Raw genomic sequence first — 57,671 nt, forward strand, 5'->3', positions numbered from 1 at the left:
TCGATCGTATGGTTGACAATAGCCGTGCAATCGCAAAAGCTGGTGTACTTGTATCTGCAGAAACGATGTTAAACAAACGAACGTTACCGTATATGGAACAAATTCATAAGCAAATTGTCAACGACATGGGTTGCCTTCGTCATGAAGTGCATCCAATGTATGCAAGTGATTTCGCAAGCGCTCTTGAATTATTAACAGTGGAACAAATTCGTGATGCTATCCATCACTTACTAGATGTACGTGATGAGAATGTATGGATGCTATTTGGTACCCTTCCGTTCTATGCATGTAGCGACAACGAAGAAGATTTAGCCTTAATCAAACGCCTATATAACACCAAGAACGTAACAGTTCGTAACGATCCAGACGGCCGCTCTCGTCTGAATGTGAACATCTTTGACGGTAGCATTATCGTAACTGACTTCGGTGATATTCCGTCACTTGGGAATATTAAAGACACAACACTTCAGCAAGCATACGAAACATGGTCAGCAACAAAAACAGCTGCTTCGTTAAGCTGTCATTGTCCAGCTATTAAATGTCTAGGACCAAACGTCCTTGTTAAAAACAGTTACTACCAAGATACGAACTTCTTAGTACGTAAGTCGAATATTTAACATAGAAAAGAGTTGTTCTGTATCAATAGAACAACTCTTTTTGTTTTCCTCAGAGACTTTATGTACGTCTCCATTTCCGGTCACTTTACAACTTTCTAAGGGCTAACCGCTTGGAACCTTCCAGATATGTGATCTTGAACTGGAATCCACGCACCTATTCCTTGAGATGTGACGTTACGGATTTGTAGTGACTTTTTGTTCCCTTTTAGGACAAGGTATACTTCACCAAATGTCACTTTTCCCTTTTCATTCACAGCTGGGGCGTATGCGTGGAGATTTCCTGTCTTTCCACCTGGAACCGTGTAATCATGTTCTTTCTTCGTTCCGACACCAATTGCAGTGTGGAAGGAAAGTGGAAGACCTGTCTTCTCCATTGCATGGCGAAGCATCATTTTTCGTATTTCTTCTTCGAATTTAATCGGCGCAGTTAAGCCACCTTTAATAACAGCATGTGTTTGCTGCGAGTAACGTACTTTTGATGCGCGTGAACTATCCGTATTATCAGCATAATTCACATTCACCTTCTTGTATTCCCAGTTCACAGTCGTTTCTGTTGATTCATAATTTAACGGCCAATGCCCTAAGTAAATTGTTGCTTTGTAGCCAATTGCGAGTGGTGCTTTTGAAATACTTGATTCATTAAACAACCGAATTAAATCGGCATTTTCCATACGAATATTTGTTGATTGCAATAATTCTTGTGCTAATTTACTCGGTTGCAAACGTGGTAAGTCTTGTGTTGGATTTGGATATGTGTTCTCTTTTGAAATATCTAGCACATGCGCTGGGATTTTCACAGATGTTACACTTTGTGCAGTTGCATGTGCAATAGACGGCACAAAGCAACTTATGATAAAACACGTACATATAAGTGCATATACTTTCTTCATCATTGGTACTCCCTTCTTTACTCACAAAAGAGTTGTACCGTTATCTTTTCCAATGCCTTTTATCTTATCCATGTTTTCATGCATCATCTAGCAAACAACAGATCAACCTTCGCCATGAATGCTACCATGCGTGGATACAAAAACTGTACACACGGTCCAAGCAAACACGCAATAATAATTGTTCCAACACCAATAGGACCTTTTAACAAAATCGCACAAACAATCGCCACTACTTCAATGATAATTTTTGCGATGCCAAGACTAACACCAAACCTTGCCCTTAATGCAACCATTAACTTATCTAATGGATTCACCGGAAACTGAGACGGTAAGTACATGGCAATACCAATTGCTAACATAACAATTCCTATCCCGAATCCGACACCGCGTTCCATCAGTGAATCGATAGACCAGAAAGTAAGCCCACGCATTAACCAGAAATCCATTAACATCCCTGTTACCATGATTGTTAATAATGATACATACTCCGGTCTCGACCTTAATAACAACGCATTAATAAACATAATAATCATGCCATTAATAATTACCCATATTCCGACTGATAAACCAAAAGCATGATACTCTCCTACCGTTAGTGCATCCCACGGCCCAGCTCCCATATTCGCTTTCATAACAATACAAGCTCCTAAAGAAATGAACACTAGTCCAATAATATAAAACAATACGTTCGCTTTCTTCATACGACACTCCTATCGTGTTTGTCCTAGTACATGTGTATGAACAAGCTGGAAAGAAAATCACTACAACAAGTAGAATCCAATTGCCATGATAAAATATGCGGCAAGCAACATACCACCTTCAAACCAGTTCGTATCGCCGTCCTCCATAATACTGTTCGTTAAGAAAACAGCCGTAATCATAGCGATTAGCTCTGGCCATGAGAAAACGAGTGGCATATGTTGATAGAATATCGAAGAAAGTAATACTAATAGTGGTGCTACAAACATTGCGATTTGGAGCGTAGAACCAACCGCAATTTCAATCGCAATATCCATTTTATTTTTGTACGCCATCATAATAGCAGATGCATGTTCTGCGGCATTTCCAACGATAGCGACAATAATAATTCCAATAAACAATTCGCTCCAGCCAAATGATGAAGCTACTGTTTCAAACGTATGTACAAGATTTTCTGATACGTACGCAACAGCAATCGTTGCAAGAGCTAAGACAAGAATAGCCTTCTGCTTCGACCATTCCGGCTTTTCATGTTCTTCTACTTCCTCGCTAGTATATACACCACGATGTGTCACTAATTTGAACAGTAATGCCGCTAAATACAGAACGATTAGAATAATGGAGATTCCAATACTAAGTGTAACCGTCTCTGCTTCTGTCATAGTCATGGCGAACACTTCTGGAATGACAAAAGCAACGACAATCGCAAAAATAAGTAAGCCTGAATTATGCCGAGCATCGTATACACTAAATTGTTGACGCTTATACTTAATACCACCAACAAATAGCGATAATCCACCTACTAGTAATAAGTTTCCAAGTACCGAACCAGTAAGTGAGGCAAGTACTACTTCAGTCAAGCCAGCCCGCAAAGCAAAAATCGAGATGATTAACTCCACCGCATTACCAAACGTCGCATTTAACAAGCCACCAATACGAGGACCTGATACAATTGCCAAGCTTTCCGTTGCACGCCCCATGAAACTAGCTAGTGCAATAATCGTCAAGCAGTATATACCAAACATCATCACTTGTGGCCAGTGCAATACACTTCCTGCAATCGATAATGGAATGCCTACAATTGTCATAGCGCAGAAAATTTTATTCATCATTGAAACCCTTCCCCTTTCATGCATATTTCCTCCTCAGTATTACCAATACTAAGGAACGATATAAAATGAAACTGCAATCAGCAGCAGGCTTTGTTCTCACTGGTTGTTCGTTAGGCATTTACGTCCTGTTAATCTTCCACCTTAACTCCTTCGCATTCTCTCACGTGTTGAGGTGGAGCTTTATATGACGTTAATGCTGGATAAAGAGAGAAAGAGGGAGAAAGATGAGCCTAGAAGAAAAAGTTCAAACGATTCTCGAAAACCATCGTATCGGGATCTTATCCACAATTCGAGACGGAAAACCACATAGTTGCTTTATGATTTTTCAACATGACGGATATACGTTATATATAGGAGCAAATGAAGAAACACAAAAAATTGGCGATATCCGGAACAATGAACATGTACATGTCCTACTAGGGTACGAAGGAAAAGGATGGAACGATAACTTCCTAGAAATAGAGGCAACCGCTACTCTTGTAGAAGACGAAAATCAGAAACAGAAATATTGGTCGGAAGAATTAACAAAATGGGTACAAGACCCGTCCGATCCAAACTATATCCTCGTCAAAATTACACCAAGTACGATTGCCTACATTGAAAACGCAGGAAGCGAACCAGAAGTACTTACATTATGAAAAGAAGCTCATCGATACATCGATGAGCTTCTTTCTTAAAAAATTTTTCCTTTTTTCGAAAAAATAGTTGGCACTCTCAGAATTTTCTGTTATATAATAGATAATAAGTAAATAAACTGTATTAAAACAGAAAAGGGAGAGATGAAAAATGATAAGAGAAGAAAGAAGAAACATGATTGATTTTATTGCGAAGATTGGAGACTTCCACAAACAAGAGCTGTTATATATGACAGATGCAGAAGTGGAACATATTTATAACCGCACATATTACTTGTTCCAAGAAGCAGTAGAGTAGACCTTCTTACGCCATACTTACCCCCTTATCAGACAAATAGAGAACCCTCACAGATTGCAGCCTGTGAGGGTTTACGCATTTATTTACGACACCGGAATACTACCATTAACGGAATACGCATTCTTCTGTTATACTCCTCGATATCTTCAAACCATTCTTTCTGTGGCATCGGTTCACGAAGTTGTTCAATCGTGAAACCACATTCTTGTAGTAGACTGAAGTAATTTTCCATCGTCCGATGGTATTTAACCACTTCCTGCTCCATCCATACCTCTACTCGTTTTCCACTCCAGAAGTAATCATCCACGATCCAATCTTGCCTTCTTCCTGATTGTTCATAGCTTTTGAACGAAGATGTAATAATCGGATGCATCACACTAAAAACGAATGAACCACCATCAACTAACGTATGATGTATCTTTTCAAACACTTTCCGTAAGTCTTCGATATAATGCAGTGCCATACGAGAAACAACGATATCATACGATTCACTCGGAAACAGATAATCTTCGATACTCGATAAGTGAACTGTTCCTAGATAATCCTGTAGCACATGACAAGCTTTCTCGACCATCTTATGTGAACCTTCTACACCAACATATGACGTGCAACCATCAGCCAGCAACTGTTTGCCAAACATCGCATCACCGCAACCTAAGTCTACTATACGCTTTCCTGTTATATCGCCAAGTAATTCTATGAATACAGGTTCTTCCATACAAGCATTTGGACTTTCCTTACGGTGCCTTCGTTTCATATACCGTTCAAAAAACACATCGTTATTGTACACATCTGATCCTTCATATCCCATCTTCCTTCTCTCCCTTCTTTTTACATCTTTCCAAGGTTAGCACACTAGTCTTCTCTATACAAAAAAGACAACTCGTCACGAGTTGTCTTTTTGCACAGATGGTCGTGCACGGTTTACAATAATAATTCCTGCCGTCACAAGTGCTAAACCAATTAACACAAACATATGAAGCGATTCATTTAAAATCATACTTGATAAAAACACGCCAAACACTGGAATTAAGAATAAATACATCGATACATTCCCTACTTTGTTATACTTCATTACGTTATTCCATAGAACGAATCCAGCTGCTGATAGGAACGATAAGTATACAAGCATCGCAATCGTTGTGCTAGTAAATGTGAACGGGAACATGCCCGCTGAAAAGCTACCGATGATGAATAACCCGAGCGAACCGAACAACATTTGATACGCTGTTAAATAGCCAATCTCCATCTTCATGCTTGCGTTACGAGCTAATATATTTCCATATGCAGATACGAACATCGCTGCAATTAACAACCATTCGCCAATTCCAAAGTCAATCTGCAAGACACCCTTTGTCATATTCACCACAATGACACCAGAAAAACCAATAATAATACCAATCCCTTTACGTAAAGAGAACGAATCGTCTTTGTACATGAAATGTGCAAGTAACAATTGGAAGAATGATGTTGTACCCGCGATAATCGAACCTTGAATACCTGTTGAATAACTCATACCAATATAGAATAAGACGTATTGAAGAAATGTTTGGAAGGTCGCCAACGATAGCAGTGTTGGAATCGTTTCTTTCCGGCATGTCATCTTTTGTCCTAAAAGGCGGAAGAAAATAAAAATCATACATGCAGATAAGAAGAAACGATATCCTGCGAATACAAGCTGTTCTCCAATCTCATGTGATTCAATCTGTAACTGCTCATAACTTAATTTAATGAAGGGAAATGCACTTCCCCATAAAAATGTCGCAACAATTGCAGCTGCTAAAATACCAAATGGATGTGTAAAAAATCGTCTTGCTGTCATACGAACTCCTCTCACTTTATGTCGATTCAAAATGCTTCTATCTTTTCCCCTTAGTGTGCTAAAATAGAAACACATAAATGAGTAGTGCGTTCATTCGCATCTACCCAACTATTAATTTCATATGAAACCGAACATGTTTTTGCTGCTATCCAATTGGATGGCAGCTTTCGTCGTTTTATAGGGGTAGTGAATTTGATTATTCTTCTCAAATGGAAATACCCAACTCTCATCGTAGCACGTTCTTTTTCACGTGACAAACAAACATTTTTCTATACACCAAAATAAAAAGGAGGCATTATCATGCAAACGGAAACAAACGTATTACATGCAACACAAAAGGAATCTTTCCTCAAACGAATCTCTCCACACACAGAACTTATTTGTGCGATTATATGCGGTATTCTTATTCTCATCGGCTGGATCATATCAAAAAGTGGGAACGAAACAGCTTCAATCGCATGCTATATTCTAGCATTTCTTATCGGCGGATACGCAAAAGCAAAAGAAGGAATTGAAGACACAATCGAAGAGAAATCGCTAAATGTGGAAATGCTCATGATCTTCGCTGCAATCGGTTCAAGTATTATCGGGTTCTGGGCAGAAGGAGCCATTCTTATTTTCATCTTCGCGCTAAGTGGCGCTCTTGAAACATATACAATGAACAAAAGTAACAAAGAAATTTCGTCGTTACTTGACCTGCAACCACAAGAAGCAACACGCATTACAGATGGAATAGAAACAAAGGTATCCATTAATGAACTAGTTATTGGTGACCTTATCTTCATCAAGCCTGGTGAGCGTATTCCTGCTGACGGAAAAATCATACGCGGAGAAACCTCCATTGATGAGTCAGCTATTACAGGTGAATCCATCCCAACGACAAAAAGCATCGATGACGAAATCTTTGCAGGAACAGTAAATATTCGAGGCTCTATTACAGTAGAAATCACGAAGCATAGTAGCGAAACACTCTTCCAAAAGATTATTAAACTCGTCCAAACAGCACAAAGTGAGAAATCACCTTCTCAACTTTTCATCGAAAAGTTCGAAGGTACGTATGTAAAGGTCGTCTTGCTCGTTGTAGGATTAATGATGTTCTTACCTCACTTCCTCTTCGGATGGACGTGGACCGAAACATTTTACCGTGCGATGATTCTTCTTGTTGTCGCATCACCATGTGCTCTTGTCGCTGCAATTACACCAGCGACATTATCTGCTATCTCAAACGGAGCGAGAAAAGGAATTCTTGTAAAAGGTGGTGTTCACCTAGAAAACTTAGCATCACTAAAGGCAATTGCCTTCGATAAAACAGGAACGTTAACAAGAGGAAAGCCAGTCGTAACAGATGTACATATTCGTGAAGGTACTAATATCGAAGAAGTATTACAGCTAACCGCATCGATTGAAAAACACTCGACACATCCACTGGCGGATGCGCTTGTGAAATACGTAAGACACCAGCAAGACTTACCACTTCTATCACTAGAGAGCGTAGAAGATGTGTCTGGTTTCGGTGTCAAAAGCGTCGTAAACGGCCAACTATACAAACTAGGAAAAGCTGATTTCGTAGGAAAAGAAGAAGCTAGCTCATTCCGAGATGGTGTATCTTCAGCCTTACAGAACGAAGGAAAAACACTTGTGTATGTAAAAGATGAAAAAGGAATCCTCGCTCTTTTCGCCTTAAAAGACATCCTCCGTGATGAAACAGCTGCCGCAATGAAACGTTTAAATGATCTTGGTATCAAAACAATCATGATTACAGGTGATAGCGAGGAAACAGCGAAAGTTATTGCCGCAGATAGTAACATCGACGAATACTACGCTTCTTGCTTACCAGAAGCAAAAGTAGAAATCGTGAAATCATTGAAAGAGAAATATGGCAATATTGCAATGGTCGGTGATGGCATCAATGATGCTCCAGCTCTCGCAACAGCACATGTAGGAATTGCAATGGGCGAAGGAACAGACGTCGCACTTGAAACAGCAGACGTTGTCTTAATGAAAAACGAATTGTCTCGCTTAGCAGAAGTTATTTCTCTATCTAAACGAATGAACAACATCATTAAACAAAACATCATCTTCTCTCTAACAGTAATTGCACTATTGATTTGTTCAAACTTCTTACAGTTCCTTCACTTACCACTTGGTGTTATAGGCCATGAAGGAAGTACAATTCTCGTTATTCTAAATGGACTACGATTGTTGAAGTCATAGATAATTCCCAACAAAAAAAATCCAAAAGCATCAATGCTTTTGGATTTTTTTCATTAATGGTAACCGTTCGATCCGTTTGCTGATCCGCTTGTCTTATGCTTTGGATGCGAACTGCTTTTCTTTTTATTATTTGACTTATTGTTATGGTTTGCTTTGTTATTACTCATGCTTGTTCCCTCCATTTCTTGAAGTAACAATACTAGTATGAGCCACCATCTATATTTTATTCTCTTCGCGCCTTACCTTTAACTGGGCGTTAATGATACCGCCTAATACTAAAATAATGCCAGATATGTAGAACCACGTCATTAAGACGATAATACCACCGATACTGCCATACGTAGCAGTATATTTGCCGAAATGATCGACGTAAAAAGCAAATCCGTATGATGCAACAATCCATCCTATTGTTGCAAATAAAGAGCCTATAAGGACATCTTTTACTTTCAACGGAGTATTTGGCATTTCAAAATAAAGAAATGTGAAAATAATAAAGATTACACCGAAACTAAGCGCTATTCGTATAATGCTCCAAACTCCCATAAAATCATATGGGATATGTAAAAAAGTAAAAACAAACTCTGCGATCCGCTTACCAAACACCGGGATTAATAAGGAGAATACGATGACAAATACGAAGGAAATCGTTAATAGAAGAGAAATCGCAACTACTTTCCAATATGGGCGAGTTTCTTTTACCCCATATGCTTTGTTCAACGAGCGCATAAGCGCATCGCTTGCACGTGATGCCACCCAAATCGTTGCAATTAAACCTACAGATAATAGTCCGCCATTTTTTCCAGCTATTAATTGTTCTACATTTGTTTCAATGAGATACATTGCATCAGCTGGCACGTAGTTACGCACAAAATTAAAAATATCATGCCTATCAATTGGTAGAAATGCAATAATTTGCAGCAAGAATACTAAAAACGGAAATAACGACAAAAGGAAAAAATATGCAAGTTCCGCACCTATACTCGATACTCCTTCTTCTTTATAGCGCACATATACAGATTTGCCAAACTGTATAAATGGACTATCCAACCTTATCATGACTAATCACTCCTCGTTGTCGTTCATTCATTTGTACTTAGAAATAGAAATATCTCCACCTTATCATGCAACAAATAAAGTGGAGATATACGATATGATTTATACAGCTTCCAGCTTACTTCGCAACTTTTTCATTTGGTTGCGTAGCTTCTTCCTTTTCGAGTTCGCTGATTGCTTCCTCGTTTCCCGGCTGTACTTCTTCAGATGAGATAGCTTGTACCTCCTCTACTAGTGGTACTTCTACTACTTCTTCTATCTGTTCTACTGTACTTTCACCTACTGGAAGCGAGATCATCTCTTCTTTTCGTTGTCTCGCTTTACGAGGGCTTAGCGAACGAATAACATGTGGTTTGATATCATCTAACTTGCGCTTTACAACCGAGATGTCTTTTGACATTTCACCAATTGATTTTTGCACATGCGATACTTGCTCTTTCACTTTTAGCGTTAGCTCTGCTGTATTACCTTTTAATTCTAATACTTTATGCTTTGCTTTTCGTGATTGTTTCTTTACCGCAACACGGTTATTTTTGTTCAACATTGAAGCAGCTAGTCCAACTCCAATTCCAAGTAAGAATGCTTTCATCCCATTATTGTTCTTCGTCATACTACCCTCTCCTTTAATACGTATTTTACAATATTATACCAGCTTGTCCTTTTTAATAGAAGATAGTAGGTACTTACAACCGTTCGTGATTAACTCGTATGTTTCGTCAAAATCCCCTGTAAAATACGGATCAGGAACGTTTTCCCACTCACTATTTGGCACAAAATCAGATAATCTGCCGACATATGTCCCTTCGCCAGCTGCACCAAATCCAGCTAAGTCTGATACATTCTTCGCGTCCATTGCAATGATGTAATCAAATGAAGAAAAATCACCGTTATGTACTTGGCGAGCTTGCAACCCCTCGAATGAAATGTTCTTTTCTGTTAATAGATTACGTGTACCCTCATGCGGTGGATGACCGATATGCCAGTCACCTGTACCAGCCGAATCAACCATCACTTTTCCTTCTAATCCTTCTTTTTGTAGCATATCGCGAAATACCACTTCTGCCATTGGAGAGCGACAAATGTTTCCTAAACAAACAAATAATACTCGAATCATTCGTTTCCTTCCCTTCTTTTATGTATTCCCATTTAGTATATACGGTTTCTGGCTTGTCGCCTATTGCTTACCTATTATCTTTCTTTGTTCTATTTCGGTAGTACGTCATACCAAAGCCTATCGCCACTCCTCCTACTAGCACAAATGGGAAATACATACGATGAAGATACACCCACCTACGAATAGTTGTTGCTTTCTCATCAACATGGATATCGGAAGTCTTACCATCCGTTGAAATATGAATGTTCGGTACCTCTACACTATTCTCAACTGTTCGCAAATCGAACCACTCTGTATTCGGAATTGTTTCTAATTTCTCTACTAACTTCTGTAACGTATCTACACCTAAATATGGATGATAGAAGCCACCAATCATCCCATTACTTAATTTCGTCACTACTTTCGCTTGTTCGTACATTTTATCAATATCTTCTACATTCCCACCCTCTACAAATCCAACTGTTTCCGGTATAAATTTCATACCATGTAGGAATGTAGGAGAAGTCTTATATGCAGTCTTATACATCGTCCCCCATGTCTTATCACTCATTTGAAGTTGGCCAACATATGTAGAAAAATAACGAGATACAATCTCATAACCAGCCTGAGACATCGTATAATGTGGTGCCTCGAACGCTAATGGGTACAAGTCATGCGACACGAGTTCCGTCACACCATTAACAACCTTCTCTTTTGTATACTTCTCTTCAAACTTCTTCGCTTCTACTAAATAGGCCTTATACTCTTCTTCTGTCGCAAAATCATCTCGCTTTCGGTGAACATCATCTTTATCTTGGTAAATAGGACTATCATTATCAACATCCCAGAATTCAAAACCTTCTCCCGTTTCTTGTTGGCGATATTGATGATTGTAGCCATGGAGGACGATACTCCCCCCGTTTTTTTGCATATATTGCAGAACATCTCGAACTTCTTTCGCATCAGAAAAATGAAGTGTCTTTTGTGTTTCTGGATTCGTATATACAGGTATCACAACGACCATATACGGAATATTATGCTCTTTCAAAAAGACAGCAATCTCTTTTAATAACTCTGGATCAGAAGCAGGATGTATATCTTCTAAGCGCAAATACATTTTTGTTTTTTCTTTTAAAGGTTCCTGTCCAAAAAAGGAGAACATCGCTTCACCAAGAAGTTTACCAACCGGATCAAAAAGGGATGGTGTTGCTGCATACATACGATTCTCTTGTTGAATAAGTAACGGATACTCCTCTTGCTTCCCTTTTCCGTTTATCAACGTTTTCGTCTCTTGAGAAGGCTTAGCATCCAAAATCAACATACCATCTCCCTCTACTTCATACACTCCTGCCTCAGACATGGACAAGGTATTCACAACACCCTCTCCCTCTATCTGTACAAATGGGAAACTATGTGTCACTTGTTCAACATTATGCCCAATCCATAAAACTGGCCCAGAAAATGTATCAATAAAGTCTCGAGCGACAGACGCTACTTGCTTCTGTTTCTCTCCGAAATAAATAACGTGCGTATACTGTTCCTTCATTACTTCTTCTGTTACTTCTATATCACCTTTAATCGTTACGTTTGTCGTAAAATGTCCAACAAGCATATCTAAAATACGGACTTGTGCATCTATTTCATTTGTCTCGTTGGAATAAATAAGTAACACCTTCCGAGGTGCTTCTTGTGCATGTGTACTTGCTACTGATGGAATACATAATAAACAAATGATGAAACTAATTAGTCCTTTTCTCATTTTCTCTTCCTCTCTTTGCGCTAATACCTATCCATTATACTCCTATTTTTGTTAAAAAATAATAAATTTTACTAATAGGAAGAAAGAGATTCTTCCTACATTCGTAGTGAAATCGTGCTACAATAAGGAAAAATAACGTAACTTACGGAGGTTCTACAATGAATTTAACAGAGAGAACAACAGATAATATTGAATATATGATTACAGCAATTAAAGATAAATTACGCATGGTTAACGTTGGCGCAATGCGTTCAGAAAACTTCAACGTAGCAGCGTACGAAGACTTAAAAGATATTTATGACTTAGTAATGAAGAAAGAAACATTCAGCATTAGTGAAATGGAAGCAATCGTTTCTGAATTAGGAACACTTGTAAAAAAATAAGACAAGACAAAAAGATTGAAATTTCACTTCAAACGAATTACAATAAGACACGTAAAAACGAACTATATAACTTCCACAAGGGGAGCCAATTGGCTGAGAGTGAACATTGTTCTGACCCTTCGAACCTGTTAGTTAATGCTAGCGTAGGAATGTGGCTTTTTGATGATAACGAAGACAATAATGGATTCATCTAGCCAATCCACTATTGTCTTTTTTTGTGTCCATTTTTCTCCATTGATGGTTGCATGTATAGCATCGGTATTTACACACAATCTAACTTCTAGGAGATGAAACAAATGCAAAATCAAAAAATACGCTTTATGATTGAAACAGCTATGTGTGCGGCTTTAGCTCTTATTTTGGATCAACTTTCTTTCTCGTTGCCACAAGGTGGATCTGTTTCATTATCTATGCTACCAATTTTCTTATTATCCTTCCGCTGGGGATTCAAAGGTGGACTTGTAAATGGATTCTTATTCGGCATGTTACAACTCGCACTAGCTCCTAAAATTTATTATCCAATTCAAGGCGCAATTGATTACTTTGTTGCCTTCACTGTACTAGGATTTGCCGGATTATTCGCGAACCAAGTAAAAGCAGCTCTTCAACAAGGAAAGAAAGGAATGGTTGCAACCTATATTACAATTGGTGTTTTCCTAGGAAGCCTTGGACGTTATCTTGCCCATGTTATGTCAGGAGTAGTATTCTTCGGAGAATACGCGCCACCAGGAACGCCTGCTTTAGAATATTCCCTTATCTATAATTTAACGTACATGGGACCATCATTCGCATTATGTTCTATCATTTTAATACTAGTCTTATCGAAATCACCAAGACTAACAAACACATTAACGAAATAACTAGCACTCCGAATCGTTCAATGATTCGGAGTTTTTTATATACTTAAATATACATTTCTATCCAACATAAGAAAATGATGGTCCTATTATTATGTACATATAACAAAACTTACTTATTCTTTACATCTCTGTACAAATCCCCTCTATCTAATTGTTTTTTGCTATACTCCAAGTAAGCAAACATCGAACAACAATTAAGAAAAGAGGTTTTTATTATTATGAAAAAAATTGCTATTCCAGTATTATGTACAGCAATGATTAGCTCAACATTTGTAGCAAACGATACATACGCTGCGGCCAACACTATTCAACCAGTAAGCTCTCAAGCTACTTCTTATACAATGCAAACTACTTCTGTTATGACAAAGAAGGTTTCTGTAGATACGAACTTAAACTTACGTAAAGGTCCTTCTACAAATACAGCTGTTATTAGTAAATTAAAAAACAACACAGTTGTAACAGTATTATCTGAATCAAACGGATGGTCTAACGTACGTGTGAACGGCAAAGAAGGTTATGTTAGTTCTCAATATTTAGTAAGTAATGCAACGGTGACACCACCTACTACAGTAAATAAAAACATGCAAGTGTCTGTTTCAACACGCTTAAATGTACGTACAAGCCCTTCTACATCAGCTGCAGTTGTAACGAAATTATCAAACGGTACAATTGTTAACGTGAAATCAAACACAAACGGCTGGTCTCACATTACAGTGAATGGCAAAGAAGGATACGTAAGCTCTCAATACTTACGTGAAGTATCAACTGGCGGAAACAACAACAACAACAACAATAATAACGGTGGTTCAGTAACACCATCGAACCAGAACGTTATTAACTTTGCAAAACAACAATTAGGAAAGCCATACGTATTCGGTGCATCTGGACCAAGCAGATTTGACTGCAGTGGTTTCATCTATTATGTACACAAAAACAACGGCTACAACATCTCCCGTACAAACGTAGCAGGATACTGGAGCCAAGTACAAAAGACAAGCAATCCTCAAGCAGGAGACCTAGTCTTCTTCAAGAACACATATAAGAATGGTCCTTCTCACATGGGTATCTACCTTGGTGGTGGTAAATTCATTCACGCAAGCAGCTCAAAAGGCGTAATCATTAGTGACGTGAACAGCAGCTACTACCAGAAGCACTTCTTAGGATACGGACGTTTTGCGAAATAAATATTACTAGATTACTAGTTAGAGGCAACCACGATGGTTGCCTCTTTTTTATAACAACCTAGTAAATTCGACATATATCTCCCATCTTTTCTCCTATTCCTTTCTTTCCTCTCCCATTCCTATGGACTAATTATACATAAATCCCAAAATAAATTTACAAAAACATATTTAATTCACATATTTTTCTGTTATATTTTAATAGTCATAATTTATTTACATATTAGGGGGATGGTTTGTTTGCGTAAATTAGTAACATCATGTATTACAGCTTTAGTAGCTTCTCAACTCGTTGTACCTTCAGTACTAGCTAAAAATGAAAACGCTTTATCCATTGTGCCAAATGAGATAGCAGCACAACAAGTTTTAGTAAAGAATACTATCTGGCAATATAAACGTTTGACGTCTGAATTTATTTCTACTTCAACTACTATTCGTATTCGTGATATTCAAGGAACACAGCACATTTCTCCTTACAATACGAAGACTGTACAACAAGTTGTTGGTATTGTAACAAAAACGGATAAAAACGGATTTTACATGCAAGACCCAACTCCAGACAATGATATCCGAACATCAGAAGGTATTTATGTCTACTCAAAGAATCATCAAGTAAAAGAAGGCACTCTCGTATCTGTTAGCGGGAAAGTAATGGAGTACGTTGGACCAGGGTATAGTGATAAAGCAGAGACAGACTTAACAAGTACACAAATCTCTGCAACTACGATTTCTGTAGCTCCAACTAATCCATTCCCAGCACCAAAACCTGTGAGAATCGGTGTGAATGGATTACCTATTCCAGAAGAATCAATTGATAGCGACGCTTTCTCTAGGTTTAATCCAGAAGTAGATGCAATTGATTTCTATGAAAGCTTAGAAGGAATGATGATTGAGTTACCACGACCGAAAGTCGTTGCGCCTCAAAAGAATGGTAACTTATATGTTCTTGTTGATAACAATAGCAAGAACATCTCGGCCCGAGGTGGTACACCACTTTTACAAAAAGATAATTTCAACCCAGAACGTCTATCACTAAAGGTTGCAAGAACATTTGTTGCAAAATCTGGTGACACATTAGATGGAAATGTCGTTGGGGTTGTCGGATATGATTATGGGAACTACCGGATTGATCCAGTTGGAACACTGCCAGCTCTTCAAGATGGTGGATTAAAGTCAACTGTTACAAAACTTGTACCACAAGAAGATCAATTAACCGTTGCGACGTATAACATTGAGAACTTCTCTGCAAATACAACATCAACGACAACTGATAAAGTAACAAAACTAGCAAAATCGATTACAACAAATTTACAAGCGCCTGACATTATCGGTATTCAAGAAATGCAGGATAATAACGGGGAAACAAATGACGGAACAACAGATGCATCGAAGAGTGCAAAACGCTTAATTGATGCAATTGCAGCAGCTGGTGGACCAACATACAAATATATAGACATCGCTCCACAAAATAACGAAGACGGTGGTGCACCTGGTGCAAATATTCGTGTGGGATTCTTATATAATCCTGCTCGTGTTCATTTAGCAGAAGCAACATCATTAAGTGCAAATCCAATCCGTATTGGAGAAGGAAATGACTTATTCATGAACACACGTAAGCCATTAGCAGCTGAGTTCACATTCAAAGGACAAAATGTTGTCGTAATAGCAAACCACTTAAATTCAAAACGTGGTGATGCAACACCATTTGGAAAGGTTCAACCGCTTGTGTTAAAGAGTGAACCTTTCCGTGTGCAATTAGCACAAGAAATCAACACATTCATGTCCAATGTTCTTGCGAAAGACAGCAACACAGCAGTAGTCGCACTTGGCGATATGAATGACTTTGAATTCTCCGCACCACTACAAGCACTAAAAGGCACAGTTATGACAAACATGATGGAAGTATTACCGAAAGAAGAGCGTTACACATATATTCATGACGGTAATGCGCAAATTTTAGACCATATTCTCGTATCAAATAACGTAGCAAGCAAAACAAAAATCGATCCAGTCCGTATCAATGCAGAATTCATGAAAGAACATGGACGATTAAGTGACCACGACCCTGTCGTAGCACAAATTAATTTCGCGAAGTAATAGGACAAGCCCCTTCTTCATGTATAAGAAGGGGCTTGATTTGTTGATAATGTCAACCCGATAGCTACATTCCCTATCTATGCAGAAAGCTCTCTCCTTCACTACAAGGAGAGAGCTTTCTGTTTACTTCGGTACTCGTTTTCGCATTTGAATGTAAGCAAGTGTTGCTAAAAGCATACCTGTTGTCCACAAGAAATCTCCCCAGTGGAATGTTCCTGTCGTAAATAAGGTTCTTAGGAAGTTTGCTAAATTAAATAAACAAGCTGTTCCACTAACCCACATAAGGATTGTTAATGTTCGTCTTGACATCATGATGATTAAATATCCTCTGCTTTCTTGAAATAGTTCGTACCACCATTATACCGCTTTCTTGTAATTTCACAAGATTCCTTACGAACGAAGCTCCTTCACGATATATGGTGGATTACCTCCTGACAACGCTTCTACTAAGTTCTTCGCTGCCACCATCGCCATCTCCTGACGTGTTTGCAAGGTTGCTGATCCGATATGTGGAACTGTTACGACATTTTTCAACTGTAACAGCGGATTGTCTTTCTCCACTGGTTCTTGGGTGAACGTATCAATACCTGCACCATAAATTTCTCCGTTCTGAAGTGCAGCAATTAACGCCGCTTCGTCCACTGTTTGTCCTCGTGATGCATTAATGAATACTGCGCTATCCTTCATCAAACGGAACTGTTCTGTACCAATTAAATGATACGTTTCATCCGTTAATGGTGTCATTAACACAACATAATCTGACTGTGTTAGCAACTCCTCTAACGAACAATACGCTGCTCCGTACTTTTCTTCTGCTTCCTTGTTACGGCTACGATTATAATAAAGGACATTCATATCAAAGCCGTATTTCACTCGTTTCGCAATGACTTCTCCAATACGCCCCATACCAATAATTCCAACTGTCTTGTGATGCATATCGATACCGAATAAGTCTTTACCGACTGCTTTGTTCCACTTACCAGCTTTTACGTATGCATCTAATTCTGCAATCCGACGAGCAACAGAAAGCATTAAGCCCACTACTAAGTCAGCAACTGTATCATCTAACACATACGGTGTATGCAAACCGATAATGCCATGTTTTCGCATCACTTCAATATCAAACGAATCATACCCCACCGAAACAGTGCTTACTGCTTGTAACTTCGGTGCCACTTGCAATAATTCCTCATCGATACTCTCGCCAAACATAAGTAAGCCATCTTTGTCTTTGAGTTTCTCCAACAATAGGTCTCGCGGAATTTCCCCTTTCTCTTCCCATCGTTCTACATCGCAATGATTACGAAGATACTCTTCTACAAATCTAGGAATTCTTTCAGATACGAATACTTTCTTCACTTTCTTCTCCCCTTACCACTTTGCCATATGATCTTCCACGCCACCTAGCATATCCTTCACCGTTACAAGCTCACCATTATCCAAACGAATCTCTCCTTGGAAATGACCAACTAATTGATAAAACTCCGACTTCACTAGCACAAGATTAGATTTTGCGACACGCTTAAAAAATGGAATAAACGTTAGGTTCAACGTATCGCTTTCTTTCGTTCTAATTGTCCACGGTTTCAGTAAATCATTCTCATCATATTCAAATAAAACATCTTCACTAATTTTCGTTACAATTCCGTCAATCATGTACGCATTCTCTGTCATACCCGTTCCATCTGTCCACTTGCCACCAACATTTAGTCCAACTACTTTGTCGCCTTGCTTGCTAGAAGCTGTTGCCCAGTTCCACGAAATCTCTCGTGGCCAATCACCTCGTCCAAAATCTAAACACGCGTAATCACGCTCTCCACTAAAATGGTACATGTCGTCACCAATCGAGAAGAAACCTTCGGCTTGAAGACACGTTTGCTTCGATGTATATTGGAATTTCTCCGCACTCCACGGAATCACAACGTTTAATGACTCCATCTCTGGTGGGCAGTAAATCGAAATTTCTGCCTTAAGTGGCTTTCCGTCAAAATCTGGGGAACTAACACGAATATCAACATAATCACCTCGTTGAATGAAAAATGCAGCGAGCTTCGAATCCATGAAACTCACGTCTTCCTCAATTCCATTTGGCATTGTACATTTAGAACCTAAGGGCATAATGACTTGTTTCTCATGGAATTTGTTTGTCTTATAATCTAAGTAATAGACGAAACAAACAGCAGCATAATCAAAGTGCGTAATTGCTGTACAGAAAAGAGCCTCCTCTCCGAACACACACCAATAATTCCACTTCTTCTTGCGGCCATGATGTCCTGTTAAATTCGGGATGATAAGTGGACTTCTCGCCCAGCCAATACTTTCTTTTGCTAATTTTCCGTTTCGATCACATAACAACATCGGCTTTTTAATTTCTTGCTCCATATATGTAGCCATTTCATTCCCTCCTTTTTCTTTTATTATATAAAACGTTATAGAACCTGTCATTTGAAAGGAATACAAAACAAAAAAGCCACTCCTTCGCTTTCAAAAGAGTGACTTACTTCTTCATTTCACCGCTTCAATTTGCGGTCTATCTTCTTCTTTATCTTCAATTGAGAAACCACGACCAAATACATCGCGTACATCATGAATAACAACGAATGCTTCGGGATCAACACTATGAATAATCTTCTTTAGCTGCATTAGCTCTTGCTTATTAATAACAATATACAATATTTCCTTCTTCTGCTTCGTATACGCACCGTATCCTTTTAACACTGTTACACCGCGCTCCATCTCTTGCGTTACCTTCTCCGCAATTAAGTCTGGTGAATGTGAAATGATATTGATAGCTTTACGTGTATCAATACCTTCAATGATAAAGTCTACGATTTTTGCACCGATATATACAGCAATTAATGTGTACATCGTTTTTTCGGCACCAATAATAAAAGCTGAACCGCCTATAACGAAGATGTCGACAATTAACATCGCCATCCCGATACTCCACCCTAAATATTTATTCATTAAGCGGGCAATAATTGCTGAACCACCAGTTGTTCCACCAGTACGGAAGACAATTCCTAATCCGACTCCGACTAGAACGCCCGAGAAAATCGCTGCTAGCAACGAATCATCTGTTAACATCCTTCCTGTATGTTCTGTAATATAGAGGAAGATTGACGAGAATATAATTCCCCAAATCGTATAGATTGTCGTTTGTCTATCTAATAATTTATAACCAATCGCAATTAGAAACGCATTAATAATTAAGTTCATAATACCCGTTGACCAACCAAAGAGGTAATATGTGATAACAGTTACACCAATAATACCGCCTTCTGATAATTCATTCGGGATTGTAAAATAACTAATTCCTAATGCAAAAATAAGGGTTCCAATGATAATAAGTGCAATGTTCTTTAGTTCCGTCTTCATCGTTCATTTCACCGTCCTATGCCTACTCTTCAAAATACATGCTACGTAACCAAACAAAAACCTACAAATTTCTCAGGAAATAATGTACGAATCCTTTCCCTCCATCATCATATCAAAAAGTTCCTTATAGTTAAATCTAAATTTTCAGTCCTTTCGATATACAAAAGGATATAACACACGTTTCTAGTATTGTTTACATCGTCTTTCTTTACTCTTTTACTACTTCTTTTGTCATTAGTGCTATAATAGTGATAACGTTCACAAAAGAGGGGATATCATGATTACAATAAGCCGACTAGTAGAGGAAGCGGAGAAATTTATTCGCGAATGTTACACAGAATTAGGATATGAAACACATATAAAAACTCGCTTACAGGAAATTACGCAGGCGATTGAAACAACCGGTACATATGAGCATACATTTGATGAACTCGTACACGGTGCACGCATGGCATGGCGCAACAATAATCGCTGCATTGGCCGATTATTTTGGGATAAATTGCACGTCCTTGATGCACGTTCTATCGACAACGAGCAAGAGATATACGAAGCACTAGTTCATCATATCGACTACGCAACAAATGACGGGAAGATTAAGCCAACTATTACTGTCTTTAAAGCACACCAGCATGAACAAAACAGCATTCGTCTTTGGAATCATCAACTTATCCGCTATGCAGGATATGAAACAGAAGATGGCATCATTGGTGATCCCCATTCCATTGCTTTTACCGCTGTATGTGAAAAGCTTGGTTGGGAAGGAAATCGAACGAACTTCGATATTCTTCCGCTTGTCTTTTCCATTGATGGGAAAGAACCAGTGCTTTATCCAATGCCAGACGGACTTGTTAAAGAAGTAATACTTGAGCATCCATCATATGATTTCTCACCTCTTCACACTCGTTGGTATGGTGTACCAATTATTTCCGACATGTGCTTAGAAATTGGTGGTATTACATATACAGCCGCTCCGTTTAATGGTTGGTATATGGGAACAGAAATCGGCGCACGTAATTTAGCGGATGATTACCGCTACAATCTATTACCGAAAGTAGCTGAATGTATGAACATCGATGCTACTCGAAATAGCTCACTTTGGAAAGATAAGGCGTTAGTAGAATTAAACGTCGCAGTACTGCACTCATTCAAAAAAGAAGGAATTAGTATCGTTGATCATCATACCGCAGCACAACAATTCCATCAGTTCGAACAAATGGAAGCAAAATGCGGACGTCACGTAACCGGTAATTGGATGTGGCTCACTCCACCTCTTTCACCAGCTACTACGCATATGTATCATCGCCCTTACGATAATACTATTCATAAACCAAACTACACATACCAGCAAGCCCCGTACGTGTAATATACAAAAAGGTTGTTCATGAAATGAACAACCTTTTTTCTTATGCCGCAGCAGCTGTTGGAACAGGTGCACGACGCTTATTCATCATATATACTACACATGCTGTACATGCTTCGGCTACCGGAAGTGCAAGCCAAATACCAGTTACACCAAATACCTTTGGTAAAATCCATAATAATGGAATTAAAAATACGAAGCTTCGGCACACGATAATCACAAGTGACTTCCGAATATTCCCTATTGCTTGGAAGTATTCCCCGTATACTAAGTTATAACCAAGGAACATGTAACTAATGAAGAACAATCCTATCCCTTGAATCGTGAAATTAATCACTTCTTCTGACTGAATTCCAAATACCGCTACTAATGCATCTGCGAAGAAAAACCCTATACATACCGCAACGATACCAAATAACAGGCCTGTTTGCACCGTTAAGCGCAAGCTGGCCTTCAGACGCTCAAACAATTTCGCACCGTAATGGAAACTTGCAATTGGTTGGAGTGCTGCTCCAACACCGAAGAAGATCATTAAAATCATCGCGTGAAGATAGTTTACAACCGCAAATGCTGTTACACCTATTTCCCCAACAACGCGCATAAAGACAATGTTATAGCCCATCGTAATAATTGCTGCTGAACTTTCCACAATAAAACTCGGGAAGCCCATATTCAAAATATCGCGAAGTGTACGCCATTCAAAGCGAATACGTACAAAGCGAAGCGTACTACTTTTGCGAAGGAAGTGTGTTAATAATACGAGGAAACCAATCCCCGCCGATAATACGGTTGCTAATGCAGCTCCTCTAACTCCTAATTCCAAAATGAAAATAAAGATATAGTTCAAGATAATATTTAACACCGATGTCGTCACAAGCCCCATCATCGCTAAACGAGGGTTTCCGTCATTTCGAATGAAGATACTTAACATATTTTCTAACACGTACACAATACCAAATACCAAAATAACATGTAAATAATCTAATACATATGGAAGAATTGTTTCATTTGCACCGAATAAATACGCTAGCTTCTCTTCATTCCATACAGAAATCGTCGCAATCGTTGCGACAATCGCAATTGCGAAGACGAACGCCTGCGTGAAAATCGTTTGTGCTTTTCGTATATCATTCTGCCCTAATGCAATGGAATAAAGTGTTCCACCACCAACACCAAACCATAATGAAATAGAAAAGAACATCGCGAATACTGGTACGGCAATATTAATACCAGCTAATCCTTCCGGTCCTACACCATGACTAACAAAAATGCCGTCTACAATAATATTGACTGACATTAACAACATGCCGAGAACAGAAGGAATTAAATACGAAAGAAACAACTTTTTCACCGGCGTTTCTCGTAGTTTGATTGTTGCCTCTGTCATGTATATCCCACCTTTTTACTTAAGTTACCTTTCCACGTTTCTAAGTGTAAACCTTCAAGTAACTTTAAGGTCAAGATTTTTCATAAAAATTATTTTTTCTTGCTTACTGGTACTTGAATTTCTGTAACATACTCTTCTTCTCGTGGTGTTAATGCATAATCAATAATACCGACCTCGATTGTATCGCCTACAATCTCATATCCTTGCCGTTCAATTTCCTCATGCAAGCTTCCATATGTATGTATACTCGTTTCATATGATCCGTAATGGTACATACAAGCAAACATCCCTTCATCAATATGCGAATAACTATCTACTTCTGTGTATTGTGGATCAAGTAAAATAAATAAACGATTGTATTGTTGATAATTCTGTTGAAGAATCGCTTCTTTTGGAATAGATACTCCGATATCCCCTGCGAATAGTGGATGTACTTCTTTTTGTAACTCATTCAAATGAAATTCAAATAGTTCATCTGGTATATCCCCATCAATCGCAACAGCACGAATGGGACGTGCTTGTAGCACTTTAATCGTCATTGCAGAAGAAGGTTGTTGTATTCCTTCATGGATAGCACCAATTTTGTGCTGCATCATCGACATCATATATTCAATCTCTCGCTGCTTATTCATAAGTAATTCCATTTGATTCTCTAATAAATCTAATGCTAGAGCTGGTGTACGATTCTCTACAAATAATTTTATATCTTTCAGTGGAATCTTCATTTCACGTAAGAACTTAATAATACTTAACATCGAAAATTGACCAATCGTATAATAACGATAGTTCGTCTGCGGATCAACGAACTTCGGCTGGAATATTCCCTTTTCATCATAATAACGTAGTGTCGATTCCCGTATTTGGTGTAATTTTGCCATTTCTCCAATGGTAAATTTCTCTTTCACTCTTCTTCCTCCCTACTTCCGAAAGAAAAGGCAAAAGCGAAACTTTCACCTTTGCCTTTTTTATAAAATCGGCGAAATTAAACGACAAACTGATTCGAATAATCGCTTATAGAGCGCTCTTTCTCCAAACGTTTCTTCTTCTAATTTCGTTGATACGTGGAAGTCTTCTTCAAATTGTTCCTTCATATGTTGCACGGTTGCTGATTCATATAAGAATACCATTACTTCATGATTTAATGCGAAACTACGAATATCCATATTCGCCGTTCCAATAACTGCAATTTCATCATCAATCAATACCATCTTCGCATGCATGAAGTTTTCCCTGTATGTATAAATTTCCACTCCTGCTTCTAATAGAGGCATGAAATATGATTGCGATGCATAATCACTCACTTTACTATCACCACGACCTGGATATAATAAACGTACGTCTACTCCAGCTTTCGCCGCTAGTCGCAATGTCGTAAAAATTTCTTGATCTGGGATAAAATACGGTGTTGCAATCCAAATCGATTTCTTTGCATTCGCAATTGCCACTAACAACGTATTGCGAATATGTTGATCCTCATCATATGGACCACTCGACACGATTTGAACAGCCTCTTCCGTCTGGGCATCTTTCATTAGTGGGAAGAAAATATGTCGATTATCAACCTCTAAAATTTCTCCTTTTAAATGAGGGGCTACTTTGTTTGCGGCATACAACCAGTCTTTCAAGAAAATATATTGTAACTTGTATACTGCTTCTCCCTCCAATCGTAGGTGACTATCACGCCAGAAGCCAAATTCTTTGGAACGTCCTAAATATTCATCTCCGACATTTAGTCCACCAGTAAATCCAACTTTCCCATCAATAATAACGATTTTTCGATGATTACGATAATTTACTGTTCGAATAAGCCACGGTGAAATAATTGGATCAAACGCACATACTTCAATCCCTTCCTGTTCCATTTCTTCAATGAAGCGATTCTTCAGTCCATTACTACCAAAACCATCATATAAGAAACGAACCGTTACACCTTCTCTTGCTTTCTCCATTAATGCCTCTTGAAGTTGTTTACCAATTTCATCACTACGATAAATATAATATTGGATATGAATATGGTGCTTCGCCTCTTTAATTGCATCTAAAATGGAAGAAAATGTTTCTTCTCCATTCGTTAATAACGACGTATTTGTTTGGAAGAATAACGTTCCTCCTCCTACTTTTTCAATAGAGAGAGAGAGATCTTGCAGATTGGGATTCGCAATAATATTTTGTTTATACCGCTCTGCTAATAAATCTTTAATATGTAATAACTTTTCTTGCTCTGAGAACGTCGAGATTTTCTTCTTTCTTCTTACGTCTCGGCCAAACAAGGCGTAGATCATTACGCCGATACCAGGGATAAATACAAGGACCAATAACCAAGCAAGCGTACTTTGTGGGGAACGATTTTCCATGAAAATAACAAAGCAAATCCCCGCAATAATAAGCGTCGATACCCCAACATAAATGTATGAGAAAAATCCAAACTCACGGAACAAGTAAACAATTCCAATAACAAGTATAATCCCTACAATAAAGTGAAATAGACGATTCTTCACAACTTAACCTCCATCATCTATGTAATAACATTTATCTATTCTACTGCTTTGTTTACTTTATCATATCTTCGTATTTATAGGCAAAGTAGATTACAATATAGAAAAGGAGTGAGTGGGATGAGTGATAAATGGTTACGATGGGCACAAGAAATACAAGCATTAGCTCAATCTGGACTAGCTTTTTCAAAGGATATGTATGATAGAGAGCGATACGAACGATTACGCCTACTCAGTGCTGAGATTATGGCTGAGTATACACATACACCAATGGAAAAAATAGAAGAACTATTCATGGGCGAGACAGGCTATCCAACACCGAAAGTAGACGTTCGTGCAGTAATCTTCCAAGAAGATAAAATCTTACTCGTAAAAGAAAAAATGGATAATCGTTGGTCGTTACCTGGAGGATTTTGCGATATTGGTTTATCGCCAGCTGAAAATATTGTGAAAGAAGTACAAGAAGAAGCAGGTTATCTCACCGTGGCAACACGACTTCTTGCTGTATTAGATATGCAAAAGCATCCCCATCCTCCGCAAGCATATCATTACTATAAACTTTTCTTCGCATGTGACATTATTAGCGGTGAAGCAAGAGAAGGACTTGAAACAAAGGACGTTGCTTTCTTCAAGAAAGACGAACTACCCTCACTATCAATAGCTAGAAACACGGATTCCCAACTTCGTATGTTATTTGCATTTTTAGATGAACCAACGAAGGGAACAATATACGACTAAACAAAGCGAAACAATATACAAAAAGAGCACCACATACGTCGACTTATGCGGTGCTCCATTTATTATTATAACGGCAACATAATTTGGTCCGTTGTTGTTCGAATTACTTCTACTTCATCACGGATATTTTTCATCTTTTCATCTAATGCTGTAATAGATTCTGCCGCTTCTTTTAGTTCTTGTGTTAAATATTCTGGTACTTGGCGGTCATATTTGTAGTAAATTTTGTGCTCCAAGCTAGCCCAGAAATCCATTGCTAATGTGCGTAATTGTACTTCCACATACACTGGTTGAATACTCGTGTATAAGTGTAGGTTTACCTTTACAATAACGTGTAGACTTTGGTATCCATTTGGCTTCGGATTCTTAATATAATCCTTCGTCTCGACGATTTCAATATCAGCACGCTTTTGAATATGTTCATATAATTTGTAAATATCACTAACAAATGAACACGTAATACGTATTCCTGCGATATCGCGTAAGTTCGCCTCTGCACTACCTACTGTTACCAGAAGACCTTTTCGCTGCAATTTATCAATAATACTCTCAGGTGTCTTAATTCTTCGTTTAATATGTTCAATTGGATTCTCTTCTCCAAGAAGTTTTCCTTCTTCAGCTGTTATATTTATCTTCGTTTCTAAATCATCTAATGCTAATTTATGAAGTAATAACAAGTTTTTCCATTCGTTAAAATCAATTCCCATATAGGATTCTCCTCTTTTCTTTCATACTTGTATCATACAAAGAGAATGTGTCTTCTATGTGACAACGAAACGTTTTTTCTGAATATACATGCTATACTACTAGTAAAACGAGACGGAGATGATAGTGAAGTGAAGTATGTATTGGAACACGGCATATTATCAGCAACATATTCTAACAAATCCTTACCTATATCAAAAGATTCAACAAAAGGCTATACACCACTCGATTTACTCGTTTCTTCTATTGTCGGATGCAGCCAAATTGTCTTTACACAAATCTTAGAGAAGAAACGCATTTCCTATGATAGCTTAACAATTGATGTACAAATAGAACGAGCAGAGGCTGGCGCAAAACAGCTAAAGAAAGTACATATCCATTACACATTAACAGGTGTAACCGCAACACAAGAAGCAATTGAAAAAGCACTCCACTTAGTACCGAAACATTGTACGATTGCGCAGTCGGTGAAAGGTAGTATTGAGATTGAAGAAACTTGTTCTATTGTAAACGAAAGCTAGCGATATATATTTTATCGCTAGCTTTCGTTTACTTCGTTAAAATACTTCACACCAATTTTCCCCACATACTCTTTCACAGTTGCTTCTTTCTGAAATAAGAACGAATTGAATAGAAAACACCATTCCCCTAATTTTTTAAAAGAAGAATGGTCATTTTCCGTCGTTCCAAAATATTCTTCTATCCTCTAGGTAACTCGTACAATTTCTTCGCAATCGTATGATAGAATCCATAAATATCACTAAATCCAAATGTATCTGATGGATTCATTCCAACGAAATCTAAGTGATCCCAGCGTTCTTGTGTCGGGAAGTAATTCCACTCACCCGCTTCAACTTGTCCATCGTAAGGCTCTTGCTTATGGCCGAACGGATATTGTGAGGATACAACACTTACAACTCCATCGTTCTCCCACCAACGATGATCAAGTGCTCCTGCATTATAACTTCCGATATATGTACCAGAAACATATAATAACGGATTCATAGATGGTAAGGGTAGAAACGTTCCCGATACAGGTACTCGGTACGTCGCATCTCCGGTATACGAGAAATGATACACATCTGGATGTGTGCTTACCCATCTATTTAATTCATCTGCACCGTACGTCGTTAGATCATACAAACTTATATCTTTGCTTTCCCAAATTGGACTCGCTAATAAGCGATCCATATATTCCTTAAAGTTCTCACCTTCTCGTTGCTCAATTCCCCAATGATCTAATTTAAAATCATATACTGGATTCTTTACATTAGCATTTGATGCTGCACTTGCTGTATGAAGAAGAAAGTTCTTAATAAATGTAAGCGATTGGTCCGCATTATTTGCAAACGTCGAACCGTTATGTGGTGTTGCTAAACTCGTAATACTATGAACATAGTCTTTGCCACCTTCAAACAACGGAGAAATCTTTTCATTTGGATGTTGCTTTGCATATGCTCGTTCCTTTTCACTACCATTCTTCAATAACTCGGTTAATGCTCGAGATGTCTGTCCCCCCATACTGTGCCCGATAAAGTGAAGTTTATTTTGTTCATTCCACTCTGGATAAATACCTTCATATGTAGCGCCGTATCGATCATGTCCATGCTCTTTCGCATGAGCCGCTCCGTAATCAACAGTGCCGCCTTTTATATAATAATATAACTCTATCGCGCGGTCCCAGTTACTAGATACTGGACCAACCGTTGCTGTAAATGTTTGATATCCTCTTTTATTTAAATCGCGTTCAATATCAAGAAATCCTCCCCAATATTTATACCCTAACATCTCATCTTTCCCCCAACCACCTAGACCATGTACAAGTACAATTGGATAATCATTTTGCTTACCGTTTGCGTATACCTTCACCTTCTCAAGCAACATAAACTGAATACATAAAAAGAAAAATGCGAACCCTCCAACTAGCTTCTTCACTCTCTTCCAACTCCCCTACATTATCATCGTTTGATTGCTTATGTTCCGAATACGTTAAACCTACACCTAAAAAAGAAAGCGCTTGCATAAAATGGTACATATAAAACCTTTAAACTGTATGCCTCCCTCCTATTAAGAAAATATAAATATATAGAAAAATTATCCATAAAAACTATACATGATTTTGGACATATATTCCAGCAAAAAGATAGGAGAAAGATATCCTACCTAACATAAAAAAGGCGGCTATTCAGCCACCTTTCTCAAACACTAGTTATACGAATGTTATTCTGCAATCGCAATTACTTCAATCTCTACTAGCGCGTCTTTCGGTAGACGTGATACTTCTACACAACTACGTGCTGGGAAATCACCTGTGAAATACTGTGCATATACTTCGTTCACCGCTGCAAAATCATTGATATCACTTAAGAACACCATTGTTTTCACTACTTTATCTAAGTTCGTACCAGCTGCCTCTAATACAGCTTGTAAGTTCTTGAATACTTGGTGTGTTTGTTCTTCTACTGTTGGGAATAAGTCAGCTGTACCAGGAACGAATCCTAATTGACCTGACGTGTACACCATCCCATTTACTTGCATTGCTTGCGAGTAAGGACCTAATGCTGCTGGTGCCTTCTCTGAAAATACTACTTTCTTCTCCATAAGAGATACCCCCTCGGTTTCTTTATTTTCTTCATTATATCATCTATCTAGGATAGACTCCTACAGTCTTATTTCGATACATTCCCTGCAACATTTAATACGTCCCACGTTCTCGCAAATGGTGGTGCGTAACATAAATCAAGCATACCTAATTCTTCTGTCGTCATCTTCTTCGCAATTGCTGCCGCAAGTACATCCACACGTAATACAGCACCTTGTTTTCCGACGATTTGTCCACCAAAGATAACTTTTGTTTCCGCATCATATACAAGCTTCACAAGAATATCTTCTTGACCTGGGTAGTAGCTCGTTTGGTTTTTATCACGAATAACCGTTGTACGGTAATTAAGTTCTAACTTTTTCGCTTCTTCTTCGGAAATCCCCGTACGACCAGCTTCGACATCCATCACTTTTACACATGCAGAACCTAATGTACCTGGGAATGTATTCGTTGCACCAGCTAAGTTCTCACCAACAATACGGCCAATTTTATTCGCTGTTGTCGCAAGTGGAATGTATACATGCTCATCGCGCACAAGATGATAGACAGATGCACAATCCCCAGCTGCGTAAATATCCGTAAGTGACGTTTTACCGTATTCATCAATTTTAATCGCACCGTTACGAAGCATCTCAATACCTGACTCTTGTAAGAAGCTCGTATTCGGGCGTACACCTGTCGCAATCACTACGATATCCGCTTTATAAGTACCTTTATCTGTTACAACTTCTTCTACTTTTTCTGTACCTTTGAATGCTTTTACCGCTTCTTGTAGATGAAGATGAACGCCGTGTTCACGTAATTCCGCTTCCATAATATCTGTTACTTCATGGTCAAATGAATCTGGTAAAACACGGTCACCTAATTGAACAAGGCGAACTTCTTTTCCTAACTTCTTCATCGCTTCAACTACTTCAATTCCGATATAACCAGCACCGATTACGATAACGTCCTTCATCTCTTCTTTCATCGCTGCTTCTTTTAGCTGTAAGCCATCTTCCATGCTTTTTAATGTGAATACGTTTTGTAAGCGAACGTTTTCGATTGGTGGGATTACCGCACTTGCACCTGTGGCAATCATTAAGCGCTCATACGTATCTTCGAATTCTTCATTTGTTTCTAAGCTTCGTACGCGTAATGTCTTTGCCTTTGTGTCTACTGATAATACTTCGTGCTTATCACGAACATTAATTCCTGTTTCACGGAATTTCTCGGCTGTACGTGCTACCATTTCGTTCGGATCACTGAAGAAATCTCCAACGAAATATGGCAATCCACATGCACCAAATGATACAACATCTGTTCTTTCATATACAACGACTTCCGCATCACGCATCATGCGCTTTGCTTTCGCCGCTGCACTCATACCTGCTGCTACTCCACCTATGATGACAATTTTCATACTGTTTGTTCTTCCTTTCTTATGTAAATAGAAAGACGAACTGTCCTTCTATTCTTATTTTCTTTTATTCACCATCATCTCTAACATAATTTTGTCCATGTTAGGTGATCCTTCATTTCCTAAACGGCAGAAGTTCTCAATTGTTTTTTCTACATCTTCTTCAATGAATCCATCTGTTGCGGAAATACACATCCCTTGTGATGCTAATAATGCTGATTGTACCGCAGCACTTGAACATGTCGCAACCTTCATCGCACATCCTGCTTTTGCTCCGTCACAAAGCATACCAGTTACATTTCCTAATGTGTTCTGAATGGCGTACTTCACTTTCTCTAAGTCTCCACCAAGTAAATACGTAATTGCTGCGGAAGCACTTGCTCCTGCTACTGTTACGCCACAAAGTGCTGATAATCGTCCAAACTGATTTTTCACGAAAATCGCTAATAAATGGCTAAGCGTTACCGCACGGATTAACTGCTCTTCTGACACATGTAATTTTTCTCCGGCTGCGACAACTGGCATTGTTACCGCAATCCCTTGGTTTCCACTCCCCGAGTTCGCCATAACCGGAAGTGTGGACCCCGCCATACGTGCATCTGATCCTGCCGCCGCTAATGCCATCGCATGTGTTGTTAAATCATCTGATAAGATACCTTTTGCTACATTTTCTTTTAACGTCTTTCCGACTTGTAAACCATACTCGTTTTTCAGTCCGTCTAATGCAACGGTACGATTTAACTCGATGCTTCGTTTTACTAAATCTAATTCTGCAACATCTACTGTCGTTACAAACTCATAAATTTCTGGAATCGTTAATACATCACGCTCTTCCACTGATGAAGCAAAATGTGTATTTCCGCATCCATTCTTATACACCATCTCACCGTTCACTTCGACTAACGCGATAAACGTATGGTTATCTTGAATGATGGCTTTTGCATATCCTTCTGTCGTCGTAATCTTCACTTCAATATATAACTTTTTCGGTGTATCAGCTAGATCCACCGTTACATTTCCCGTTCCAACTAAATCGAGTGCACGTTGTTCGTCCTCAAGTGTTACCCCTTCTAGCACTTCTAACTTCCGCTTCGCTTTTCCAGCTAATGCCCCTAACGCGGAAACAAAATCAATGCCCGTCGCCTGCATACCTGGGATTCCTACTGCCATTGCATTTTTAATAATATTCGCGCTCGCTAGTACCTCGATAGACTTAACATCACCAGCAATATGTTCGCGAGCTGTTGCTGCCGCTAAAGCAATCGATACTGGTTCTGTACACCCTAATGCTACGACCAACTCTTTTTCTAACACCTGCAAGATTTTCTCCTGTTGCATATGTCTCCCCCTAACGCTCCGTCGTTTCTTCTTTGATTTTATGCAAGTAACGATAAATCGTTGGTTCTGATGCCTTCAACATCTTCGCTACTTCACACACGCCACCTTTTAATAAAAACGTTCCTTGATCATACAAGTCACGTACCACACTCATCTTCTCACTCACAGACATACGCTCTGGAGGCACATCGAAACTCTCAATCGTCTGCATAATAATAGCAGAAAGAACATCTTCTACGTTACCATGCAATTGCTCGAACGCATGTGTTTCTTCGTGGACAATATCTTGTGGCATTACCTCTTCTTTAAACCCCATAAATTCTTCCATCAGTTCTTTCACTTTTGCATAATGTGCCACGTCTGCGTTCACACATAGCATCCCCACTAATGCATTTTGTTCATTCTTAATGAAGAAACTAGACGAACGAAATACGTTTCCCTCTTTACTGATAGCTTTGTAATTCACGATATAGTCTTTCTCTACATACGTCTTATCTTGCAATACTTTCAACACTAAATTTGTCGGTGCATCCCCAATTTTCCGACCAGTAATATACCCATTTTCAATCGCAATGACCGAACTTTCTGGACGTGACAAATCATGCAACACGACTTCACAATGCTTCCCCACTACACTCGAAATAAACTTCACAAGTGGGGAATACTGCTTCAACAACCATTCCCTACTCACAAGCAACTCTCCCTTTAGCCACACCATTTCACGCTTATAATTTTTTATTATCATAATGATAATTTTTTATTGTAAAGTGATTTTATCATGAGGAATATACGGAGAACAATCTTTTTTCACTGTCATACCAAAAGAAAAAACACGCTTATTTTATGATAAAATAAGCGTGTCATTTTGAAATAATTTTATCCACTCGATCTTCTATCTCCTCTTCCCTGTACTCTTCTGTAAAAGTCGAGGCAAAATATTGAATACACAATCCCCCTGCACAAATCGCAACTCCAGCTGTTAATATGTACATCAACGTCGATTTATCCACCCTTTACACCCCATTTGTTTTTTTCCGACCTACTTTATACTTTTATACTAAAGGATGGGATGAACTTGTTCCATTAACATTCTATGAATTCTTTCTTAATATTTCTTCATTATTTCAAAATATCTTTATGCATAAAAAACGCACAGTGTACATACACTGTGCGTTTTTCTTAATCATCATCTTGACCGTCGTCATCGCCTTGGTCATCGTTATCATCATCATTTGGTTGCTTCGGCTTTTGAGCTGGTTGTTGCTTGTTTGGCGGCTTCTTTTCTGTATTGTTTGGTTGTTGCTTATTATCGTCCTTGTCGTCATCATCATCGTCGTCATCACTACTTGCCTGGCTCTTCTTCGTTGTGCTTACGATATCACGTGTAATAGCGTGTACTCGTACATCAAAAAGATTGTTTCCTTGTTTCATTGAAATATTATAGACAGGTCCTTTGTTTGATTCAATTAATGCTGTACCGAGAATTGTTCCTCCTACCACATGATTTGATGCAGTTTGTTCCGCTTCTTGTGCAGTAATTTGTGTTGGTGGCTTCTCTGGTTGCTGTCCCTGTGAAACGAGTTCACCTGTTTTCTTCTCTATTTTCACTACTTCGATACCACTATTATCTTTCTTTTGAATCTCTACCACATAGATGTCTTCTTCTAGCTTAATAGATATAACTTCTCCATCTACTTGTTGTTTCGCACGTTCTTTTGCTTCTTCCTCGGTTATCTCCTTTGAAATAAGCTCTGTTTCTTCTAGCTCAATCACTTCTCCTGTATAGGCATTCACAAGCAGCTTATATTTCCCTTTTTTGTTTGAGAATGTAATCGAATATACATCCTCACTTGTCAGTTCCATTGACCCTACATTGCCATCGTACTGTTTTTCCACAATTGCCTCTATATCTTCCTTCGCTAACACCACTTTATCTTGCGTTGCGATAATACGCTGTGCACCGAATACGATCGTAACGATAGCGAAGGAGGCAAGCAATGCAATCTTCCATTTTTTCTTCATTGTATCCCTACTTTCACGCCGAAAGTACTGGTAGATAGACAGATACTTTCGTCCATTTTCCTTCTTCACTTTCTAACTGAATAGAACCTTGATGGGCATCGACAATTTGTTTCGCAATTGATAAACCAAGACCTGCTCCGCCCGTTTCACGACTACGTGCTTTATCCACACGGAAGAAACGATCGAATACTTTCTGTAAATCTTCTTCTGGGATTCCCATACCATAATCTTTCACCGAAAAGTAAATTTGTTCATCTTGCTCGCCAACATCTACTTCGATGGTACCTTTGCTATATTTCATGGCATTATCTAATAAGACGACAAGTACTTGTTTCAGCTTCATTTCATCTGCATATGTTAACACTGATGTTTCATCACACATCATACGAAATTCTCTTCCATACGCCTTTTCTAACTGTTCTGTTGATATACAGCATAATTTCGTGACATCTACTTCTTTCATATCTAAATTCCACTCTGCACTATTATTTGCAAGCAGAAGCATTTGGTTCGTCATATCCTTCATACGAATAGCCTCTGAATAGATTGCTTCAACTGATTCTTCCATCACATCTTGTTTTTTCGTTCCCCAACGCTTCAATAATTTCGCATAGCTTTCAATAACGGTTAACGGCGTCTTCAATTCATGCGAAGCATCGGAAACGAATTGTTGTTGTTTTTCAAAGTTTTGTTGGAGTAAATCCATCATTTTATTAAATGTATTGCCCATTTTATATAGTTCATCTTTAGAGCGATCTTCTAAGTGTATTTTCTTAAAGATTCCTCTTTCCTGAATATCTTCCATCGTTTGAATCATTGAATTTACTGGTCGTAGTAACAAGTTACTTAACATACGCCCTGCGAAAAAGGCAGGAATAAGTACACAAAGCGAGGCAATCATTAAAATTCGTTGTAGCATCGTTAAGTTTGATTGAATACTATCTAAACCTTCCGTTACTTCAAGTGTTACGACTTTTCCATCTAACCAAATGACTGGTAACTTCACGAATGCATATTTCTTACCATCCTTTTCGTAGATACCTTCCGATTCTTGACGATCAAACTGCGCTGCCTCTAACGGAAGGATTTCTTCGACATACTGTTCAATGATTACCTCTGACTTCTCATCAATAATACGAATCATTCCATTTGCCGGTAAGTATGGTTGAAGAAGATCATCTGCTTTAATCTCTTTTGATTTGTTAATGCCATCTGTTAAATGTCTCGTTTCCTTCTGCAAGCGATCTACTTCGTTACTCGTCGTGATATTGTAAAAGGAAAAATAAATTGCACTATTAATAATGAGTAAAATGAGTAATAACCAGCCTGTTGAGAAGAGGTGAATTTTATTTTGTATTTTCATAGATTACCCCTTTAACATATAACCAACGCCCCGGACTGTATGGAGAAGCGGTGTATCAAACTCTTGATCAATTTTCTTTCGCAAGTAGCGAATATATACATCCACGACATTCGTATCCCCGTAATAATCAAATCCCCAGACGTTCGTCAAAATTTGTTCGCGCTGGAGTACTTGATTCGCATGCTTCATTAAGAATACAAGCAAGTCAAACTCTCGCGGCGTTAATTCCACTTGCTTATCACCACGCGTTACTTCTCGTGTCTTCTCATCAATACATAAATCAGCAACTTGTAAGCTAGCACTCTCTTCTTCTTTCTTCAACGCTTGCGATAGACGCAAACATGCGCGAATACGTGCAAGTAATTCTTCAATTTGGAATGGCTTCGTCATATAATCATTTGCACCTTGATCAAGTCCATTCACCTTATCAACGACCGAATCTCGTGCTGTTAACAAAATGACTGGTACAACCGCATTTTGTGCACGTACACGACGAAGTACTTCCATTCCACTTAATCCCGGAAGCATAACATCAAGTAAAATTAAGTCCCAGCTTCCTTCACGAAATTTATCTAACGCTTCAATCCCTGTCTTCGCAATCTCGCTTTCATACCCTTCAAACTCTAACTCTAACTGAATCACACGGGCAATTTTCTCCTCATCTTCCACTACTAAAATACGCTCTGCCATGGAATCCTCCTCCGATTAACATTCTTTCTCGATTGTAACAAGTATTTCCATGACTTAAAAGGGAGAAGTATCCTATAGGGACAAACCTGTCCATTGCCAATATCCATAGTAAAAAGCTACCATTAACACAATATGAATGACACTTAAGTATGCACTTAATTTCAGTAAATCCCTTGGCTGAAATGTCTCTCGCTCTCCTTCTTGGAAAAGAAGCAGTGCCTTCGAACTAACTGGGAACGTTAAGCAATAATTCATCCCAACAATCCCAATGAAGAGGACAGCCACTTCATTCAGTTGTAAACTACTCGCGAAGTAAAGTAGGGGAGGCACGAAAATAACCGCTCGTGTCGTATGGGACGTTACGTACAGATGAGATGTCAACGATAAAATGACAAGAACAAGCAAAATCATAAATGTAGAATTTCCATCTAGATACGCGGTGAAAGAAAATAACTTCTCCATGATCCACTGTGCTGCACCAGTTTCAATGAGTGATTTCCCAATCGCAATCGCCGCTCCAACGAATAAAATCAAGTTCCACGATACAGCTTTGACCCCGTCTTTCCACTTCATTACACCTACTTCCGGCAATGTTAATAGAAAGGCACCGATAACTGTCACTGTTGCAATTTCCATTCCGTGTACACGTTCGGTTAGCCAAAAAAGAACCATCGCTGCTAGAATGCCCAGTGTATATTTCTCGTTGCGAGATAGCGCAAATGTTGTTTGCTTTGGAGCTAGTTTCTTTTTACGCTCTTCTTTATCAAGAAATAGCATGAGTACAACACGACATGAAATGAAACTCGCGACAATTCCGAATGGTAATCCCCATATTAACCACTCGACGAAGGAAATACTTTTCCCACTAAATTCTTTTAACATATCAAGCGCGATAAAGTGTGAACCAGCTCCAATAATCGTTGAACTCGTCGATACAAGAATGATTGTCGGAATCAGAATCGCCATCGCCTTCGTCACTCGCCGACTTCCTAATTCTTTCGTTAACGATTGAAACACTGGTAGCAACACCGCACCTCTTCCTGATGTTGACGGGATAAAAAATGCGAGTAATTGAATCACAACCGTTAATAACGTGAAGACACTACTCACATTTTTTGCCCTTCCAACAACAAGATTTGTCATTTTCCCAGCCAAGCCCGTTACTTGAAGTGCCCCGCCAAGAATGAAAGAACCGATCATCAACCATACAATATCAGAAGCTAGCGATTCGAAAAGGATATCTTGTTTTGCTGTTCCAGTCACAATTAGAAAAAGCACCACACCTAGCGCAATATATGCAGAATTAATGCTTGTTGTCGTCCATAAAATAACGGCACAACAGAAAGCAAACAAGCTCCACTTTGCTTCCATCGTTAACGATGATGGAAGCAAAAGTAGAAGTTCGACGATAAGAATGAGTCCAATCGGTAAGACCCATTTCGCCTCTTTTTTCGGTTTTATTGGTAGTTGTGGCTCTTCTTTTCTAGCAAATTGGACAATCACGATACCCATCCTTTCGTATTTAACCGGGAAGCAAGCTGATAACCTACTAGAATCGTACGCATTGCGCTTTCCGTGCAATCCCTCAACCACTTCTCCGCGTGAATAAATGCTTCTTCTAACGTCGATGGCATTGGCAAAATACTCGTATATGCATCAATGCCATAATCATAATTTAGTCTTGCTCCTTTCCCCACTGTTCCCGCTAGTGCCACTACTGGTAAGCCGTATTGCTTCGCACGCTTTGCAACTTCTGCCGGAATTTTCCCACGTGGTGTTTGGAAGTCGATACTTCCTTCTGCCGTAAACACTAAGTCACTTTCTGCTAATAACGTATCTAAATCGATATACTTCATAATAATGTCGTAGCGCGGATGAAGCTTGGCACCGATTAAAGCATGAATACCAGCTCCAAGTCCACCAGATGCACCGCTACCTGGCATCTCTCGTACATCGATTCCTGTTATGTTTTCAATAACAGAAGCATAATTGTTAAATGCTGTTTCAAGTTCAATGACTTGTTCTTCCGTTGCCCCTTTTTGTGGACCGAAGACACGTGCTACACCGTTCTCACCGCATAACTTGTTGAACCAGTTACATGCAACGTCGATTTGGACGTGTTGAAGTCGCGGATCGACATTTGATACATCAATGTGTGCAACTTTCGTTAATGAGATTCCGCCTTCGATATGAATCTCATTGCCATTCGTGTCAAGGAATTTCACACCAAGTGCTTGCGCCATGCCAGCACCACCATCTGACGTCCCCGAATCACCGCACCCTAACAAAATACGTTTGACTCCTTTATTTAATGCAAGTTTAATTAACTCACCAACACCATGCGTCGTCGTCTTACGTGGATCACGCATATTTCGTGGTACGAGTCGTAACCCTGCTGCCGCTGCCATTTCGATTACTGCTGTTTTTTCTTGTTTTTGTCCGAGTATCCCGAAGTGAGATGGAATCTTCTCTCCAACTGGTCCTGTTACTTCTGCTTCATATAATCGTCCGTCTGTAATTTTCACTAACGCTTTCGTAAATCCTTCACCACCATCTACCATCGGCAATGTGTGTACTCTTGCCAGTGGCATGACACGCATAATTCCTTCTCTCATGCACTGTGCTGCTTGCTCCGCATCTAAACTTTCCTTAAAGCCCGAAGGCACAACTAAAATTCTCATCTATATAAAACTCCCTTCACCCTTTTGGTTTTCCCTCTTTCTACTCCTTATCTTAAGCAACGAAAAAAAGAAGAGGCTGAGAGCTACATTAGAATTTGATGAGAAATTGTAGAAATATGAACCTATTTTTTCTCATTTACAATAGTAAGAGGACAATTCTTTGTTTAAATCACAAGTATTATTTACCATATTATGTTATTGTTTTAAGGGAAGAAAATCTGTGGAGGTATGTATGTACTCATACAAATCATTTGAAATAGCAGGAGAATTTGTATTATTACGACCTGTCTTTATTACACTTTTAGTCGCATCTTTCATTATATTTATTTTTGTTGTGACACCGAAATTAAGGGAAAAAATGGTGAATGGTTTAGCAGTAGTCGGGCTATCAATTGTTTCTACACTCTTAGCGGCTCAATTACTGTTCTATAATGGAATTATTGTCGATGAGCTTGGGTTAGGTGGAGATGAACTTCAATTCGATATGGCTATCGTAATCTTATTGTTTAGCATCGTGAACCCAATTGTGTTTTTTGTTATGCGTAGTAAGTCGAGAGTTCACTCTATTTAAAACAAGAAAAAGGAATTGTCGTTTCAACGACAATTCCTTTTTCTTGTTTTTCACCAATCAATTTAACTTTTTATCGAAATCTTCTCCTCATACAACGCAATCTGTGCTTCGTATTGAAGCGTAATTGCAATATCATCTAGGCCGTTTAACAGTTTCTCTTTCCACACATGTTCAATATCGAAAGGATACTCTCCGCATGAAGCTTTCACGACTTGCTCATCTAAATCTACTTCGATTGTTTCATCAGCAGATAGGCTTGCGAGTTGTGCGCGTGCTTCCTTTGGCAATACAATTGGAAGCATGCCGTTTTTTGTACAGTTCATGTAGAAAATATCAGCGAAACTTCCCGCGATGATTACTTTGAATCCGTAGTCATGAAGGGCCCACGGTGCGTGTTCACGCGAGGAACCACAACCGAAGTTTTCCCCTGTAATTAATACCGATGCGCCTTGCCGGCTCGGTTCATTTAGTGGGAACGATGGGTTCGGTGAACGATCATCAAGAAAACGCCATTCATCGAATAAGAACTGGCCAAATCCTGTTCGTTCAATTCGTTTTAAAAATTGCTTCGGAATGATTTGATCAGTGTCAATATGATCATTCATAAGTGTAACAGTCGTTCCTTTATGCATGCGTAGCGGCTCCATGATGCTCCTCCTTTCGTACGTCAACAAAGTGTCCATAAATCGCAGCGGCTGCGGCCATTACTGGGCTAACAAGATGCGTACGTGCACCTTTTCCTTGTCGTCCTTCAAAGTTACGGTTCGACGTCGATGCACAGTGCTCACCTGCTGGCACTTGGTCTGGATTCATTCCAAGACACATCGAACAACCTGCTTCTCGCCATTCGAAGCCAGCCTCTATGAAAATTTTATCTAACCCTAATTGCACAGCTAACTGTTTAATTTTATTCGAACCTGGTACAACGAGTGCGCGCACCCCTTCTTTTACTTTCTTTCCTTGGACGAAACGTGCTGCCTCTTGTAAATCAGAGATGCGTGAGTTCGTACAAGAACCAATGAAGACGTGTTTCACTGGAATAGTAAGGGGTGTTTGTCCTGGCTGTAAATCCATGTATTCATACGCTCGTTTAAGGTTTTCATCCGTCATAGCCGGAAATGCTTCATCTACTCGCACACCCATACCTGGATTTGTTCCCCACGTTACATAAGGTGCAAGTGTTGAAACGTCTACTTCAATCAAATAATCGAACGTTGCATCCTCTTCCGTATATAACTCTTTCCATTCATTCACTGCTTCATCGTAGTTTTGCGGAGCATATGCACGACCTTGTACAAACGCATATGTCTTCTCATCTGGCGCCACTAAGCCAGCTTTTGCGCCGCCTTCAATTGCCATGTTACAAATTGTCATCCGCTCTTCCATCGACATAGTTGAAATCGTATCGCCAAAGAACTCCATCACATGTCCCGTTCCCATTGATACCCCATATGTCGCAAGTAAATGAAGAATAACGTCTTTCGCATACACACCCTTTGGAATGTTGCCTGTTAGCTTCACGCCCATTGACTTTGGTTTCTTCTGCCAAAGCGTCTGTGTCGCAAGAACGTGCTCCACTTCACTCGTACCAATTCCAAACGCCAATGCTCCGAATGCTCCGTGTGTAGACGTATGACTATCGCCGCATACAATCGTTTTGCCCGGTTGCGTTAAACCAAGTTCTGGTCCAATGACGTGCACAATACCTTGACGTTCATCACCGATATCCGCCAATGTCACGCCAAACGCTGTACAATTGTCGCGAAGTGTATCAATTTGCTTCTTCGCAACCGCATCCGTAATATTAAATTGATCTGTCGTTGGCACGTTGTGATCCATCGTCGCAAATGTTAAATCAGGGCGGCGTACGCGTCGATTCGCTAAACGCAGTCCTTCAAATGCTTGCGGAGACGTTACTTCGTGCACGAGATGTAAATCAATATATAAGAGTTGCGGCTCACCTTCTTTCCCAGCTACAACGTGTTTCTCCCACAGCTTATCAAATAACGTCTTCCCCACGCTTATACCCCCTCTTTTACTCCCGCAAGTTCCTGCACGACTTTTTCCGTAAATAACGTCGTCGTCGCTTCTCCTCGTAAGTCACCTGTACGATAGCCTGCCGCTAGTACAGCTGAAATGGCGCGCTCCACATCATTCGCCTCTTCTTCTAATAAAAATGAATGACGTAACATCATACTTACCGAATACAGCATTGCTAGTGGATTCGCCTTATTTTCCCCAGCAATATCAGGTGCTGATCCGTGAATTGGTTCATATAAGGATGGTCCCTCTAGCGAATGGCTCGCTGATGGTAATAATCCTAATGATCCAGCAATCATGGACGCTTCGTCACTTAAAATATCGCCGAATAAGTTTTCCGTTACCACCACATCGAAGCGGGACGGACGACGAATTAATTCCATCGCCGCCGCATCCACTAATAAGTGTTCTAGCACGATATCTGGATAATTCGCCCCTACTTCGTTCGCCACTTCACGCCATAGTTTACTTGACTCCATCACGTTCGCTTTATCAATTGACGTTACTTTTTTACGACGTGTACGAGCAAGTTCGAACGCATGCTGGACGATTCTCGTAATCTCTTCTCGTGTGTATGTCAACGTATCCGTCGCATGTTCACTCGTGCGTTCTTTTGGCTCGGAAAAATAAATACCTCCCGTTAACTCACGCACAACAACGAAGTCCACGTCTTGCACAATTTCTTCTTTTAGCGGAGACAGGTGTGCAACTGCTGGATGCACGTATACAGGACGAATATTCGCGAAAAGTCCTAATGCTTTACGCAGTCCAAGTAACCCTGCTTCTGGTCGAACCGCTAACGTATCCCACTTCGGACCACCAACAGCACCTAATAAAATCGCATCACTTGAAAGGCATGCTTGTAGCGTCGCCTCTGGCAAAGGCTCACCGTGTGTATCAATCGCAATACCACCAAAGTCTGCGTCATGAAGATGAAACGTATGCCCATACTTTTCACCAATCACGCATAATACTTGCTTCGCACTTGCCATTACTTCTGGTCCAATTCCATCACCTTGTAAACATGTAATCTTACCTTCCATCTTCTTCACCTCACGAGCGTGTTTCTGCAAATACTTCTTTTAACTTTCCTGCCGCATGTACGTATGCTCGCGCTGATGCTTCTAGTACATCTTGCGCTACGCCGTAACCAGATACACGACATCCGTCTAACTGTAATTCCACGTGCACTTGTGCTAATGCATCTTGCCCTTGCGTAATCGACTGAATGCGATAATCAACTAATGTACAATCCATGTTCAAAATACGTTGGATTGCGTTGTACACCGCTTCAATGCTACCTGCACCGGTTGCGGCATCTTCCACTTCATTCCCGTCTTTATCTTTCACACGAACTGTTGCCGATTGTGTACCATTTGAAACGAAATGTACTTGCACATGTTCAATCTCAAACGGTTGATTGTACGACGCTTTCCCTCCTGCGACTAATGCATGTAAGTCTGCATCCGTAATTTCTTTCTTCGTATCTGTTAAACTCTTAAATGCTTTAAATGTTTTCTCAATTTCTTGCTCGTCAAGTTCATAGCCGAGAAGTTCCATACGATTGATGAACGCATGACGACCAGAATGCTTTCCAAGAACGAGTGAATTATTTGTTACGCCAACTAATTCAGGCGAGATAATCTCATACGTCGTTACTTCTTTTAATACACCGTCTTGATGAATACCTGATTCATGGGCAAAGGCATTCGCCCCGACAATTGCTTTATTTCGTGGTACTGCCATGCCAGTCAAACGGCTCACAAGCGTACTCGTCTTCGCAATTTCATTTAGTTTCATACGTGACGGCGTTCCGTAGTGGTCTTGGCGAATATGAAGTGCGACTGCAATTTCTTCAAGTGCCGCATTGCCAGCACGTTCGCCAATTCCATTCATCGTTCCTTCTACTTGTCGTGCCCCGTTCTCAATCGCAGCGAGCGAGTTCGCCACGGCCATTCCTAAATCATCGTGGCAATGACAAGAGAAGATTGCTTTCTCAAACGATGGCACATGTTGACGTAAATAGTGGAACAATCGACCGTACTCCACTGGATTTGTGTATCCAACTGTATCAGGAATATTAATGACTTCAGCCCCTGCTTGAATTGCAATTTCAGCAACTTGTGCTAAAAATACATAGTCTGTTCGTGTTGCATCCTCTGCGGAGAACTGAACTTTCGGAAACAGCTCACGACACAGTTCAACGTGATACTTCACTGCCTCTAACACCTCTTGGCGCGACATCCGTAACTTATGCTTCAAATGAATCTCACTCGTTGCGATAAACACATGAATGCGAGGATCGATGCCACCTTTTAATGCTTCGTATGCCGTACGAATATCAGATTCTTTCGCACGTGCGAGTCCTGTTACTGAACAGTTCTTCAATGTATTGGCAATTTGTTGTACACCGAGAAAGTCACCGTGTGACGCCGCAGGGAAACCAACTTCTAGTATATCCATTCCTAGTCGTTCGAGCTGACGAGCAATCTGTAGTTTCTCAACCGCATTTAAGTTCACACCTGGCGATTGTTCTCCATCACGAAGCGTTGTATCGAACAGTTGGATACGGCTCATGGTTACTTCACCTCAACTTTGACTTTTGGCTGTACGAATGGCATCATGTCACGTAATTCACGACCAACCTCTTCTAATTGGTGTTTGTTTTCTACTTCGTTAATTGCATTGAACTGTGGACGACCATTTTTGTTCTCTTCGATCCATCCTTTTGCGAACGTACCATTTTGGATATCCGCTAATACTTCTTTCATTGCTTTCTTCGTTTCATCTGTCACAACGCGTGGACCAGATACGAAGTCTCCCCACTGTGCTGTGTCTGAAATCGAATAGCGCATGTTCGCTAATCCTCCTTCATATAGAAGGTCCACAATTAGTTTTAGCTCGTGTAAACATTCAAAGTATGCAACTTCTGGTTGATAACCAGCTTCTACAAGTGTTTCGAATCCCGCTTTTACAAGCGCTGTTGTACCTCCGCAAAGAACAGCTTGCTCTCCAAATAAATCTGTTTCTGTTTCTTCTTTAAATGTCGTTTCAAGTACACCTGCACGCGTTGAACCAATACCATCTGCGTATGATAAAGCTTTCTCACGAGCTGTGCCTGTTGCGTCTTGGTATACCGCAAATAATGCTGGTACGGCGCCGCCTTCTGAGAACGTACGACGAACAAGATGACCAGGTCCTTTTGGTGCTACAAGGAATACATCCACATCTTCTGGTGGTGTAATTTGACCAAAATGAATGTTGAAACCATGTGCGAATACTAACGCTTTTCCGACCGTTAAATGTGGCTCAATTTCATTCTCATATACTTCCGCTTGGCGCTCATCTGGTAGTAATACCATTACTACATCCGCTTCTTGTGCTGCATCTGCGACAGCTTTTACAGGGAACCCATCTTCTACTGCCTTCTCCCACGACTTCCCTTGACGAAGACCGATTACTACATCGAATCCATTGTCACGAAGGTTTTGTGCATGTGCATGCCCTTGTGATCCGTATCCAACGATTGCAATTTTCTTTCCCTCTAATACGTTCTTTTCTACTGAATGTTGATAATAAACATTTGCCATTGTAAATCCCTCCATATTTTTATTAGCTAATAATTAGCGTTTGATTTTTTTCTTGTTTTTTCGTACTACGTGTAAAGGCTGTTACGCCAGTACGGGCAATTTCTTTAATCCCAAACGTACGTAGTAAGTCAATCAGTGCTTCTACTTTCTCTTGTGTTCCTGTAATTTGTACGACAATTGAATCTTTTCCAACATCGATAACAGATGCACGGAACGGCTCAATTAAGCTATAAATCTCTGAACGAGAATGCGAATGCGCAGCTACTTTAATAAGGGCGAGTTCTCGTTCAATCATTGCTTCATCGGTGATGTCGGTAACTTTTAGTACGTCAATTTGTTTGTTCAGCTGTTTAAGTAACTGTTCGATTTGGCCTTTCGTCTCGACGTGAACAACAAACGTCATCCGTGAGAACGTCGCTGATTCTGTATGACCAACCGAAATACTTTCAATGTTGAATTGACGTCTAGTCATTACACCTGTAATGCGGTTCAATACACCACTCTGATTTCGTACCGTTGCGGTGATAATTCGTTTCATCCTTCTACACCTTCCATTTCATGCACGCCTTTTCCCGGTGGTACCATCGGCGTTACTTTCTCTGCTTGAAGAATGCGACAATCAATAACGACTGGTCCATCATAATCAATCGCTTGTTTTAACTCTTCTTCTGCCGTCGCTGGATTTGCAATGCGCACACCCCTTAACCCATATGCTTCTGCTAATGCGACGAAATCTGGTTGAACTGGTATGAGTGAATGCGAGTAGCGTTTGTTATAAAACTCTTCTTGCCACTGACGAACCATACCAAGCGCTTCGTTATTCATAATGAATACTTTCACCGGAAGGTTATGCTCTTTCAGTACAGAAAGCTCTTGCAGTGTCATTTGGAATCCAGCATCACCAACAATCGCAACAACAAGTTCGTCCGGATACGCAAACTGCGCCCCAATTGCGGCCGGGAAACCAAATCCCATCGTGCCGAGTCCACCAGAGGTAATCCAGCGGTGCGGCTCTGCGAGTGGATAATACTGTGCTGCCCACATTTGATGCTGTCCTACATCTGTCGTAATGATTGCCTTTCCTTCTGTCACACGGTACAACATTTCAAGCGCCGCTTGTGGCTTTAATTGTGGTGAATCATTACGATATACGTACGGATACTTCTCTTTTCGTTCTTGTAAAAGTTGTAGCCAATCCCCATGGTTCTCTTTCGGCTGTATATCCTCCAGCAACATTTCAAGTGCTCGCTTTGCCGTGCCAACAATCGGTACATGCGTTGGTACATTCTTGCCAATTTCAGCTGGATCAATATCGATATGTGCTACTTTCGCCCGTCTCGCAAAGTGCTGTAAGTTTCCTGTGAGACGATCATCAAACCGTGCGCCAATATTGATTAGTAAATCACATTCGTATAACGCCATATTTGCCGTATATGATCCATGCATCCCCCCCATACCAAGGAATAGTTCGTCTTCTGGATCAAATCCACCTAATCCAAGTAATGTATGCACCACTGGTAACTGATACGCTCGTGCAAATGTGCGTAATTCATTCGATGCATCTGCATGAAGGATACCTGCCCCCGCTAATACTATTGGTTTTTCTGAATTTCCAATTAATTTTAGCAACTTTGCGATCTGTAAGCGATTTGGCTCATACGTCGGTTGATAACCTGGTAAGTCCATCTCAACCTTCTCTGGCCTCACACCTGCATCGACAACCATATTTTTCGGTAAGTCAATCACTACTGGCCCTGGTCTTCCGGTTGTTGCGATATGGAATGCCTCTTTCATGATGCGCGGTAAGTCACTTACGTTACGAACTTGGTAATTGTGCTTCGTCACTGGTGTCGTTAAGCCAATGATGTCGGCTTCTTGGAATGCATCTGTTCCAATCACCGTCGTTGCTACTTGACCTGTAAAAACAACGAGTGGCAATGAATCCATCATCGCATCTGTTAGACCCGTGAGAATATTCGTTGCACCAGGTCCGCTCGTCGCAATGACAACACCAGGTTTCCCTGTTACACGTGCATATCCTTCCGCCGCATGAATAGCACCTTGCTCATGCCTTGTTAAAATGTGTGGGATATCGAGATCGTACAAAGCATCATATAGAGGTAATACCGCCCCTCCTGGATACCCAAAAATAATCTCTACCCCCGCTTCCTTCAATCCTTCAATTAACAACGTCGCACCAGTTTCCAGCTTTTGCGCTGTCTGCTGCATATGCGCTTCCATTCTTCATTCCCCCTTCTATATGCTTACTTGAAAAAACAACAAAAAAACCTTTCACCCACACTCCAGCTAAGCTAAAGGGACGAAAGATTTCGTGGTACCACCCTTCTTCGTAAACGAACAAAACAAAAACCATCGTTTACCTCGAAAAGCCTATAACGCAGCTACCGTTCAAACCTAGATCCAACTGGATGTTCAGTTTGTCACTCCTGGGCGACATTCATTGCTGCGAACCATCGGTTTCCACCACCCACCGACTCTCTGTGAGGCTTCGCAAGACAACTACTCTTCCCTATCTATGCTTTCAATCTATTAAACTTTTAAAATACCACCAGTATTTGCAGATGTAACGAGTTTCGCATAACGCGCTAAATAACCTGTTTTTACTTTCGGTTCTGGCGCTACGAATAACTCTTTACGATCATTTAGCTCTTCTCGATCAACATCTAAGAAAATTGTTCGCTTCTCTAAGTTAATCATAATTTTGTCGCCGTTCTTGATATATGCAATTGGCCCACCTTCTGCTGCTTCTGGCGACACGTGTCCAATTGCAATACCTCTCGTCGCACCAGAGAAACGACCATCTGTCATAAGTGCTACTTTCGTTCCAAGTCCTCTTCCAACAATAGAAGATGTCGGGGCAAGCATCTCTGGCATACCTGGCCCACCTTTTGGTCCTTCGTAACGAATAACCACAACGTGCCCTTCACGAACTACTCCGTTATCAATGGCTTCTACTGCCTCATCATGGGAGTCAAAGCAAATCGCTTCTCCTTCAAATACTTTGATAGAAGAATCTACTGCACCTACTTTGATAACGGCACCATTTGGAGCGACGTTCCCAAATAACATGGATAGACCTCCAGTATGACTATATGGGTTTTCGATTGTTCGTATGACATCAACATTCGTAATCTCCGCATGTTTCACATTTTCTCCAAGTGTTTTCCCCGTAATGGTTATACGGTCGGGATGGATGGCACCTGGAATACGTGTTAATTCGTTCATAATAGAGGCAACTCCACCCGCCAAATGAACATCATGCATCGAATAATGTGATGCTGGACTAATCTTTGATAAATACGGTACGCGCTCAGCTACTTCATTAATACGCTCTAAGTCGTAGTCGATGCCAGCTTCGTTCGCAATCGCCAACATATGTAGAACCGTATTCGTTGAACCACCCATTGCCATATCAAGCGCAAATGCATCATCAATTGCTTCTTTTGTAATGATGTCACGTGGCTTAATGTCTCTCCTCACGAGATCAACTAAATGAAACGCCGCTTGGCGAATTAACTCGTGACGCTCTTTACTCGTCGCTACAATCGTTCCGTTTCCAGGTAATGCAACACCAAGCATCTCCATGATGGAATTCATCGAGTTTGCGGTGAACATTCCCGAACACGAACCACACGTTGGACAAGCAGCTTTTTCAATATCTAATAGCTCTTCAAGTGCCATGCTTCCAGACTTGAATGCGCCAACACCTTCAAATACAGATACGAGCGATAGCGCTTTTCCGTCTTTTGACAAGCCCGCTTCCATCGGTCCACCAGATACGAATACAGCTGGTACGTTCGTACGTACTGCCGCCATTAACATACCTGGCGTAATTTTGTCACAGTTTGGCATGTAGAACACACCGTCAAACCAGTGCGCATTGATTACCGTTTCTGCTGCATCTGCGATTACTTCACGGCTTGGCAATGAATACCTCATACCAATATGCCCCATCGCGATACCATCATCTACGCCAATCGTATTGAATTCGAACGGGATACCACCTGCTTCACGAATTGCCGCCTTTGCTACATCCGCTAACTCACGCAAATGGATATGACCAGGTACGATATCAATATAGGAGTTACAAATAGCGATAAATGGTTTATCCATTTCGTTTTCTTTTACCCCCGTTGCTCGAAGCAAGCTACGATGCGGTGCTCGGTCAATTCCTTTTTTAATCATATCGCTACGCATGTTCTTCTCCTCCTACTAGCTAATCTTCTCTTCCTCGTATACTTTCTCTCCGTCACGTACAACCAGTTGACGGAACTCATCTAACAATACATTCGTAATCGGTCCTGGTACCCCAGTACCAATGACACGACCATCTACATTCGTTACCGAAATAACTTCCGCTGCTGTACCTGTTAAGAACACTTCATCTGCTACATACACATCATGACGTGTTACAAGTTCTTCACGCATGTCATATCCTAGCTTTTGCGCTAATTCAATAATTGCATTGCGTGTAATTCCTTCTAACGCACCACATGATGCTGGTGGTGTAACGATTTTGTTTCCTTTTACAACAAACACATTGTCGCCCGAACCTTCCGTTACGTATCCTTGGTCGTTCAACATTAGGGCTTCCGATACACCTGCTAACTGTGCCTCAATACGTACTAAAATATTATTTAAATAGTTCAATGATTTCACTTGTGGACTTAATACATCTGGACGATTACGTCTCGTCGCCACTGTAATAATTGGAATACCCGCTTCATACATTTCTTTCGGGAATAACGCTAACTGCTCCGCAATCACAACAACATTTGGCTTTGGACAAGATGCTGGATCTAATCCAAGATTTCCAGGCCCTCTCGATACGACTAGGCGAATATATCCATCTAATAGCTCATTTTGACGAATTGTATCCACGACGATTGCTGTCATCTCTTCTAGTGTGTATGGAATATGTAGCAGGATTGCTTTCGCTGATTCATATAGTCGCACGAGATGTTCTTTCAATCGAAAGACGTTCCCACTATAGACGCGGATTCCCTCAAACACTCCATCTCCATATAAGAAACCATGATCATAAACCGAAACTTTTGCATCTTCTTTTTTCACAAATTCACCATTAAGGAAAATTAACTGTTCCGCCATCTTTGTCTCTCCTTCTTGAAATCTTTAAACAAATGCTATTCTTTTCTTTCACCTATAATTGTCATCTAGTGTACACCTTTTCGCTTTATAAATCAAAGAATTTTCTGAATAATTAGAATAAAAGTACAAACCGCAAAAGAAAGGGTTATTGATATAACAATAATGGTAGCGTTTACAAGTTGTTTCAAAAAACTTTTCGACATTTTTCACGCGCATGTAAACTAGCCTTTAACAGGATATATCTTCCATCTCCTCTTCACTAGACACGAGTATCCATCCACTTAGTTGCTAAGAAAGATTACGCAGTTGTATGTTAATAAGAATACTTGCTTATATGCAAGGAAAAACAACAAAAAGCAATCATCATCGATATTCCACAAAAACACCCCCTTCTCTATGCGACACATTCTATCATCTGTCCTAGTAGTAATTTACAATTATTTCAATTAAACTAACAATAGAAGAAACTAGTAATCTAAAGGAGATTAAAATGAAAACTCATAACGTTGTATTAGAAGAGTTACATGAACACAATTGGTATGAATGTTGTCAATTAGAGGTTGCGGAAAATCAAACAAATCACATTGAGCCAAATGCTGTATCTATCGCTCAATCAAAGTTCGAACCTTCTCTTCGAACGTTCGCCATCAAGTATGAAGAGAAGACAGTAGGATTCTTCATGTTTAATACGGTGGAAGAAGAATTAGGTGGACATTGGATTTATCGCATCATGGTGGATAAACAATACCAAGGACGCGGAATTGGTAAGCGAGCAATGCAATTAATAATAGAAGAAATCGCAACGTTACCACAGGCAAAACGAATTGTTGTTGGCTATCACCCTGGGAATACTGGCGCACATCAGCTATATGCTAGTGTAGGATTCGTCGATCATGGGAATCGTTTCGGAAAAGAAATGGCAGTTGTGCTAGATTTATAGACGTACAATGAGCAGCTTCAAATAAGAATATTAGTTCTTTACGAAAAGGCTGGATAGCCTATGCACTGCACTACGAGTGGACGCTTTCCGCGGGCGAGAGCGAGTCTCCTTGGCTAGCCTGCGGGGTCTCCCATTCCTCGCTTTTCCCGCAGGAGTCACGACTCTCCGTTCCGTGCATGAAATATCCTTTACTATCAAAAAATCAACATCATCTAGTAATGAACCTTTCTTTCAATAGATAGAAAAAGCGTGAAAGACGTTCTTCTAGAAGAACATTTTTCACGCTTTTCATCTATTACTTCTTTCCTTTTTCTATTTCATACAAATAATGTACAAAGCTATCATAGAACATCGCTAACCGGTCCCATATCCATCTATTGCTGTCCACGTCTTTTTCTCCGCAATCAATTACATCCGTTCGGTCTGTTACTTTCGTCGCCGTTTTCACAATGGGAAGGGTGATTTTTGGAATGTGTGGAATCTTCTTCACAACCTCTGCAAAGTTTCCAACATACACATGACCTAAGATTTCAATCGCCAATGATTTCGCCGTAATGTGTATATCATGACCATGTATTTCTATGAAACGTTCTTTCAAGAACTTAGCTAATTGAAGCGGTGCATCTGGACGCTTTAAGATTGTTTGTAAGCTTGATGTATTCGCCAGATGTATCGATTTTGGCTTCATTTCCACACTTATCCCCTCACCCATAAATACCATCAGCATGTACATACTAGCACCACCTTTTATCCTATATGTATGCTAGTTAGGATGAACGGAAACAACACATATATGTATACATGTTATGCCTACCAATAGAAAGGACAAACGTACCAACAAAAACGCCCTTTCCATATGAAAGGACGTTTGTTTTTATAACACATACGGTGTTTCTTGATACACGTAATAGTTCAACCAGTTCGAGAATAGTAAATTCCCATGACCTCGCCATCTAACAACTGGTTCTTGCGACGGATCATTATTCCTAAAGTAATTCACAGGTACATCAATATCAAGTCTTTTTTGAACATCACGCTCATATTCCTTCTTCAATGTACACCCTGCGTATTCACTATGCCCCGTCACGAAAATATGCTTCTTATCGTTACTTCCGACAATATGAACACCTGCATCATCTGATTCACTTAAAATCGTCAATTCTGGAATTTGCTTAATTTCGTCACGTCGTACTTCTGTATAACGGGAATGCGGTGCATAGAAACAATCATCAAATCCCCGGAACAACTGAACGTTTTTTTCTAGCACATTATGTTCAAACACACCGAATACTTTCTTATCTACTAAATGCTTCTGTACACCATAATGATGATAAAGCCCCGCTTGTGCACCCCAACATATATGAAGCGTGGAAGTCACATTTGTTTTCGTATATTCCATAATTTCGACAAGCTCACTCCAGTAATTCACATCTTCAAATTCCATCGTTTCAATTGGCGCTCCCGTAATGACCATGCCGTCTAACTTCCGATGTTTAATGTCTCGGAAGCTTTTGTAGAAGGACTCCAAATGGTGCTCCGATACGTTTTTGGACTTATGTGTTTCCGTATGAATGAGATCAATATTTACTTGAAGTGGTGTATTTCCAAGTAATCGTAACAATTGTGTTTCTGTTTCAATTTTTGTTGGCATTAAATTTAAAATTGCAATTTCTAGTGGACGAATATCTTGCGTTTCCGCACGGTCATTCGTCATGACGAAAATATTTTCGTTTCGTAGTATTTTCGCTGCAGGTAAATCTTTGTTAATAACAATCGGCATTTCATTCTCCCCCTGATTCTAACGCTTGCTGCAAATCAGCAATAATATCTCCTACATCTTCTATTCCGACTGATAGACGAATTAAATCCTCTGTTACCCCTGCGGCTTTTTGTTGGTCAGGTGATAATTGACGATGCGTCGTACTAGCAGGATGGATGACACATGTACGAGCATCGGCTACGTGTGTCACAAGCGCAGCTACATTCAACTGCTCAATAAATAATTTCGCTGCCTCGAAACCACCTTTCACACCAAATGCTAGGACACCACTTGCGCCTTTTCCTAAATACGCTGTCGTACGCTCGTATTGCTCGCTACTTTCTAATCCCGGATAATTCACCCAACTAATATGTTCGTTCGTTTCTAACCACTTCGCAATTTCGAGGGCATTATTACTATGACGTTCCATACGAAGATGCAATGTTTCTAAACCAATGTTGCTTAAAAAGGCATTGAATGGGCTCATACAGTTTCCATAGTCACGAAGTAACTGTACACGAGCCTTCACAATGTATGCAGCTGCTCCAAATGCTTCCACATATTTCACACCGTGATAGCTCGGATCTGGTTCGACAAATTCAAGATAGTCCCCATTTGTCCAATCAAAGTTCCCACCATCAATGACTACGCCACCAAGGCTCGTCGCATGACCGTCCGCATACTTCGTTGTTGAATGAACAATAATATTTGCACCGTGTTCAAACGGCTTGCATAAGCAAGGGGTAGCAAGCGTATTGTCCACGATAAACGGCACGCTTAGCTCTGTCGCGACTTCCTTACATACCGCGAAGTCCAATATATTGAGCCCTGGATTCCCAATCGTTTCTCCGTACAGCACTTTCGTATTTGGCTTAGCTAGCTTGAGAATATCAGCTGCTGGAAGTTCTGGATCGAAGAATGTCACCTCGATGCCAAGCTTTTTCAAGCTCACCGCAAATAAGTTATATGTCCCGCCGTATACGGTCGCTGCGCATAAAATATGATCACCCACTTGGCAAATATTTAAGATTGCAAGCATAATAGCCGCTTGCCCAGAAGCTGTTGCAACAGCTCCAACACCGCCTTCTAGCTGATTCATCTTCTCTTCAAAGGCTGCGACTGTTGGATTACTAATACGAGAATAAATGTGACCTTCTGCCTCTAAATTAAATAAAGCAGCTAAATCATCCGCCGTATCGTATTTGTACGTTGTACTTTGATACAGTGGCAACACACGTGGTTCTCCTTTTTTCGGTGTATATCCACCTTGTACACAAATCGTTCCGTTTCCCCACTTCTCGCTCATCGTTATCCCCCTTTTTCTTAACCAACATAAAAAAACCGCTTCTCCCAAAAGGTAAAAGAAGCAGTTTGCACCCACGATTCTTCTCTTATCTTTCAGGTCAAGCCTGCAGGATTTAGCACAATTCCGGTTATACCGGCTGTTGCCAAGGTTTCATCGGGCCAGTCCCTCCACCTTTTCTTGATAAGTCTATTCAGTTACCGTGATTTTATAATGAAAAGATTGGTGATGTCAAATATTTATCTGAAAATTCCTTCATTATTAACAAAAATGCCGTTGCAACCTATTTATAGAATCTATCATTTGATGAACCCTATCAAAACCCGGTATGTCGAACCTTCGTATGAACCTGAAAATAATTGTGTACATTGCCTAGAAGTTGAATATGATGTAATAACACCATTGAAGAGAGGGATCAACATGCAGGAGACATTACCAATGTGGATTTGGATTCTTTATTACTTCATTTTAGTAATGGGGCTTTATTTTAGTGTGAGGCGCTTAGTTACGACTGGCTTTCATTTTCTCTCTGTGCTTCTAATTATCGCTGCGATTTCAAACGTTGCAATACTTATCTTTTTCGGCGTAGGGTACGGAATACGCTTCAACGAAAATGAATTTGAATTCCTTGTACGGATGATACGAGAGAAAGAATTATGGGCTTATTATGTAACCGCATCGTATATTTTCGTACTATATTATGTCATGTACAAATGGCGCAGACGAGCACGCCGCTATCTGACAAAATAAGTAGAAAAAAAGGTATAGCCATTCTTACCCGGTAGACGGGAAGAATGATTATACCTTTTCGTTTTATTAGTATGCTTTGCCCCAGTAAACCATTGTTTTAGCTGGCTTGCCACAGCATACGCAGTCGCTTGCTAATTCTTCTTGTTCGAATGGCATACAACGAGATGTGATTGTTAACTCTTCTTTTAGCTTCTCTTCACACTCTAACTCGCCGCACCACATTGCTTTAATGAAGCCTGGCTTCTCTTCTGCAATTTGCTTTAACTCATCGAAGTTACGAGCAACATGTGTGCTCTCTTCGCGATGTGCTAATGCTTTTGCGTATAAGCCTTCGTGTACTTCATCAAGTAATTGTGGAATACGTGTTGCTAATTCTTCCATTGGTACGAAGATCTTCTCGCGAGTATCACGACGTACTAATGCTACTTGACCTTTTTCGATATCTTTTGGTCCAACTTCTAAGCGGATTGGAACACCTTTCATTTCGTACTCGCTGTATTTCCAACCTGGACGTTTATCAGACGCATCTGTCTTCACGCGTGCGTACTTCTTGATTTCTGCTTGTAATTCAGCAGCTTTCTCTAATACGCCTTCTTTATGTTGTGCTACTGGTACGATTACAACTTGTGTTGGAGCAATACGTGGTGGTAATACAAGACCGCTATCATCACCGTGAACCATGATTACTGCACCGATTAAGCGCGTTGTCATACCCCATGAAGATTGGTGAACGTGTTGTTCTTTACCAGTCTTGTCTGTGTATGTGATGTCGAATGCTTTCGCAAAGTTATCTGCAAAGTTATGAGACGTTCCTGTTTGCAGTGCTTTACCATCATGCATTAAGCTCTCAATTGTGTACGTTGCTTCTGCTCCAGCGAACTTTTCTTTCTCCGTCTTTTGACCTTTTACAACTGGAATCGCTAAGTAGTCTTTACAGAATTCCGCGTAAATGTTTAACATTTGGATTGTTTCTGCTTTAGACTCTTCTGCTGTCGCGTGAGCTGTATGACCTTCTTGCCATAAGAACTCAGTTGTACGTAAGAATGGACGAGTTGTTTTCTCCCAGCGTACTACTGAACACCATTGGTTATATAACTTTGGTAGATCATTGTATGATTGGATTGTTTTTGCATAGTGTTCGCAGAATAATGTTTCTGACGTTGGACGTACACATAATTTCTCTGCTAATGGCTCGCTTCCTCCGTGTGTTACCCATGCAACTTCTGGTGCGAATCCTTCTACATGATCCTTTTCTTTTTGAAGTAGGCTTTCTGGAATGAACATTGGCATGTAGACATTCTCATGGCCTGTTTCTTTGAATTGCTCATCTAATACTTTTTGGATGTTCTCCCAAATTCCGTATCCGTATGGACGTAAGATCATACATCCTTTTACGCTTGAGTAATCTACTAATTCTGCTTTCTTAACGATGTCTGTATACCACTGTGCGAAATCTTCATCCATCGCTGTAATTTCACTAACAACTTTTTTGTTATTTGACATGTTCGCTTCCTCCTTGTGTTTTTTGATTCTTCACCAAAAGACTGCACTTGCACTCCGAGTGGACGCTTTTCCCATAAGAGTCGCGACTCTCCGTTCCGTGCATCAAATCAACCGCATGATTTGGTGATGAACCTATTTTTTCCTTTTAAAAGCAACAAAAAAAAGCCCGCATCCCGCAATAGGGACCGAACTTTTCGGTGGTACCACCCTGATTAATACATCCGAAGATATATTCTCTCAATTAGTTAACGGTTGTATCCGCTGTAGCCTACTATCATTTCGGTACAGGACTCGGAGGCTGGTTCGATACGTATTTTGTAAGAATCTCTCACCGTGTGATTCTCTCTCTTGGACAAAATAGCTGTATGTACTATTCCTCGTCATTGTCGATTCGTATGCTTTTTTCGCATTTCTTAATATGCCTTATGATAATATAATCCTTCCCATCTTGCAACAGGAGTATACAATTTTTTTCTGTATCTTGGCCTTTCTACTAGCTCCTCTCTTTTCTATCATACATACGATATAAAAAGGAGGATTGTCATGAAACTACAAGATATTAAAGGAACATATGATATGATTTATAGCCTCGGAAATCAATGTGCAGTTGCTGGTAAATTACGTCGTTATCAAGTGCGCCCGTATGCTGGTGTGATTGATTGGATGATTAGCTTTTCGTTGCCTGGTGTAACAAATCTATTACGTAATCGTTTTGCAAATTTTATGGAGACAGAAACGATGGCCTTTGATGGATACCATGCCGGCGGAGAAAAACTATTAGTACGAGATACACTCTATGATGTCCATTCTGCGCACGATTTTCCCGTTCCAGAAAATAGCCCTACTCACTGGCCAAGCTATCCACCGTTTAAAGAAAAAATGGATACTCTCACACATCGCTTTCTCCAAGACTTAGAAAGCTGTGAACATATCCTGTTCGTACGTCTAATTGGAACCTACGAAGAAACAATAGAACTAGCAACTGTCTTATCTTCCGTTGTCAAACATAACTTCACCCTTCTCATGCTGAATCCAATCGCCGAGCATACGATTGTTGAATACGACTGGGACATTCCACATGTATGTAGCCTTGGCATCCCAATGGGTGCACCGTACGATGATATTTGGGACACCATGATGAGTGGCATTATCTGCAGTAGACCAGTTATCGTTGAAGAATGGCCATAACACTCATCTCGATTATATATATTCTC

General features: G+C 39.9%; 55 protein-coding genes, 2 pseudogenes, 2 riboswitches and 2 other annotated features (1 of these 61 only partly in view). Of the genes and pseudogenes, 16 read left to right on the forward strand and 41 right to left on the reverse strand.

All coding sequences use genetic code 11. The annotated features are described in order from the left end of the window. Positions 1–617: the 3' portion of a radical SAM/CxCxxxxC motif protein YfkAB gene (gene yfkAB / locus IEV41_RS15185; protein WP_188389499.1), read on the forward strand. It extends 505 nt beyond the left edge of the window; the window shows 617 of its 1,122 coding nt (coding positions 506–1,122); the start codon falls outside the window, past its left edge; its stop codon occupies positions 615–617. 95 nt (positions 618–712) lie between these two features. Here the strand turns inward: yfkAB and IEV41_RS15190 are convergent, their stop codons facing one another. The 3 genes from IEV41_RS15190 to cax form a co-directional block, all read right to left on the reverse strand. Continuing rightward, the gene (locus IEV41_RS15190; protein ID WP_188389500.1) at positions 713–1,507 is read right to left on the reverse strand and encodes a YfkD famly protein; all 795 of its coding nucleotides are present in this window, start codon (positions 1,505–1,507) and stop codon (positions 713–715) included. Positions 1,508–1,590: 83 nt separating this feature from the next. Continuing rightward, a complete protein-coding gene (locus IEV41_RS15195) occupies positions 1,591–2,208 on the reverse strand; it encodes a YczE/YyaS/YitT family protein (RefSeq protein ID WP_188389352.1) in 618 nt (205 codons plus the stop codon). 60 nt (positions 2,209–2,268) lie between these two features. Next, positions 2,269–3,318: a calcium/proton exchanger gene (gene cax, locus IEV41_RS15200; RefSeq protein ID WP_188389353.1), complete on the reverse strand. Its 1,050-nt coding sequence runs from the start codon at positions 3,316–3,318 to the stop codon at positions 2,269–2,271. A gap of 224 nt (positions 3,319–3,542) precedes the next feature. Here cax and IEV41_RS15205 point away from each other — a divergent pair, with 224 nt between their 5' ends. Together IEV41_RS15205 and IEV41_RS15210 are read left to right on the forward strand one after the other, a co-directional pair. Next, positions 3,543–3,956, forward strand: coding sequence for a pyridoxamine 5'-phosphate oxidase family protein (locus IEV41_RS15205; protein ID WP_188389354.1), 414 nt, complete (start codon positions 3,543–3,545; stop codon positions 3,954–3,956). A 148-nt stretch (positions 3,957–4,104) separates the two neighbouring features. Continuing rightward, positions 4,105–4,251: a BH0509 family protein gene (locus IEV41_RS15210; RefSeq protein ID WP_188389355.1), complete on the forward strand. Its 147-nt coding sequence runs from the start codon at positions 4,105–4,107 to the stop codon at positions 4,249–4,251. Between the two features lie 79 nt (positions 4,252–4,330). Here IEV41_RS15210 and IEV41_RS15215 read toward each other — a convergent pair whose 3' ends face one another. Both IEV41_RS15215 and IEV41_RS15220 read right to left on the reverse strand, forming a co-directional pair. Further along, positions 4,331–5,062 carry a class I SAM-dependent DNA methyltransferase gene (locus IEV41_RS15215; RefSeq protein WP_188389356.1) on the reverse strand — a complete coding sequence of 244 codons (732 nt, stop codon included), beginning with the start codon at positions 5,060–5,062 and terminating at the stop codon, positions 4,331–4,333. A gap of 75 nt (positions 5,063–5,137) precedes the next feature. Further along, positions 5,138–6,073: a DMT family transporter gene (locus IEV41_RS15220; protein ID WP_188389357.1), complete on the reverse strand. Its 936-nt coding sequence runs from the start codon at positions 6,071–6,073 to the stop codon at positions 5,138–5,140. A 300-nt stretch (positions 6,074–6,373) separates the two neighbouring features. Here IEV41_RS15220 and IEV41_RS15225 point away from each other — a divergent pair, with 300 nt between their 5' ends. Then, on the forward strand, positions 6,374–8,287 hold the full coding sequence (locus IEV41_RS15225) for a heavy metal translocating P-type ATPase (RefSeq protein WP_188389358.1): 1,914 nt from the start codon (positions 6,374–6,376) through the stop codon (positions 8,285–8,287). A gap of 216 nt (positions 8,288–8,503) precedes the next feature. Here the strand turns inward: IEV41_RS15225 and IEV41_RS15230 are convergent, their stop codons facing one another. From IEV41_RS15230 to IEV41_RS15245, 4 genes are all read right to left on the reverse strand, one after another. Next, complete coding sequence (locus tag IEV41_RS15230) at positions 8,504–9,343, reverse strand: YihY/virulence factor BrkB family protein (protein WP_188389359.1); 840 nt, start codon at positions 9,341–9,343, stop codon at positions 8,504–8,506. A 115-nt stretch (positions 9,344–9,458) separates the two neighbouring features. Continuing rightward, complete coding sequence (locus IEV41_RS15235; RefSeq protein ID WP_188389360.1) at positions 9,459–9,950, reverse strand: hypothetical protein; 492 nt, start codon at positions 9,948–9,950, stop codon at positions 9,459–9,461. 33 nt (positions 9,951–9,983) lie between these two features. Continuing rightward, positions 9,984–10,454, reverse strand: a complete 471-nt coding sequence (locus tag IEV41_RS15240) for a low molecular weight protein-tyrosine-phosphatase (RefSeq protein ID WP_188389361.1) — start codon at positions 10,452–10,454, stop codon at positions 9,984–9,986. Between the two features lie 67 nt (positions 10,455–10,521). After that, positions 10,522–12,192: a DUF2334 domain-containing protein gene (locus IEV41_RS15245; protein ID WP_188389362.1), complete on the reverse strand. Its 1,671-nt coding sequence runs from the start codon at positions 12,190–12,192 to the stop codon at positions 10,522–10,524. A 158-nt stretch (positions 12,193–12,350) separates the two neighbouring features. On the opposite strand from IEV41_RS15245, the gene IEV41_RS15250 reads away from it, so the two are divergent. From IEV41_RS15250 to IEV41_RS15265, 5 genes and pseudogenes are all read left to right on the forward strand, one after another. Beyond that, the gene (locus tag IEV41_RS15250) at positions 12,351–12,575 is read left to right on the forward strand and encodes a DUF1128 domain-containing protein (protein WP_188389363.1); all 225 of its coding nucleotides are present in this window, start codon (positions 12,351–12,353) and stop codon (positions 12,573–12,575) included. A gap of 68 nt (positions 12,576–12,643) precedes the next feature. Further along, positions 12,644–12,742: riboswitch (TPP riboswitch) on the forward strand. A 129-nt stretch (positions 12,743–12,871) separates the two neighbouring features. After that, positions 12,872–13,435, forward strand: coding sequence for an energy-coupled thiamine transporter ThiT (gene thiT, locus IEV41_RS15255; protein WP_229722267.1), 564 nt, complete (start codon positions 12,872–12,874; stop codon positions 13,433–13,435). 359 nt (positions 13,436–13,794) lie between these two features. Continuing rightward, positions 13,795–14,178: pseudogene (locus IEV41_RS20405) on the forward strand (SH3 domain-containing protein); the annotation flags it as partial. A 126-nt stretch (positions 14,179–14,304) separates the two neighbouring features. Next, a pseudogene (locus IEV41_RS20410) lies at positions 14,305–14,619 on the forward strand (C40 family peptidase); the annotation flags it as partial. 237 nt (positions 14,620–14,856) lie between these two features. Continuing rightward, positions 14,857–16,713: a DUF8508 domain-containing protein gene (locus IEV41_RS15265; RefSeq protein ID WP_188389366.1), complete on the forward strand. Its 1,857-nt coding sequence runs from the start codon at positions 14,857–14,859 to the stop codon at positions 16,711–16,713. 123 nt (positions 16,714–16,836) lie between these two features. Here IEV41_RS15265 and IEV41_RS15270 read toward each other — a convergent pair whose 3' ends face one another. The 4 genes from IEV41_RS15270 to IEV41_RS15285 form a co-directional block, all read right to left on the reverse strand. Beyond that, complete coding sequence (locus IEV41_RS15270) at positions 16,837–17,025, reverse strand: hypothetical protein (RefSeq protein ID WP_188389367.1); 189 nt, start codon at positions 17,023–17,025, stop codon at positions 16,837–16,839. Between the two features lie 78 nt (positions 17,026–17,103). Then, entirely contained in the window at positions 17,104–18,072 is a 969-nt protein-coding gene (locus IEV41_RS15275; protein ID WP_188389368.1) for a 2-hydroxyacid dehydrogenase, read from the reverse strand. 12 nt (positions 18,073–18,084) lie between these two features. Beyond that, a complete protein-coding gene (locus IEV41_RS15280; RefSeq protein ID WP_188389369.1) occupies positions 18,085–19,107 on the reverse strand; it encodes a DUF2804 domain-containing protein in 1,023 nt (340 codons plus the stop codon). Between the two features lie 111 nt (positions 19,108–19,218). After that, complete coding sequence (locus tag IEV41_RS15285; RefSeq protein ID WP_188389370.1) at positions 19,219–20,091, reverse strand: YitT family protein; 873 nt, start codon at positions 20,089–20,091, stop codon at positions 19,219–19,221. A 277-nt stretch (positions 20,092–20,368) separates the two neighbouring features. Between IEV41_RS15285 and IEV41_RS15290 the strand changes: the two genes are divergently transcribed. After that, entirely contained in the window at positions 20,369–21,454 is a 1,086-nt protein-coding gene (locus tag IEV41_RS15290; protein WP_188389371.1) for a nitric oxide synthase oxygenase, read from the forward strand. Positions 21,455–21,494: 40 nt separating this feature from the next. On the opposite strand, the gene IEV41_RS15295 is transcribed toward IEV41_RS15290, so the two are convergent. From IEV41_RS15295 to cls, 3 genes are all read right to left on the reverse strand, one after another. Continuing rightward, entirely contained in the window at positions 21,495–22,838 is a 1,344-nt protein-coding gene (locus tag IEV41_RS15295; protein ID WP_188389372.1) for an MATE family efflux transporter, read from the reverse strand. An 89-nt stretch (positions 22,839–22,927) separates the two neighbouring features. Next, a complete protein-coding gene (locus IEV41_RS15300; RefSeq protein ID WP_268235146.1) occupies positions 22,928–23,743 on the reverse strand; it encodes a MerR family transcriptional regulator in 816 nt (271 codons plus the stop codon). A gap of 60 nt (positions 23,744–23,803) precedes the next feature. Then, on the reverse strand, positions 23,804–25,336 hold the full coding sequence (gene cls / locus IEV41_RS15305) for a cardiolipin synthase (protein ID WP_229722268.1): 1,533 nt from the start codon (positions 25,334–25,336) through the stop codon (positions 23,804–23,806). A gap of 117 nt (positions 25,337–25,453) precedes the next feature. Between cls and IEV41_RS15310 the strand changes: the two genes are divergently transcribed. Continuing rightward, entirely contained in the window at positions 25,454–26,071 is a 618-nt protein-coding gene (locus IEV41_RS15310) for an NUDIX hydrolase (protein WP_188389373.1), read from the forward strand. 65 nt (positions 26,072–26,136) lie between these two features. Here the strand turns inward: IEV41_RS15310 and IEV41_RS15315 are convergent, their stop codons facing one another. Then, positions 26,137–26,778, reverse strand: a complete 642-nt coding sequence (locus tag IEV41_RS15315; RefSeq protein ID WP_188389374.1) for a GTP pyrophosphokinase — start codon at positions 26,776–26,778, stop codon at positions 26,137–26,139. Between the two features lie 129 nt (positions 26,779–26,907). Here IEV41_RS15315 and IEV41_RS15320 point away from each other — a divergent pair, with 129 nt between their 5' ends. Next, on the forward strand, positions 26,908–27,297 hold the full coding sequence (locus IEV41_RS15320) for an OsmC family protein (RefSeq protein WP_229722269.1): 390 nt from the start codon (positions 26,908–26,910) through the stop codon (positions 27,295–27,297). Positions 27,298–27,475: 178 nt separating this feature from the next. Here the strand turns inward: IEV41_RS15320 and IEV41_RS15325 are convergent, their stop codons facing one another. The 11 genes from IEV41_RS15325 to IEV41_RS15375 form a co-directional block, all read right to left on the reverse strand. Next, positions 27,476–28,711 (reverse strand): esterase/lipase family protein, encoded by a 1,236-nt coding sequence (locus IEV41_RS15325; protein WP_188389376.1) that lies wholly within the window; start codon positions 28,709–28,711, stop codon positions 27,476–27,478. 285 nt (positions 28,712–28,996) lie between these two features. After that, entirely contained in the window at positions 28,997–29,377 is a 381-nt protein-coding gene (locus tag IEV41_RS15330; protein ID WP_188389377.1) for a RidA family protein, read from the reverse strand. A 68-nt stretch (positions 29,378–29,445) separates the two neighbouring features. Then, entirely contained in the window at positions 29,446–30,780 is a 1,335-nt protein-coding gene (locus IEV41_RS15335; protein ID WP_188389378.1) for a CoA-disulfide reductase, read from the reverse strand. A gap of 54 nt (positions 30,781–30,834) precedes the next feature. Next, entirely contained in the window at positions 30,835–32,115 is a 1,281-nt protein-coding gene (locus IEV41_RS15340; protein WP_188389379.1) for an L-cysteine desulfidase family protein, read from the reverse strand. A gap of 10 nt (positions 32,116–32,125) precedes the next feature. Then, positions 32,126–32,806: a helix-turn-helix transcriptional regulator gene (locus IEV41_RS15345; protein ID WP_188389380.1), complete on the reverse strand. Its 681-nt coding sequence runs from the start codon at positions 32,804–32,806 to the stop codon at positions 32,126–32,128. Between the two features lie 169 nt (positions 32,807–32,975). Continuing rightward, entirely contained in the window at positions 32,976–33,125 is a 150-nt protein-coding gene (locus tag IEV41_RS15350) for a hypothetical protein (RefSeq protein ID WP_188389381.1), read from the reverse strand. 169 nt (positions 33,126–33,294) lie between these two features. Then, entirely contained in the window at positions 33,295–34,137 is an 843-nt protein-coding gene (locus tag IEV41_RS15355) for a PepSY domain-containing protein (RefSeq protein ID WP_188389382.1), read from the reverse strand. A gap of 13 nt (positions 34,138–34,150) precedes the next feature. After that, positions 34,151–35,500 (reverse strand): HAMP domain-containing sensor histidine kinase, encoded by a 1,350-nt coding sequence (locus IEV41_RS15360; RefSeq protein ID WP_188389383.1) that lies wholly within the window; start codon positions 35,498–35,500, stop codon positions 34,151–34,153. Positions 35,501–35,503: 3 nt separating this feature from the next. Then, positions 35,504–36,190 carry a response regulator transcription factor gene (locus IEV41_RS15365; protein ID WP_188389384.1) on the reverse strand — a complete coding sequence of 229 codons (687 nt, stop codon included), beginning with the start codon at positions 36,188–36,190 and terminating at the stop codon, positions 35,504–35,506. Between the two features lie 72 nt (positions 36,191–36,262). Further along, positions 36,263–37,693 carry an SLC13 family permease gene (locus IEV41_RS15370; RefSeq protein ID WP_373284252.1) on the reverse strand — a complete coding sequence of 477 codons (1,431 nt, stop codon included), beginning with the start codon at positions 37,691–37,693 and terminating at the stop codon, positions 36,263–36,265. Further along, a complete protein-coding gene (locus tag IEV41_RS15375) occupies positions 37,690–38,871 on the reverse strand; it encodes a glycerate kinase family protein (RefSeq protein ID WP_188389385.1) in 1,182 nt (393 codons plus the stop codon). Before IEV41_RS15375 ends, IEV41_RS15370 begins: the two co-directional genes overlap by 4 nt. A 232-nt stretch (positions 38,872–39,103) precedes the next feature. Here IEV41_RS15375 and IEV41_RS15380 point away from each other — a divergent pair, with 232 nt between their 5' ends. Then, positions 39,104–39,442 carry a hypothetical protein gene (locus IEV41_RS15380; RefSeq protein ID WP_188389386.1) on the forward strand — a complete coding sequence of 113 codons (339 nt, stop codon included), beginning with the start codon at positions 39,104–39,106 and terminating at the stop codon, positions 39,440–39,442. Positions 39,443–39,504: 62 nt separating this feature from the next. Here IEV41_RS15380 and leuD read toward each other — a convergent pair whose 3' ends face one another. The 9 genes from leuD to ilvE form a co-directional block, all read right to left on the reverse strand. Beyond that, positions 39,505–40,089, reverse strand: coding sequence for a 3-isopropylmalate dehydratase small subunit (gene leuD, locus IEV41_RS15385; RefSeq protein ID WP_188389387.1), 585 nt, complete (start codon positions 40,087–40,089; stop codon positions 39,505–39,507). Continuing rightward, positions 40,067–41,461, reverse strand: coding sequence for a 3-isopropylmalate dehydratase large subunit (leuC, locus tag IEV41_RS15390; RefSeq protein ID WP_188389388.1), 1,395 nt, complete (start codon positions 41,459–41,461; stop codon positions 40,067–40,069). Before leuC ends, leuD begins: the two co-directional genes overlap by 23 nt. A 2-nt stretch (positions 41,462–41,463) precedes the next feature. After that, positions 41,464–42,525 (reverse strand): 3-isopropylmalate dehydrogenase, encoded by a 1,062-nt coding sequence (gene leuB, locus IEV41_RS15395; protein WP_188389389.1) that lies wholly within the window; start codon positions 42,523–42,525, stop codon positions 41,464–41,466. A gap of 10 nt (positions 42,526–42,535) precedes the next feature. After that, on the reverse strand, positions 42,536–44,059 hold the full coding sequence (locus tag IEV41_RS15400; RefSeq protein WP_188389390.1) for a 2-isopropylmalate synthase: 1,524 nt from the start codon (positions 44,057–44,059) through the stop codon (positions 42,536–42,538). Between the two features lie 2 nt (positions 44,060–44,061). Continuing rightward, positions 44,062–45,072, reverse strand: a complete 1,011-nt coding sequence (gene ilvC, locus IEV41_RS15405) for a ketol-acid reductoisomerase (protein WP_188389391.1) — start codon at positions 45,070–45,072, stop codon at positions 44,062–44,064. Positions 45,073–45,094: 22 nt separating this feature from the next. Further along, positions 45,095–45,610: an acetolactate synthase small subunit gene (gene ilvN, locus IEV41_RS15410; protein ID WP_188389392.1), complete on the reverse strand. Its 516-nt coding sequence runs from the start codon at positions 45,608–45,610 to the stop codon at positions 45,095–45,097. Then, positions 45,607–47,301 (reverse strand): acetolactate synthase large subunit, encoded by a 1,695-nt coding sequence (gene ilvB / locus IEV41_RS15415; protein WP_188389504.1) that lies wholly within the window; start codon positions 47,299–47,301, stop codon positions 45,607–45,609. The genes ilvN and ilvB overlap by 4 nt, the downstream gene beginning before the upstream one ends. Positions 47,302–47,385: 84 nt before the next feature. Further along, positions 47,386–47,618, reverse strand: a binding site (T-box leader). Between the two features lie 4 nt (positions 47,619–47,622). After that, positions 47,623–49,290: a dihydroxy-acid dehydratase gene (gene ilvD / locus IEV41_RS15420; RefSeq protein WP_188389393.1), complete on the reverse strand. Its 1,668-nt coding sequence runs from the start codon at positions 49,288–49,290 to the stop codon at positions 47,623–47,625. Positions 49,291–49,305: 15 nt separating this feature from the next. Beyond that, complete coding sequence (gene ilvE / locus IEV41_RS15425; RefSeq protein ID WP_188389394.1) at positions 49,306–50,202, reverse strand: branched-chain-amino-acid transaminase; 897 nt, start codon at positions 50,200–50,202, stop codon at positions 49,306–49,308. A gap of 490 nt (positions 50,203–50,692) precedes the next feature. Between ilvE and IEV41_RS15430 the strand changes: the two genes are divergently transcribed. After that, positions 50,693–51,142, forward strand: coding sequence for a GNAT family N-acetyltransferase (locus tag IEV41_RS15430; RefSeq protein ID WP_188389395.1), 450 nt, complete (start codon positions 50,693–50,695; stop codon positions 51,140–51,142). A 295-nt stretch (positions 51,143–51,437) separates the two neighbouring features. On the opposite strand, the gene IEV41_RS15435 is transcribed toward IEV41_RS15430, so the two are convergent. The 3 genes from IEV41_RS15435 to IEV41_RS15445 all read right to left on the reverse strand — a co-directional run bounded on the left by IEV41_RS15435 (position 51,438) and on the right by IEV41_RS15445 (position 54,207). Further along, positions 51,438–51,875 carry a hypothetical protein gene (locus tag IEV41_RS15435; RefSeq protein ID WP_188389396.1) on the reverse strand — a complete coding sequence of 146 codons (438 nt, stop codon included), beginning with the start codon at positions 51,873–51,875 and terminating at the stop codon, positions 51,438–51,440. 141 nt (positions 51,876–52,016) lie between these two features. Further along, complete coding sequence (gene metA / locus IEV41_RS15440) at positions 52,017–52,922, reverse strand: homoserine O-acetyltransferase MetA (RefSeq protein WP_188389397.1); 906 nt, start codon at positions 52,920–52,922, stop codon at positions 52,017–52,019. A 1-nt stretch (position 52,923) separates the two neighbouring features. Continuing rightward, complete coding sequence (locus IEV41_RS15445; protein ID WP_188389398.1) at positions 52,924–54,207, reverse strand: bifunctional O-acetylhomoserine aminocarboxypropyltransferase/cysteine synthase; 1,284 nt, start codon at positions 54,205–54,207, stop codon at positions 52,924–52,926. An 82-nt stretch (positions 54,208–54,289) separates the two neighbouring features. Next, positions 54,290–54,394, reverse strand: a riboswitch (SAM riboswitch). Between the two features lie 230 nt (positions 54,395–54,624). On the opposite strand from IEV41_RS15445, the gene IEV41_RS15450 reads away from it, so the two are divergent. Beyond that, positions 54,625–54,954, forward strand: coding sequence for a hypothetical protein (locus IEV41_RS15450; RefSeq protein WP_188389399.1), 330 nt, complete (start codon positions 54,625–54,627; stop codon positions 54,952–54,954). A 66-nt stretch (positions 54,955–55,020) separates the two neighbouring features. Here IEV41_RS15450 and proS read toward each other — a convergent pair whose 3' ends face one another. Then, complete coding sequence (gene proS, locus IEV41_RS15455) at positions 55,021–56,457, reverse strand: proline--tRNA ligase (protein WP_188389400.1); 1,437 nt, start codon at positions 56,455–56,457, stop codon at positions 55,021–55,023. A gap of 177 nt (positions 56,458–56,634) precedes the next feature. Next, positions 56,635–56,850, reverse strand: a binding site (T-box leader). Positions 56,851–57,000: 150 nt separating this feature from the next. Here proS and IEV41_RS15460 point away from each other — a divergent pair. Further along, positions 57,001–57,645: a DUF1796 family putative cysteine peptidase gene (locus IEV41_RS15460; protein ID WP_188389401.1), complete on the forward strand. Its 645-nt coding sequence runs from the start codon at positions 57,001–57,003 to the stop codon at positions 57,643–57,645. The last annotated feature ends 26 nt before the right edge of the window (positions 57,646–57,671 follow it).

The sequence above is a fragment of the Priestia taiwanensis genome (genome assembly GCF_014638355.1).
Lineage (GTDB): Bacteria > Bacillota > Bacilli > Bacillales > Bacillaceae_G > Priestia_D > Priestia_D taiwanensis.

What these genes read in the sequence shown, in the direction of transcription:
- IEV41_RS15330 (WP_188389377.1), bottom strand. Translation starts at nt 29,377, where the DNA reads ATGGAGAAGAAAGTAGTATTTTCAGAGAAGGCACCAGCAGCATTAGGT.
- IEV41_RS15435 (WP_188389396.1), bottom strand. Translation starts at nt 51,875, where the DNA reads ATGTACATGCTGATGGTATTTATGGGTGAGGGGATAAGTGTGGAAATG.
- IEV41_RS15430 (WP_188389395.1), top strand. Translation starts at nt 50,693, where the DNA reads ATGAAAACTCATAACGTTGTATTAGAAGAGTTACATGAACACAATTGG.
- IEV41_RS15445 (WP_188389398.1), bottom strand. Translation starts at nt 54,207, where the DNA reads ATGAGCGAGAAGTGGGGAAACGGAACGATTTGTGTACAAGGTGGATAT.
- IEV41_RS15400 (WP_188389390.1), bottom strand. Translation starts at nt 44,059, where the DNA reads ATGAGCCGTATCCAACTGTTCGATACAACGCTTCGTGATGGAGAACAA.
- IEV41_RS15285 (WP_188389370.1), bottom strand. Translation starts at nt 20,091, where the DNA reads ATGAAGACGGAACTAAAGAACATTGCACTTATTATCATTGGAACCCTT.
- IEV41_RS15195 (WP_188389352.1), bottom strand. Translation starts at nt 2,208, where the DNA reads ATGAAGAAAGCGAACGTATTGTTTTATATTATTGGACTAGTGTTCATT.
- IEV41_RS15315 (WP_188389374.1), bottom strand. Translation starts at nt 26,778, where the DNA reads ATGGGAATTGATTTTAACGAATGGAAAAACTTGTTATTACTTCATAAA.
- IEV41_RS15220 (WP_188389357.1), bottom strand. Translation starts at nt 6,073, where the DNA reads ATGACAGCAAGACGATTTTTTACACATCCATTTGGTATTTTAGCAGCT.
- ilvN (WP_188389392.1), bottom strand. Translation starts at nt 45,610, where the DNA reads ATGAAACGAATTATCACCGCAACGGTACGAAATCAGAGTGGTGTATTG.
- IEV41_RS15310 (WP_188389373.1), top strand. Translation starts at nt 25,454, where the DNA reads ATGAGTGATAAATGGTTACGATGGGCACAAGAAATACAAGCATTAGCT.
- leuD (WP_188389387.1), bottom strand. Translation starts at nt 40,089, where the DNA reads ATGGAGCCGCTACGCATGCATAAAGGAACGACTGTTACACTTATGAAT.
- IEV41_RS15230 (WP_188389359.1), bottom strand. Translation starts at nt 9,343, where the DNA reads ATGATAAGGTTGGATAGTCCATTTATACAGTTTGGCAAATCTGTATAT.
- IEV41_RS15235 (WP_188389360.1), bottom strand. Translation starts at nt 9,950, where the DNA reads ATGACGAAGAACAATAATGGGATGAAAGCATTCTTACTTGGAATTGGA.
- IEV41_RS15335 (WP_188389378.1), bottom strand. Translation starts at nt 30,780, where the DNA reads ATGAAAATTGTCATCATAGGTGGAGTAGCAGCAGGTATGAGTGCAGCG.
- IEV41_RS15295 (WP_188389372.1), bottom strand. Translation starts at nt 22,838, where the DNA reads ATGACAGAGGCAACAATCAAACTACGAGAAACGCCGGTGAAAAAGTTG.
- IEV41_RS15215 (WP_188389356.1), bottom strand. Translation starts at nt 5,062, where the DNA reads ATGGGATATGAAGGATCAGATGTGTACAATAACGATGTGTTTTTTGAA.
- IEV41_RS15250 (WP_188389363.1), top strand. Translation starts at nt 12,351, where the DNA reads ATGAATTTAACAGAGAGAACAACAGATAATATTGAATATATGATTACA.
- ilvE (WP_188389394.1), bottom strand. Translation starts at nt 50,202, where the DNA reads ATGGCGGAACAGTTAATTTTCCTTAATGGTGAATTTGTGAAAAAAGAA.
- IEV41_RS15375 (WP_188389385.1), bottom strand. Translation starts at nt 38,871, where the DNA reads ATGAGAATTTTAGTTGTGCCTTCGGGCTTTAAGGAAAGTTTAGATGCG.
- ilvD (WP_188389393.1), bottom strand. Translation starts at nt 49,290, where the DNA reads ATGCGTAGCGATATGATTAAAAAAGGAATTGACCGAGCACCGCATCGT.
- ilvB (WP_188389504.1), bottom strand. Translation starts at nt 47,301, where the DNA reads ATGCAGCAGACAGCGCAAAAGCTGGAAACTGGTGCGACGTTGTTAATT.
- IEV41_RS15225 (WP_188389358.1), top strand. Translation starts at nt 6,374, where the DNA reads ATGCAAACGGAAACAAACGTATTACATGCAACACAAAAGGAATCTTTC.
- IEV41_RS15205 (WP_188389354.1), top strand. Translation starts at nt 3,543, where the DNA reads ATGAGCCTAGAAGAAAAAGTTCAAACGATTCTCGAAAACCATCGTATC.
- metA (WP_188389397.1), bottom strand. Translation starts at nt 52,922, where the DNA reads ATGCCGATTGTTATTAACAAAGATTTACCTGCAGCGAAAATACTACGA.
- IEV41_RS15340 (WP_188389379.1), bottom strand. Translation starts at nt 32,115, where the DNA reads ATGCAACAGGAGAAAATCTTGCAGGTGTTAGAAAAAGAGTTGGTCGTA.
- IEV41_RS15290 (WP_188389371.1), top strand. Translation starts at nt 20,369, where the DNA reads ATGATTACAATAAGCCGACTAGTAGAGGAAGCGGAGAAATTTATTCGC.
- ilvC (WP_188389391.1), bottom strand. Translation starts at nt 45,072, where the DNA reads ATGGCAAATGTTTATTATCAACATTCAGTAGAAAAGAACGTATTAGAG.
- IEV41_RS15210 (WP_188389355.1), top strand. Translation starts at nt 4,105, where the DNA reads ATGATAAGAGAAGAAAGAAGAAACATGATTGATTTTATTGCGAAGATT.
- cax (WP_188389353.1), bottom strand. Translation starts at nt 3,318, where the DNA reads ATGATGAATAAAATTTTCTGCGCTATGACAATTGTAGGCATTCCATTA.
- thiT (WP_229722267.1), top strand. Translation starts at nt 12,872, where the DNA reads ATGCAAAATCAAAAAATACGCTTTATGATTGAAACAGCTATGTGTGCG.
- IEV41_RS15245 (WP_188389362.1), bottom strand. Translation starts at nt 12,192, where the DNA reads ATGAGAAAAGGACTAATTAGTTTCATCATTTGTTTATTATGTATTCCA.
- proS (WP_188389400.1), bottom strand. Translation starts at nt 56,457, where the DNA reads ATGTCAAATAACAAAAAAGTTGTTAGTGAAATTACAGCGATGGATGAA.
- IEV41_RS15240 (WP_188389361.1), bottom strand. Translation starts at nt 10,454, where the DNA reads ATGATTCGAGTATTATTTGTTTGTTTAGGAAACATTTGTCGCTCTCCA.
- IEV41_RS15380 (WP_188389386.1), top strand. Translation starts at nt 39,104, where the DNA reads ATGTACTCATACAAATCATTTGAAATAGCAGGAGAATTTGTATTATTA.
- IEV41_RS15450 (WP_188389399.1), top strand. Translation starts at nt 54,625, where the DNA reads ATGCAGGAGACATTACCAATGTGGATTTGGATTCTTTATTACTTCATT.
- IEV41_RS15460 (WP_188389401.1), top strand. Translation starts at nt 57,001, where the DNA reads ATGAAACTACAAGATATTAAAGGAACATATGATATGATTTATAGCCTC.
- IEV41_RS15190 (WP_188389500.1), bottom strand. Translation starts at nt 1,507, where the DNA reads ATGAAGAAAGTATATGCACTTATATGTACGTGTTTTATCATAAGTTGC.
- IEV41_RS15365 (WP_188389384.1), bottom strand. Translation starts at nt 36,190, where the DNA reads ATGGCAGAGCGTATTTTAGTAGTGGAAGATGAGGAGAAAATTGCCCGT.
- IEV41_RS15270 (WP_188389367.1), bottom strand. Translation starts at nt 17,025, where the DNA reads ATGATGTCAAGACGAACATTAACAATCCTTATGTGGGTTAGTGGAACA.
- IEV41_RS15360 (WP_188389383.1), bottom strand. Translation starts at nt 35,500, where the DNA reads ATGAAAATACAAAATAAAATTCACCTCTTCTCAACAGGCTGGTTATTA.
- leuB (WP_188389389.1), bottom strand. Translation starts at nt 42,525, where the DNA reads ATGGAAGGTAAGATTACATGTTTACAAGGTGATGGAATTGGACCAGAA.
- IEV41_RS15280 (WP_188389369.1), bottom strand. Translation starts at nt 19,107, where the DNA reads ATGGCTACATATATGGAGCAAGAAATTAAAAAGCCGATGTTGTTATGT.
- IEV41_RS15355 (WP_188389382.1), bottom strand. Translation starts at nt 34,137, where the DNA reads ATGAAGAAAAAATGGAAGATTGCATTGCTTGCCTCCTTCGCTATCGTT.